Here is a 57,671-nt window from a genome sequence, read left to right on the forward strand (position 1 = left end):
ATCCCCCAATCAGTTCCCTCTCCCTCCGGGAGAGGGCTAGGGTGAGGGGCTTTTGATCTTCAGGCCTTACCGGGCCAGGCGCTGACGAACTCGGCCAGATCGACCTTCTCTGCCACGCGCGGCTCTTTCTGCGGCGTACCAAGGTAGAGAAACGCAATGACTTCCTCGCCTTCCACCAGCCCCAAACCTTCGGCGACATGCTTCGAATACGCCAGATCCCCGGTGCGCCACACTGCACCAATCCCCTGCGCATACGCCGCCAGCAGAATGCCGTGGGCGGCGCAGCCCGCCGTGAGCAATTGCTCAGCCTTCGGATATTTCACGTGTTCCTGCAGTTTCGCGATCACCACAACCACCAGCGGCGCGCGCAGTGGGCCGTTGCGCGCCTTGTCGATCATCGCGTCGGTGACTTCGCCGCCCTGCTGGCGGGCCGCCTCGGCCAGCAGCTCGCCCATTTGTTCACGTGCGGCGCCTTCGACGGTCAAAAAGCGGTACGGCTGCAGATGCCCGTGATCCGGGGCGCGCAACGCTGCGCCGAACAGGGCTTCGCGCTGCTCGGCAGTGGGGGCCGGTTCGACCAGTCGGGGTACGGAAACACGGTTGAGCAACGCGTCGAGAGCCTGCATCGGCCACCTCCTTTGAAAAATGTGCGGCTATTCTAGCTGCAACTGCACAACGCCTGCCGGTTTACATGCCTTGCCCCGCAGGTAGAATGGCGCCCTTCTTCCACCAGCCCGAGCGGATTTCATGGCGTTGCCGACCTTACGGACCATTGGTTTCATCATCGGCATTTTCCTGATCACCCTGGCTGTGGCGATGGTCGTGCCGATGGCCACGCTGGTGATTTTCGAGCGCACCAGCGACCTGCCGTCGTTCCTCTGGGCGAGCATGATCACCTTCGTCGCCGGCCTCGCGCTGGTGATTCCCGGTCGACCGGAACACGTGCATCTGCGCCCGCGGGACATGTATCTGCTGACGGTCAGCAGCTGGTTGGTGGTGTGCATTTTCGCTGCGCTGCCGTTTCTGCTGACCCAGCACATCAGCTACACCGACTCGTTTTTCGAAAGCATGTCCGGCATCACCGCCACCGGTTCCACCGTGCTCAATCATCTGGACAGCATGTCCCCGGGCATCCTGATGTGGCGTTCGATGCTGCACTGGATCGGCGGCATCGGCTTTATCGGTATGGCGGTGGCGATTCTGCCGCTGCTGCGCATCGGTGGCATGCGCCTGTTCCAGACCGAATCTTCCGACCGCTCGGAAAAGGTCATGCCGCGTTCGCACATGGTGGCGCGGCTGATCGTGGCGGCCTATGTCGGCATCACCATTCTCGGCAGCCTGGCGTTCTGGTGGGCCGGGATGAGTCCGTTCGATGCGATCAACCACGCAATGTCGGCGATTTCCACCGGTGGTTTTTCGACCTCCGACCAGTCGCTGGCGAAGTGGACGCAACCGGCGGTGCACTGGGTGGCGATCGTCATCATGATTCTCGGCAGCCTGCCGTTCACCCTGTACGTCGCCACGCTGCGCGGCAATCGCAAGGCGTTGATCCGTGATCAACAGGTGCAAGGTTTGCTGGCCATGTTGCTGGTGACCTGGCTGGTGCTCGGCACCTGGTACTGGTGGACCACCAAGCTGCATTGGCTGGAAGCACTGCGGCATGTGGCGCTGAACGTGACCTCGGTGGTCACCACCACCGGTTTTGCCCTGGGTGACTACAGCCTGTGGGGCAACTTCTCGCTGATGCTGTTTTTCTATCTGGGCTTTGTCGGCGGCTGTTCCGGCTCGACGGCAGGCGGAATCAAGATTTTCCGTTTCCAGGTCGCCTACATCCTGCTCAAGGCCAACCTTAATCAGCTGATCCACCCGCGCGCAGTGATCAAGCAGAAGTACAACGGTCACCGCCTCGACGAAGAAATCGTCCGCTCGATCCTGACCTTCTCGTTTTTCTTCGCTATCACCATCTGCGTGATCGCCCTGCTGCTGTCGCTCTTGGGTGTCGACTGGATGACCGCGCTGACCGGTGCCGCCAGCACCGTGTCCGGCGTAGGCCCGGGCTTGGGCGAAACCATCGGCCCGGCGGGCAACTTCGCCACCCTGCCGGATGCGGCCAAGTGGATTCTGTCGTTCGGCATGCTGCTCGGCCGACTGGAGATCATTACTGTGTTTGTGCTGTGTATTCCGGCGTTCTGGCGTCACTGACCGGGCTCGGTGCCTGAAGCAACCGCGCCCGGTAGTCGCCGGGCGTGGTGTCGAACCAGCGACGGAAAGCGCGGAAGAAATTGCTCGGATCGGCAAAGCCCAACAGGTAAGCAATCTCCAACAGGGTCATGCTCGGTTGCGCCAGATACTGCTCGGCGAGTTCGCGGCGAGTGTCATCGAGCAACTGCTGGAAACTGGTGCCCTCCTCCTGCAAACGACGCTGCAAAGTACGCTGCGACAGGTGCAAGGTCTGCGCCACGGTGTCGCGTTTGGGCTCGCCCTGAGGCAGCAAGCGGCACAGCACCTGCCGCGCCCGATGTGTCACGCGACTCTCGGAAAACCGCGCCAGATACTCCCCGGCAAACCGGTCATGCAACAGCGCCATGGCTTCGTTGGCGGTTGGCAGCGGCGCCTCCATATCGGCACGTTCGAAGATCAACGCATCGTAAGGCGCGTCGAACACCAATGGCGCGTGGAAGGCTTCTTTGTAAGGTTGCAGATTGGCAGGCTGATTGCCCTGGATCAGCACTTTGAGCGGATGCAGCGGGCGCCCGGTCAGCCAGCCGCACAGCGCCAGTGCGCAGGCCAGTGACGCTTCGGCACTCTGCCGGGTCGGCGGCAGATGATCGCCGTGCACGGTGAGGATCAGCGCGTACCCCTCATCGAGCAGGCGAAAACTCAGGTCGGCGCTTTCGGCAATGATGCGTTGATAGCGCACCAGGCGCTGGAAGCCTTCAACCAGCGTATTGCTCGACATCAGTGCGTAGCCGGCGACATGAAACGAGGCCGGGCGCACCACTTTGCCCATGTTCAGGCCGATCGCCGGGTTGCCGGAGACCTCCACCGCGCGCTGCCAGAGCCGGGTCATGGAGTCCTGCGGGAAACGCGCATCCGGATCGTCGAGGGCACTGAAATCCAGCCCCAGTTGCTTGAACAGAACCCGGCAATCCAGGCCGTCCATTTCCAGTGCTTTGACTATCCCCATCGCCCAGCTTGCAGAGGTCGTTCGTTCGCTCATGGTTGTTATTCTTTTACATGACGGGCTGCAGGTGACCGCCCTATTTGCGAAGGATACTAAAGTGGCGCCGATTGTCACTGGCCCACGCCAATGATCACTCTAGACTCAAATAAGCTCCCCGCCGAACAACTTGTCGCCAGAATAATCACCACAGAGATAGCGGTCGTGGAAAACATCAAGCGGTTCAACAGCTTCGCCGAGTTCTACCCGTATTACCTCGCCGAGCACAGCAACAGCACCTGCCGTCGCCTGCATTTCATCGGCACCTCTCTGGTCATCTTCATTCTCGCCCTGAGCATCGCCAAGGGCGCGTGGCTGCTGTTGCTGGCGTTGCCGCTGGCAGGTTACAGCTTTGCCTGGATCGGCCATTTCTTTTTCGAGAAGAACCGCCCGGCGACCTTTCAGCACCCGCTGTACAGCCTGCTCGGCGATTTCGTCATGTACCGCGACATGATTCTCGGTCGCGTGGCGTTTTGAATGAGGGTCTGCCAATGAATGCCCATGCTCGCTTCACCCATATGCAGGACGGCACCGAGGAAGACTGGGCGATCATCGCCGCCGATTTCAGTGCCTATGCCAAGGAGCTGCCGTCGCGGATCCTCGCACATTTGAAACTGCTTGAAGGCGACTTCGGCGGTTTCCCGGTGGATCGCCTGACCCACTCGCTGCAAACCGCGACCCGTGCCTTTCGCGACGGGCGTGATGAGGAATACGTGGTCTGTGCACTGTTGCATGACATTGGTGACACCCTCGGCTCGTACAACCATCCAGACATCGCCGCAGCGATTCTGAAGCCGTTCGTCAGTGCGGAAAACCTGTGGATGGTGGAGAAACACGGGATCTTTCAGGGCTATTACTTCTTTCATCACCTGGGCATGGATCGACACCTGCGCGAGCAGTTCAAGGACCATCCGCAGTTCCACGCCACCGCCGAATTCTGCGCCAAATATGATGCCGCGGCGTTTGATCCGGGGTACGACACGTTGCCGCTGAGTTTCTTCGAGCCGATGATGGAAAGGCTGTTTGCGCAGCCAAAGAACTCGATTTACAAAGCCGCGATGCAAGAACATAGCCCAGCCTGAAAACACATGTGGGAGCGAGCCTGCTCGCGAAAGCGCTGTATCAGGCACAGAAGTTTTGTCTGACACTACGCCTTCGCGAGCAGGCTCGCTCCCACAGGGTTTCTCTTTCGCTCAGGCGATCTCGGCAACTTTGGCAGCTTTCAATTCCGCCTCCCGCGCCTGGGCATCCGCCAGCCGATACAGCTCGATCGTGCCGTCCCAATGCTCGATCAACGCCGTGCACGATTCAACCCAATCGCCGCAATTGAGGTAATCCACCTCGCCGACCTTGCGAATCTCGGCATGATGGATATGTCCGCAGACCACGCCATGCAATTCGCGCTTCACACATTCGTGCGCAATGGCTTCTTCAAAGTCGCTGATGAAACTGACGGCGGTCTTCACCTTGTGCTTCAGATACGCCGACAACGACCAGTAACCGTAGCCGTAACGGGCGCGCCAGTGGTTGAGCCAGCGGTTGAGGGTCAGGGTGAATTCGTAGGCCGAGTCACCGAGAAAGGCCAGCCAGCGGTGATAGCGAGTGATCACATCGAACTGATCGCCGTGGATCACCAGCAAATGCCGGCCATCGGCCGTGACGTGCACTGCCTCGTCGACCAACTGGATATTGCCCAGAATCAACTTCGAATAGCGCCGCAGAAATTCGTCATGGTTGCCGGTGACATAAATCACCTCGGTGCCGCGCTTGCTCATGGTCAGCAGCCGGCGGATGACGTTGGTGTGCGCTTGCGGCCAGTACATGCCGCCGCGCAGTTTCCAGCCGTCGATAATGTCCCCGACCAGATAGATCTTGTCGGCGTGGTAGCCCTTGAGGAATTGCGACAAGTGCTCGGCCTGACAATCCCGCGTGCCCAGGTGCACATCGGAGATCCACAGGGTTCGCACCCGTTGTTTGCGACTGGGTCTGGCGAGCTCGGCGCTGGTCATGGGCAACCCTCTGCGATGTTTTCGCCAGCTTGCGCGCGCACCGTTAATCGACCGTGACAGATGCGCGTCAGTCGTGTGACAGCAGTTGTCTTCAACTAATTGACGAATCGGACGACAGACGCGACGGCGCCAGCCCTTTAGACTGGCGCTCTTTTGATGATCGTTCCCACGCTCCTGCGTGGGAACGATCGATTACAGAAAATTGTGTCTGGATTAAGGATTGCAATGACTCCGCGTACCGCCCTCGGCGCCCTGCATATCGGCGCTTTGATGTTCGGCCTGACCGGTGTGTTCGGCAAACTCGCTGCCGCGTCGCCGGCGGTCATCGTGTTCGGCCGCGCCGCTTTCGCCGTGCTTGCCCTGGCCTTTTTTGCTCGATTCGCCAGCCAGAGCGGCTGGCAAAAGCTGCAAGCGGTGGACTGGCGACGCCTGGCGCTGAGCGGCGTGTTGCTGGCCGGGCACTGGGTGAGCTTTTTCGTATCAGTGAAAGTCGCCGGGGTGGCCATCGCGACGTTGGGCTTTGCCAGTTTCCCGGCGTTCACGGTGATTCTCGAAGGGCTGATCTTCCGCGAACGCATCCGCGCCAATGAAATCGTGCTGGTGGTCTTGGTCAGCGTCGGTCTGGTACTGGTGACCCCGGCGTTCGATCTGGGCAGCGGCGCGACCATCGGCTTGCTCTGGGCCGTGCTGTCCGGCCTGCTGTTTTCCCTATTGTCGTTGACCAACCGCGCCAGCTCCGGGCGAATCCCGGCGGTGCAGGCAGCGTTGTGTCAGAACGTCGTCGTGGCCTTGTGTCTGTTGCCGGTCGCGGCGCCGCAGCTAAGTGCGGTGCGCGCGCTGGACTGGCTGTGGATCGCCCTGCTCGGGGTGTTCTGCACGGGCGTGGCGCACAGCCTGTTCGTCGCCAGCCTGGCAGTGATCAAGGCGCGCACGGCGGCGGTGGTGTTCGCCATGGAGCCGGTCTACGGCATCACCATTGCCTGGCTGCTGTTCAGTGAAACCCCGACCCTGCGCATGCTCATCGGTGGCGCGCTGATCATCGTGGCGATCATGGTGTCGGCGCGAATGTCAGGCGGCAGCGACAGGAAAACCGCCGCTGCCGAGGCAGCCTCTCACTGAATGCGATCGTTGTGGCCGAGGTCGCGGTCAGGATCGATCTGATCGCGCACCCGCTGCTTCAATACCTTGGCCTCCGGGAAGCCGCCGTCGGCCTTGCGCTCCCAGATCTGCACGTCCGCGCAGGTGATGTGAAACACCCCGCCGGTGCCCGGCACCAATGACACTTTGCCCAGGTCTTCAGCGAAAGTGCTGAGCAGTTCCTGGGCCAGCCACGCCGCGCGCAGCAGCCACTGGCATTGGGTGCAGTACGTGATGACAACTTCGGCTTTGGCAACGGTCATGATCGCTGAAACTCCTGAGACAGAGGGCGCCGCTATAATAGCCGGCTTTACCGCTTGCCCCGAGACTCACAATGCGCCGTTTGCTGTTCTGCCTGCTGCTTGGTTTCCTTCCCCTGCTGGTTCACGCCAGTGACGCGCCACGACCGAAAGTCGGCCTGGTGCTGTCCGGTGGCGCGGCGCGCGGGCTGGCGCACATCGGCGTGCTCAAGGCGCTGGAAGAACAAGGCATCAGGATCGATGCGATTGCCGGCACCAGCATGGGCGCGGTGGTCGGCGGCCTGTACGCCTCGGGTTACAAGATCGACGAGCTGGAAAAACTCGCCCTGGGCATCGACTGGCAGGCGGCACTGTCCGACGCGCCGCCGCGTGAGGACGTGCCATTTCGGCGCAAGCAGGATGACCGCGACTTTCTTGTGAAGCAGAAACTCAGCTTTCGCGACGACGGCAGCCTCGGCCTGCCGTTGGGCGTGATTCAGGGCCAGAACCTCGCGCTGTTGCTGGAAAGCCTGCTGGCCCACACCAGCGACACCCGCGACTTCGACAAGCTGCCGATCCCGTTTCGCGCCGTGACCACCGACATCGCCAATGGCGAAAAAGTGGTTTTTCGCAAAGGTCACCTGCCGCAGGTGATCCGCGCCAGCATGTCGATCCCGGCGGTGTTCGCCCCGGTCGAGCTCGACGGGCGCCTGCTGGTCGACGGCGGCATGACCGACAACATCCCGCTGGATGTCGCACGAGAAATGGGCGTCGACATCGCCATCGTTGTCGATATCGGCACGCCGCTGCGCAACCGCAAGCAGCTGACCACGGTGGTGGATGTGCTCAACCAGTCGATCACCCTGATGACCCGGCGCAATTCCGAAGAGCAACTGGCGACTCTGCATGCCGATGACGTATTGATTCAACCTGCGCTGGCAGCGTTTGGCGGGACCGATTTCGGCAAGGCTCAGGAGATGATCGATGCCGGCTACCGCGCCACGCGAATCCTCGACGCGCGGCTGGCGCAACTGAAGCCGGCGCAAACCCAGGACACCGAACTCAACGCCGCCCGCCAGCCTGGGCAGCGCACGCCAATCATTACCGCGATCCGCGTCGAGAACGATTCGAAAGTCGATGATGACGTGATTCGCTATTACATCCGCCAGCCGATCGGCGAACCGCTGGATCTGGGGCGCCTGCATTCGGACATGGGCACGTTGTACGGCCTGGATTACTTCGACCAAGTGCGTTATCGCGTGGTGCACAAAGGCCAGGATCACACCCTGGTCATCAGCGCCAGCGGCAAGCGCAGCGGTACCGATTACTTGCGGGTCGGCCTCAATCTGTCGGACGACATGCGCGGCGACAGTGCTTTCAACCTCGGCGCCAGTTACCGCGTCAACGGCATCAATCGCCTCGGCGCGGAATGGCTGACCCGCGCGCAGATCGGCGACAAACAGGAGCTGTACAGCGAGTTCTATCAGCCGCTGGACGTCGGCTCGCGCTACTTCGTCGCGCCCTACGCGTCGTTCGAGGCGCAGAACGTTGACTCGGTGCTGGATAACGATCCGATCGCGCAGTATCGCGTCGAGCGTTACGGTTTCGGTCTTAACCTCGGTCGGCAGATCGGCAACAACGGCGAAGTGCGCTTCGGTGTCGGCCAGGCCTGGGGCAAGGCTGACGTGCGCATCGGTGATCAGGATCTGCCGAGCGAGAGCTTCAACGAAGGTTTCTATACCGTGAAGTATTCCTACGACTCGCTGGACAACGTGTACTTTCCGCACGAGGGCAAGGACGTCAGCCTGACGTTCGCCCAGTTCGAGCCAGGTCTGGGTTCAGACAACCGCTATCGCCAATGGGAAGCGAAGTTCGACAAGGCCATGAGCCACGGTCCCGACACACTGATTCTGGGCGGGCGCTATGGCCGCACACTGGACGATGCCAACGTAGTCACTTCAAGCTTCCTGCTCGGCGGCGCGCGGCAGTTGTCGGGGTTTCGTGAGGACGCGCTGTCCGGGCAGAACGTCAGCCTGATGCGCGCTGTGTATTACCGGCGCCTGACACCACGCTCCTATCTGCCATTGGACTTCCCGCTGTACGCCGGCGCTTCACTGGAACGCGGTCGGGCGTGGAACAACGACAATGAGTTCGACAGCGGCTACATCAATGCCGCGAGTGTGTTCATCGGCTTCGATACGCCGCTGGGGCCGTTGAATTTCACTTATGGGTTGAATGATGCGGATGAGCAAGCGGTTTATCTGAATCTGGGGCAGACGTTCTGACCTGAAACCGGCGTTGGCCGATCTGACGCCTTAGAGAGCAGGCTCGCTCCCACAGGTACAGCGAATTTCATTGTGGGAGCGAGCCTGATCGCGAAAGCGCTCTTGGATGAACCGGTATTCGTCGACACTCAGCGAATCCCTGCCAACAACGTCCGCGCTGTCTGCTTCAACGGTTCATCCCCTTCCTTGAGCAATTCATTGAGCAGCGCGATCGCACTGTCGATGTCGCCGTCGTCGATGCAGGTTTGCGCCTGTTCGAGCTTGCCGGCGGCCTCGGTTTCGCTGGACTCGGGCAATTGCAGATCCAGAGGCTGCAACACCAGTGACGGCTCGGGATCGCCGAATTCGTTGAGGAAGTCATCGTCGAGCGGCTGAGCGTCGGGTTCGGGAATCCATTCAAGCTCGGCTTCTTCGGCAGACGCAGCCTGTGGCAGTTCGAAATCGACCGGCAGCACTGACAGGCTGGTGCCCAGCTGCGGATCATCGATCGGCGGTGCTGCGGAATCAGTGCGGCTGTCGTTGAGATCCCAGTTCGAATCCATCGACAGCTCGCCCAGATTCAATTCGAAATCATCCTCGGGAGCGCTGAGCGTCGACGCGAGCGGCGCGGCCAGAATCGCTGCCGGGGCCGCGGGCAGCTCGGGCGCGTTTACCGTTGCTGCAAACGCCGCCGGTGCAACGCCGGCCAGTTTTGGATGGCGAGCGCGGGCTTCAACCAGTGCGTGATCATCAACGCCGAGCGCGCGCAGATGGTTTTCCTGCTGCTCAAAAGCGGCGCTGTCACCCTGCCGCCCCAGTACTTCAAGGAGCTGCAAACCAAGATCGGTACGCTCGGGTTCCTTGTGCAACGCATCACGCAGCAACCCCGCAGCTTCGCTGAGTCGGCCGTAGGCCAGATAGATCCCCACGGCCTCCAGCACGTCGCCGGCAGCGGGTTCGTCGCGATGATCGGCGGCCGCGTGCGAACCAACGGCATGTTGCAGTTCGGGTTCATCGACGTCGTCGGCACTCACAGGCAACAGCGGCAGCGGCGTGCCATCGACGGTCGAACGCTGCTGACGGCGGCGTATGAACAAAGCGGCCAGCGCGCCCAGCAGCACTATCAGCCCGCCGAGCAGTGGCCAGTTCAGGCCGTCATCGGTTGACTCGACCGGGGCTGAAACAGGGGTCGGGGCCGGCGCGACCACCGGCGGCGGCGCTTTCTGCAATTCGGCCAGACGGGTTTGCAAATCTTCCACCTGCTTCCTGCCGTCGGCTATTTGCACTTGCTGTTCTTGCAGTCTGAGGTTCTGTTCGTCGAGGGTCTTTTGCAGTTGCTGGGTCAGCAGCACGCTGGCCGCCAATTGCTCGGCCTGCGCGTCATTCGCAGGCGCGGCCGGCGCTGACGGCAAGGACGCCTCAGCACGTTTGCCCTGAGGCGCCTGGGCCGGTGCGGTGACAGGTTCGACGGTCGGAAAAGCGGAGGATTGCGGGCGCGGATCCGGCTCGTCGGTGGCCGGCACGATGCCCGGCGAACCCGGCGGGTCGATCAGCACCGTGTATTCACGCAGCAGACGGCCGTTGGGCTGATCGAGCTGCACGAGGAAATTCAGGAAGGGTTCGTTGACCGGTTTGCCCGACGTCACCCGGATCATCTGGCGATTGCCACGCAGGATCGGGGTGAACTTGAGGTCGTTGAGAAAGAACACCCGCTCGACGCCGGCGCGGCCGAATTCATCCGCCGAGGCCAGGCTGGCCGAGAGATCGTTTGGCGTCAACGTGCCGACATCGACCAGTGCGATGTCGGCCTTGAACGGCTGATTGAGGGCTGAGTGAACAGTGATTTCGCCCAACCCCAATGCCATCGACCAGGTCGAATAGCTGAATACACCGGCAGCGAGCAGCCATTTGGCGCCCCCGCGCAGCATGTGCCGACTTGCGAGCATGAGCATCCCTTAAATAAGCAAAACCGGTTTCTATGCGTTCGCACATCCGGTACGAACACGATATTGCCCAGTAGTTCTTATAGTCGGCTCAGCGCGATCTCTCAAAAAATCGCCGTCGGGATGTGCCTCAAGATTTTTCCAGATTGGCCAGAATGTGCCCGTGAACGCGCATGCACACCTTCAAATCCGCCTCGTCGACGCCTTCGAACAATTCGTGGCGCAGTTGTGTGGCAATGGTTTCGATTTGTTCGATCAGCGGCAGCGCAGGTGCGCAGAGAACGATTTTTTTCGCTCGACGGTCTTCCATCACCGACTGGCGTTGCACCAGTCCCTGGTTTTCCAGACTATCGAGCAAGCGCGCCAGAGTCGGGCCTTCGACGCCGACACTCTGCGCCAGTTCGCGCTGGGTCGGCGCTTCTTCAAAGCGCGCCAGATGCAGCAGTACCAGCCAGCGTGCCTGCGACAGGCCCAGCCCGGCAAGGCGGCGATCCAGTTCGGCACGCCAGCCACGGGACATCTGGGCCAGTTGCATACCAAAGCGATGTTGATCGGTTAACGGCATAAAACACTCACGGTCAGACTGAAAATACGGAAAATCTAATTATTAGTCAGCTAAGCATGGGTGGCAGTTATAGGCAAGAGTCGCTCTGTATTGAATCGTTACAACTGCGCAAAGATCAAAAGCCCCTCACCCTAGCCCTCTCCCAGAGGGAGAGGGAACTGAGTGGGGGATGCTTTTGAAATTCGCCAACGTCAAAGCGCTGTGCTGAATCCATAATCGACTCGATTTTGCGGGTCGACATATGACACCAGACCCCTCACCCCAGCCCTCTCCTCGGGGAGAGGGCTGGGGTGAGGGGGCGGGCAAGATTACATCTCGAATTCAGACTGCAACGCCGCCCGCACACAATAAAGCACGCCTTCAGGAACTCGCCCGGCGAACAATTCGGCGACTTCGGCGACGGACGGCAACTCGCCCTCGCCATCGAGAAACGCGTCCTGCACTTCACCCATCAGCTCTTCTGGCAAGTCCAGCGCTTGCTCCAGCGACAATTGCTGCTTGCCGATGGCTTCGGCGAGCATCGCGTAGACGTTCTTCTCCGAGCACTGCAGCTGCCCGGCGATCTGCAGCGGCGTCATGCCGGCGCGGGCCAGGGTGATCAGCTCGTGACGGACATCGGCCACCACCTTCGGCGCCTCGGCCTCGCCGCCGAGCACTTCGAGGAAGGCCTCGCCGTAACGCTCCAGCTTGCGCGCGCCGACGCCGCTGACCCGGGCCATTTCCGCCAGCGAGGTCGGCTGGCTGCGGAGCATTTCCAAAAGCGTGGAGTCGGGAAAGATGACGTACGGCGGTACGCCGTGTTCTTCGGCGAGCTTGCGCCGTAGTGCGCGCAAGGCTTCCCACTGTTCGCGCTCCTCGCCGCGCACCAGTTGGCTGGCCTGGCTCTTGCTGCCGGTCTTGGCGGTGACTTGCGGTTTCAGGTCGCGGCGCAGCTCCAGTTTCACTTCGCCTTTGAGCAATGGTCGGCAACTGTCATTCAAGCGCAGACCGCCATACCCCTCGTGATCGACATCAGCCAGCCCGCGCGCCACCAACTGGCGGAACAGGGAACGCCATTCGCTCTCGCTCAACGCCTTGCCAACGCCAAACACCGACAAATGCTGATGGCCGAAGCTGCGCACCTTTTCGTTGTCCTTGCCCAGCAACACGTCGACCAGATGACCGACGCCATATCGCTGACCGGTGCGGAAAATCGCCGACAAGGCCTGGCGTGCTGGCTCTGTTGCATCCCACGTCTGTACGCCGTCGACACAGTTGTCGCAATGGCCGCACGGCTCGGGCATGTCCTCATCGAAATAGGCCAGCAACGCCTGACGCCGGCAGCGGGTCTCTTCACACAGCGAGAGCATGGCGTCGAGCTTGTGCTGCTCCAGACGTTTATGCCGTTCGTCGCCTTCGGAGTTCTGCAGCATTTGCTTGAGCATCACCACGTCTTGCAGACCGTAGGCCATCCACGCATCCGCAGGCAGACCATCACGGCCGCCACGCCCGGTTTCCTGGTAATACGCCTCAAGGGATTTCGGCAGATCGAGGTGAGCGACAAAGCGCACGTTGGGTTTGTCGATGCCCATGCCGAACGCCACTGTGGCGACCATGATCAGCCCTTCCTCATTGAGGAAGCGCTTCTGGTGATAGGCGCGCAGATCGTTGGGCAGACCGGCGTGGTACGGCAGCGCCGGGAAGCCCTGTTCGCTAAGGAACGCCGCGACCTCCTCGACCTTTTTGCGCGACAGGCAATACACGATGCCGGCGTCGCTGCGCCGTTCGGCGAGGAACGCCAGCAACTGTTTGCGCGGCTGCTCCTTCGGGACGATGCGGTAGAAAATATTCGGACGGTCGAAGCTCGACAGGAAGCGTTCGGCGTTCTGCAGATGCAGGCGATCGACGATCTCTTCACGGGTGCGCTTGTCGGCGGTCGCGGTGAGGGCAATGCGCGGAACGTGGGGGAACAGCTCTGCCAACTGGCCCAGTTGCAGGTATTCGCGGCGGAAATCGTGGCCCCATTGCGACACGCAATGCGCTTCGTCGATGGCGAACAGGGCAATTTCCAGGCTTTGCAGGAACGCCAGCATGCGCGGCTGCACCAGGCGTTCAGGGGCGAGATAGAGCATTTTCACTTCGCCGCGCTTGATCCGCAGGGCGAGATCACGCTGTTGCTCGGCGCTCAGCGTGGAGTTCAGAGCAGCAGCGGCGACGCCCAGCTCTTCAAGGGTTGCGACCTGATCGTCCATCAGTGCGATCAACGGCGATACCACTACGGCCAGGCCTTCGCGCAGCAGCGCCGGTACCTGAAAGCACAACGACTTGCCGCCACCGGTAGGCATCAGCACCAGCGCATCACCGCCGCTGGCCACGCGCTCAATGATCGCACCCTGACGGCCACGGAAACTGTCGTAGCCGAAGATGTCCTTGAGGACGCGTTGAGCCTGTTCGAGCATAAAAACTCCAAAAATCTACCGATACATCCCTGCTCAGGCTGGTTCAGAGCAGCCTCGGCTGCTTAAACAAAACGTAAGAACACATTGCATGACCAGCGCAGCGCCGGCAGGGATCGCAAAACGCGGCAGTATACCCGAGGCCTTCGCCGCAGAGGGTGCCGCTGAGAAGACATCGCCCGACTTGCAACATATGCCCCCTGTAGGAGTGAGCCTGCTCGCGATCGCGTCAGCACATCGGACATTGAAGTGACTGGTATACCGCATCGCGAGCAGGCTCACTCCTACAGGGTTTTGTGTTGCGACCGGCAAATCTGCCAAGCGGCTGGCTAGAGCGCGCAAGAAGGCCTAGAATTCCCGCATTGTTTATTCCCCAAGGTAGCCCCGTAATGTCCTTCGCTGAGCAACTGACCCGCCTGCAAGTCTTCCTCGACGCCGACGAGCTGCACGAAGAGGCGCTGGATTACGTCGCCGCCCACGGTTACCTGACCGCACTGTCGATCTGCTCCGAAGACGTCCCCGAGCGCGAGTGGATCGATGCGCTGTTCGCCGAAGAGCCGCATTACAGCGATGAAGCCCAGCGTGCCGAAATCGAAGCCACGCTGATCGGCCTCAAGGCCCACATCGCTCGTCAACTGGCCTCGGATGAAGAATTCGAATTGCCGTGCGAACTGGACCTGGGCGAAGAGCCGGACGATTCCGAACTGCGCGGCTGGTGCATTGGTTTCATGGAAGGCGTGTTCCTGCGCGAAGCGGCCTGGTTCGAAACCGCCGAAGAAGAAGTCAGCGAGATGCTCCTGCCGATCATGGTCGGTTCCGGCCTGTTCGACGAACAACCGGAGTTTGAAGACATCGCCAAGGACGCCAACCTGATGGACGACATGATCGTTCAGATTCCGGAAGCCCTGACCGCGCTGTACCTGCTGTGCCAGGCGCCCGACGAAAAACCGGCGATCCTCAAGCCACGCCACCACTAAGACCTGGCCTATGGACAACCCCATAGGCAACCGCCCCCTGATGTTGCGTTACGTCCTGCTGGCCATCGGCTGGCTCAGCGTGGCATTGGGGGTAATCGGCATTTTCCTGCCGGTCCTGCCCACCACCCCCTTCCTCCTGCTCGCCGCGGCCTGCTTCGCGCGCAGCTCTCCGCGCTTCTATCGCTGGCTGGTCGAACATCCACGGCTGGGTCCATGGATTCGCGACTACCTCGAAGGCAATGGCATTCCACTCAAAGGCAAGGTCTACGCGATCGGGCTGATGTGGGTGAGCATTCTGTTCTCGTGTTATCTGGTGCCCCTGGTTTGGGCTCGAGGGTTCATGTTGACCAGTGCGGTGCTGGTGACGGTTTATATCTTGCGGCAGAAGACGCTGCACAAGCCTTGAACCGTGTTTGAACGAGAGCGAAACAGGGCACCCCGTTAATACCACTCGTCGGATACCCCCACCCACCTGTCAGATCTGACAGGTGCGCTAACCCGTCAATGCAGGTTCAATCACTCCATCACCCGGCTGGAGTGCATTCCCGTGTCGTTAACCATCTCAAGCCTGAATCTCACCTGATTCTCACCGAGTCCGACTGCACCGGTCGTCACCAGAAAACGCCTGAATTCGCTTACAGAGGACTTGCCTGATGCCTTCTCACAAGAACTTCCGCTTCCCTCCCCTCACCGAAGGCACTAACACACTGGCGCTGCGCCCCCTGCTGATTCCGGGGATGGTCGAGCCGGTGCAGGACGGCGATGGCGGGATCAGTATCCAGGTAGCCACCGACGACCCCGATGGCGTGCTGTGCGTCATCAATCCTTATCTGGGCCTCATGAGCGAGAGGGACAGGCTGGATATCTGGTGGAACAACGAGAAAGTGCTCGAACGCTTCGTGAAGGCCGACGAGGTCAATCAGCGGGTGTTCTTCTACTTGCCGACGCCTGAAGAGTCCGGCTGGGTCGAAAACTGCCATTATGTGCTGACCCGAGTGGGTGAAACCGAACCAGACCCGCCGTCGGCATCCTTGCGGGTGCTGATCAAACTGTACAAGCCGGGGAACTTTGACAGGGAACCTCATAAGGAGGACGGCCACTCAGAGTTGAACATCGTGCAACTGCCGCCCGAGCTGGTCGAACAGGGCGTGATAGACGCCGAATGGGCCAAAAATGGCGTGTTGGCGACGGTCCCTCATTATGTGTGTTGCACGCGCAACGACAAGGTCCGTTTACAGCTGGGCGAATACCGGCTTCCGGCGCACCGCATCACGCCGGAGCAAGCCGAAGGTCTGCAGCCGATCGAGATCCTTATTGATCAGGACGCCATTCTCGGCGCCGGTGACGGGCTCAAACGGGAAATCAGATACGACATCAATGACGAAGTCTGGAACTGGGCCGACCGCCACTCCAAACGCACCTACATCGACGTGGACGCCGGGGGCTGGCGCCTGGATCCACCGATCATCAAGGAAGCCGTCAACGGCGTCATTACCATCAGGGATTTGAACAAGCAGCCGGTGACTATTCAGATCTTCGTCAGCAGCCAGTACTTCGGCTTGGGCGACAGCGTGAAAATGACCTTCATCGGCACACCGCCGAATAACGGTGAACCGATCATCTGCAGTGAAACCCGCGACATCGACAACATCCCTTCCGTGCTGGACATCAACGTGCCCTATGAGTTGATCAGGGCCATCGCCCAAGGGCGCGCCGATGCGTCTTACATTCTCTACAAAAAAAACGGGGACGACCCGCTGTCTTCAAAGCGTGCCTTTGCAAGGGTAGAGGGCGACGTCAACATGCTCCCCGAGCCGAACATTCGTGAGCTGATCGGCGATACCCTCGAACCGGACGAGCCTTACGCTACGGTCGACGTGCGCTACGCGATGAAAAATGGCGACCTGATCTGCCTGAGATGGTCTGGCATCAAGTCCGATGGCGACACCTATCTGCATGAGGTTTCCCATATCGTCAGCGAGAACGAAGCCAAGGACGGGCTGGTGACGTTCTACATCGACGCGGAGCACATCAACGTGCTTGAAAACGGCACGCTCGACCTGTTCTACGTGGTGGCAAACGATGCACCTGGCCTCCTCGACATAAGAGAGTCGGAGCGGCTGCTGGCCAGGATTGAAAAGGTCCGCGCGACGCTGCCGGCCCCCGAAGTGGAAGAGGCCGATCCGCCGGGGGATGTGCTGGACCCGTCCAAGGTGTTCGATAAGGTGCATGTGTATATCAGCGAGGCGAAGACCCTCAGGGGCGATATTCTTGCGTATTACTGGCGCAGTCCCAATCCCTTCGCCAGCACCAGCGACTGGTTGCCCATCACCACAGTGACTGAAGGCCAACCTGTACGTTTTCAGGTGGACGCTGAATTCGTGACGCCCAACATTGGCCAGCATGTGAAAGTGCGCTACTCGGTGTTGCGGGCGTCGAACAAACAATACGAGCACTCGGCCACGCTCAATTTGCTCATAGGCGAACTGGTCGGTGAGTTACCGCCGCCCGAGGTGGTGCAGGCACCCGACAAGACGCTCAACCCAATGGATGGGTTGAGCGGCGTAGACATCAACGCCAGTTACTCCAGCATGAACCCGGACCGGGACATGATCCGATTAAAGTGGTTGGGAACGCCCGGCGCGGGCACCTCTGATGATCTGGAGTTGCCGGGCAGCCCCGCAGGCACCGTGCAATTCCATTTACCACCTTCGGTGATTGGCGCCAATATTGCGAGAACGGTGTCGGTTGAATACGAAGTAACCCGCTATACCCTCACAACGCCCTCGCAAATGCTCGACCTGTATGTTTCAGACTTCCAGGACCCCGAAAACGAACTGCCCCACCCGCAAGTACCTCAAGCACAGAACAAAGTCCTGGATCTGATGACATTCAGCGGCGATGCAAAAGCTGTCCTCGCTATATGGCCCTACATTGCACTGAAACAGCGCCTCTGGTTCTACCTGACAGGACAAACAAGTTCAGGCGCGTCCCATACGATCCCGCTAATCACCGGCCAGGAAATAACCTCGACCCAAGTCAGCAGCGGACTCAACGAAACCTTGCCCAGAAGTGAACTGATGAAACTGGGCCACTCCACGCCCGCCACTGTGATTTGCAAAGTGGCATTCGATGGCAGTGAAAAAGAGGACACTGCCTGCATATTTCCACAGTTGCCCCTGACCATCAGAACCCGCTACGACTACGTGCAACCGGTCATCACCGGTGTGACAGACTCGCGGGGCGAGGTGGAAGAAGGCGGCAAAACCCGTGACGAAAAAGTCACCGTCACCGGCACGGCCACGCGTGGCGAAACGGTTGAGCTGTTCGATGGAACGACGACATCAATGGGTACGGCGCCAGTGGACGCCGACAGCACCTGGAGCCGCGAGATCGGCCCATTGACCGAGAAGTCTTACCGCATCAGCGCCAAGGCTCTTTATGACGCCGACCCGGTGTCCAGCGAGCCGCGAACATTCAACGTGAAATTCGCACAGACGCCGGAAATTCTTGTGGTCAGCGATTCACGGGGGGACGTTGCCCATGGGGCAACCACCTATGACAACAGCGTGCTGGTGGCCGGCAGCGCGACGCCAAACCTGCAGATCAAACTGCTGGAGAACAAACAGCCGCTCATTACCCTTGACGTCGACGATAAGGGTGACTGGAACCACCGCCTCAACGATCTGCAAGTTCGCAGCTACAGCCTCACTGCCGAGGCGTTGTACGAGATAGACCCTGCGACCAGTCCGCCGCGGGATTTCGTCGTGGCGCAAGCGGTCACACCGACGATCTCCCGTGTGAGTGACCTGCGCGGTGAAGTCGCCGCCAATGGTACGACCTACTACCGGACCGTCACCCTGACAGGCAAGGCCAGTCCAAACGAAAAGATCATTCTGCTCAATGCCGGTGCGGCCGTCGAAACGGTGAGTGTCAACACCAGCGGCGATTGGCAATATGTTTTCAGCAGCCTGAACCTGAGCACTTACCGCCTGACCGCGAGAGGCGATTACGGCAGCAATCCGGAGTCCAGTCCCCCTCGGGTCTTTACAGTTGCAGCCTTTATTTCACCGACGATTACCACGGTCACCGACTCGGTCGGCACGGTGGGACCGAACGAAACGACCTATGACACCGCAGTGACCGTCAAAGGCGAAGCCACCCCGCGCGAGCAGATCCAGATGTACGACAATGGCGCCCCCGTTGGTACTCCGGTCACCGTCAATGCTGATAAACAATGGACAACGTCTGTCACCGGTCTGGCCATCCGCTCGCACAGCCTGACTGCCTTGGCCATGTATGACGTGGTTCCGGTAGAGAGCCCGGCGAGAGCCTTTAACGTCGCCGCCCACATCGCGCCGACACTGACGTCCGTACATGATGGCGTCAGTGAAGTCGGTAACGGCGGAACAACCAAGAATACCTCGGTCACCTTGCGTGGCAAGGTTACGCCCAACCACGAGGTGCAGGTCTACGACAACAACAATCCTAAGCATACGGTGAGAGCGGTTGGTGACGCATGGAGCACAACGTTGGCAGTCGGTTTGGGGGCGCACTCCGTAAAAGTAAAAGCGGTCAGCACCGGGCAGGATTCAAATTCCCGCAGCTTCAATGTGATCTCTCCAATACCGCCACTGTACTTCAATACAAATCCCGTAACCTTGAGCGGCAGGATCTATCTCATTCCGGGGAGCTCAGTATTGCCAGCCTTCGGCCCAGGCACTTCGGTGCAGCACCAGGCGAGTGGAGGCCAACCTTCCTACGCTTATAGCACCAGTAATGGCAACGTTGCTGCCGTGGATTCGCAAAGTGGACTCGTCACTGCGCGAGGTAACGGCAATGCAACGATTTCGGTAAGGGATCAGGCGGGACAAGGAAAAAGCTATTCGGTGTCGGTAACAGGAGTGACGCAATGTTATGGATTAAGCGCAAACTGGTTGTCCAGGGTAGGTGATGAGGCAAGAAGTCGAGGGCTGAGGTTGCCTTCAATGGGCGAGTTACGAGCAATAAGCAGTGCTTTTGGAAATCGTTGGCCATTGGGTAATTCATTCTACTGGTCTAATGAGTCGATCCTTTATTGGCCCAACCCCAATCCGTACTATCACTGTAGAAATCTGGTTACAGGGGAAGAAAAAACGATTATGAACCTGAATGTAGTACCCGGAGTGGGCATCACACCTTGAGCATTTCAAATGTGGGACCGGGTTTGCACGCGAAGGGGCCATACCTGCCAACAAAAAATCCCCAGCCAAACCCGATGAAGGCGCGCCATTGCGCCAAGGAGGGAATCCTTCACCCTGCTGGCGGCTGCATTGGAGCAGCGGATGGCTACGGCACAGGTAAAACCAATTAACAGAAATACCAAGGCCGCTGCTCCTCGACAGAACTGCGGCCATAAAGGTGTCTCATTGATTACGAGACACCTTCCCTCTACCAAACAATCATTAAAAGCTGTACCGCCACCCCAGATTCACCCCGTAAGGCTGTTCAATATGCTTCCCCTTGGCATAATCCAGGTCGAAGTGCATCTGCCACCGCTCGGACATCGCCACAGCCACCCCCGCCCCAAACTCCGCCCGGGAGCCTGACAAATCGTTGTTGAACACGTTGTTGTTGACTTTCACTTCGTTGTTCGAAGCGAACTCGTGAGCAATCGCCGCACGTACATAAGGCTGGGCAACAGCACCGTCGGCGAAACCGAAGTTTCGCCCCACCGTGGCCCCGGCCTTGCCGAGCAGTGAGCGCATGCGATCGCCGTCGGCGTCCATGTCGTTGTCCAGCGTGTAGTGCTTGCCCTGGATCTGCACCGCCGACAGTTGCGCGAACGGTTCGACGAAGTAGTCGTTGGCCAGTTTGATATGCCGACCGAACTCGGCGGAACCGCCTACACCCCAGTTGTCGTAATCGCCTTTGGTGCGGCTGCCATCGCTCAGGTTGACTTTGGATTCGTTACGAAACCGGTTGAACTTGAGCACGCCGTCGAAGTAGTAACCGGTGTCACTGTCGAGCCACGTGACATAGGGACCGACGTAGTAACTTTTCACCGTACCCGAGGTTCCGCGATTCAGATCCAGATCGGATTCGCTCGTGCCGGCGAGCACCCCGACCAGCACCTGGCTTTCGCCCACCCGCGCATCGGCGCCGAGGGAGAATCCCTGTTGTGTTTGCTGATAACCGACACCTGACCCATCAGCGACGTCGTGTCTGTTGCTGTAAACACGACTCCACCCCCCGCCCTCGCCACCGTTCAAACGCAACTCACCCATACGGCTGCGCAACGACGACAGCTCGCCATACCAGACGGTTGGCGCTGTGTTGAACAAGGCCAGTACCGAGCGCGCGCCCGGGCTGATGACTTCGGTGGTCGGGTCGAGAAACCACTCCTTCGCTCCCCCGTCGATTTCCCGGCTGGCCAAACCGTACGACCAGGTGCCGACATCCACTCTCTGATCGCCGGCCAGCGCAAAGTTCGCTCCATCGCTTGTGCCGGTACGCACTAGCGTCAATTGCTGAGGCGACGCCGCATCCAGCCCCGAAGCCTGCACCGCGAGATCGAACTGCCCCTCTGACTGACCAAGAACATTGAGGAAATCACTCTGCCCGTTGGCAAAATCACCTTTCATCTCAAACGTGCCGTTACCGGCGAGTGTGCCGACCGTAAGTTGATAGTAGGTCGTGGGTGCCTGGGCTGCGCCGAAAGTAACCCGGCCGCCCTCCAGGCGCATTGCGCCAACAGAGTCATTGCCAGTGAGGGTCCAGTTTGAATTGTCATTGATGTTGACGCTGGCGACCTTGTCCAGACGACCGGTGAATTGCGACTGATCCTGCAGAGTGACGTTGGCCGTCGAGCCGTCCTCAACCAGCACGTCTCCGGTCATATCGCCTCGGTCGAAAATGAAATCAGCCGTGCTGGAACCCGTCACTGAAAAGTTACCAATCAACGTACTGTTGCCAACCGTTACAGCCGCGGTCGAAGCCTCTCGAACCGCCAGCAATTGATTATCGCTACCTCGCAAAGTGGAGTTGTTCAGCACCTCGATGCTGACGTTTGCACCACCGGCAACTTCTATCGCCGGCCCATTGCGCCCCTCTACACTGGCACCGTCCAGTACCAGCGCATTGCTGCCTGAAACGGACGAGTCATTGACCATCCGCACACCCGCCCGGTCGCCGCTGATACGAGTACCGTCTGTAGCGTGCACTTCACCGCCGATCATATTCAGGCCGACACTGCCCGCGGCCTGTCCCGTCACTTCACTGCCGATCAGTGTCAGGTTGCTTAACGCGGTTATCTGTATCCCGGCTTCGCCCCCCCTGAATTGACTGTCAGTCGCGGTGACAGTCGACCCTTGCGTCGAAGAGAAAAACCGATTGACCATCATTCCTATCGAGTCGCTGGTGACATCGGCCTGCACAAGATTGCCTTGACTGGCCGTGATGGAAATCCCCTCAATGCCACTTTCAGCATTCACCGTCGCGCCATTGATGTTCAGTGTCGATCCGGAAATCACATTCAGGGTATGAGTCATGGCCTGGGCAAGATTCAGTACTCCGCTATTGCGCACCAGGTAATCAGTGGGCGGCACTGTCGAGTCCACATCCAGCGTACGGTTATCGACGATGACCGCCAACGCGGGTGAACCCAACATAAAAAATGCCGGTATCGCTACCAGCATTCGAAAGCTTCCGGTGGAAGCGACTCTGCGGAATGAAAAGACTTCGAGTTTCATGATTGACTATCCTTCGATTAATTAACTCCGGCAAATTTGTTTGCCAGCCAGACAATTCAGCGTCGAACGATACCGATTGCCACAACCCAACCAACGTAGGATTTTTCTGAAATACGCAGGTGAAAACTCCTTAAATAATTCCTAACAATTTTCCACTGGCTACTCGTTACATATTTGAAAAGGAAGGTACATGCAGTACCTTCCCTGGCGACTTCAGCACTTTTTTAGGGCAGGGGGCATGAACCACCCGACGGATTAACCATATAAACCCTTACCGAATGTTCTGCAGAGGGTGTGTCGCGCCCATCGATAAGAGCCGAGTAGCGAATACCTCCCCACGCGTTTCCCGTGGTCAGGACAGCCGGATCATAGGGGATCCTTACAATGAACCCGTCGGCTGCCTCCTGATCGGAGGGGGTATAGGTAACTTTGGCTTCGGTATCGTCTTTAATTGTACCTGCGGCGTCACTGTAGCCTTGATAAGTGAACGTCAATTCCTGTTCTGCCAATTGAGGCTCGCCCCCCGCCACCAATACTTCGACTACTACGCCGGCAACGTCATGCCTTCGCAAAGACGAGCAATTGAGCAAGCCTAAGTCTTGGTCGAGGTGTTGGAACTTCACTTCCGGGACAACACCTGGACGAATAAGCACATCAACATCGGTCGGCATCGAAACATCGACGTTATCGTTTACAGGGTGGGCGATTACATAATGGGCCTTGATCGGATTACCGTTACCTGCGCCGTCGAAAACGCTCCATTCAACAGTAAATTCCAATTCGGTTGGAAGCGTAGTACCGATTGTTACAACCCCGCCGTCTGCGGCGTCTACCGGCTCACCCTTCCAGTAAAGTTGTACCTCATCATTCTCCTTGGCCCCGGTATAGAGCGGAGCCGTCACAACTACCGGACCAGTGTTATCCGCTTCCCTCAACTGATTTGGAGCCCCGCCAGAGTCGCCTTGTACTGTCACTCTTGGCAGATCGGGGTTAGGGTTGCCTGGCTTGTCTGGATCAATTGGCTCGCCTGGCTTGCGCAAATCCACGCTGATGTTGTTCAGCTCGATCGGAACAAGAGGATGAGGGACACCCTTGCGCTTTATCTGATAACTGGCTGTAACAGTCTTCGGGCCCGCATTGTCGTTGAAGACATTGCGGAAGGGCACATCGACATAAAAGGGAAACCCGGGAATCGTGAGAGCCGACTGTAACTGGCCATCCCAAGTGACTTCCAACTGATCGCCTTCAATAAAGTTGGTGTATTCATCTTTAATCCCGACACCAATCGGCTGCTGAGCATCCGCCAGATCAATCAGGTTATCGCTATACAGGGGAATATCCAGGGGCTGCAAATCTGCTGGTGGATCTGTCAGCGTGACGTTCAAGCGTTTATAAGGTGAATGAAGGCTTTTATTGCCCTTGCGATCCGTCACCTGCCAATAAATAGCCCTTAATCCCTCTTCATCGTCCAGCATTGCCGCGGTCAGTTGAAATTCCAGAGGCGTAGTCAGATCCTTACGAGTAATTGTTCCAATCAACGTCGGCAAAGGTACGGAAGTGCCAATAAAACACTCGACTACATCATCGAGCATGCTGCCGACATATTCCTCAACAGTTATCAGCACATAACCATTATCGTCGAGATATTTTTTAGTGATACCGTCACGCTCTACTTCGGCGGGAACAATGACCTCTGTTATCGGCAGCGGCGCACGTCTGTCAACATTAATCTCCACGGGTGTTACTTTACCGATGTTCCCACCTTGATTGAGGTAGTAGCTCAATTCATGTGGTCCCTCTTTGTCGGTCAGGTTGGCCGGCAGCGTCATAGGGATCAAGAGAATGGTTGAGTTAAGAGGCGTGGTGTAGTTAAATCGCGTTTCCGCCAAGCTCCTGCCATCCCACATCAGATCAATATACCCCGACACGGGGGGATCATCATCTGCTTGTGGAGGCCGAGGCACATTTACTTTTAATGGCAAGCCCTGTAATGAAAGCGGAAGCTGATTTTTATCATCACCTAGAGGAGGCAGCACGGGATTATCAGGGTGTATTTGAGGGGGCTCTGCATCCATCTTCGGGGCTGCAAGACGGATTCGCTTATAATCCAATCGACTTTGCTGTGCAGGGGTGAGTTTTTTATAAACGGTCATTTTATCGCTCCTAGAGAGAACGCCCACGCATACGCAACCACGCAGGCATACGTTTAACACTGGTTAAACTTCTTGCAATTGAAAGGCATTACTCAAGTCAGACACGAAAACGTGAAATTCAGGAACTGCTTATTTCAACAAGCCTGGCAACTTCGCAGACAAGTGTTCTGCAAACTTTTGACCCCATCCGGAATTCTCGCAGGGCGAACCGCAGTAATCCTCGCCCTCCTTCTCGGAACAGACAATACCGCTGGGCAGGGTTCTATTAATAATGACGAGCTCCTCTTTTGAACTGCCCACGCCGCCCTTGGCTTTCTTAAGTGTGTAATGACACAGTGCAGAGCCATCATTCACCATAGGGGCAATCAAACGTTCAAAGTCCGCGACATGCACTTCAAAACCGTCACGCGCTTGCGCCTCGCTCAATATCGTGAGGAACTTGTCTGTCACTCCGGGAATAGGGTCAGAGCCATTCAGTCCTTCAGATCCTTGCCAATGCACAGTCACTTCATCATCTTTGTCGAAGGCGGCATTCCCCTCGATTTTCACCCAGACCCCTTTCCAGAGTCGCGGACATGCACAACAGTCAAGAACACCATCCCTGGTTGCATGTGGAAAGGATGGCTCCTTCAGGTTTTCGATTACCACAATCGATACATTGACTGACGTTGTCAGAGCCCGTTGCAGATTGACGTTGTTGCTGGTCGTGTAATAGACCGGTAATGCAGGGTTATCCCGGTCCTGGTCAATGATCGTCCAGGGAATGGTGAACGGCACGCGCTTACCGGCTACATCACCGGGCTGGACGATATATTGTGCGGCAGGGGTGGTGATTGCTCCCCAGAACAGGCTGATTGTCTGCCCGGCAAGTGGCGCATCAAACAGCGCGAGAATTCCTCCGGCGGGCTCGCCAAAATCATCCGACGTCAGCGTGTTGAGGAGTTTCGAATTAACGCCGTAAATTTCCACTTTTGCCAGATCAGGGTTGAGTAATGCCGGGGCATTGGCATGGTCCTGTCCGGCGAGAGTCAAATCTACCGGGACCCGGGTTTCCAGAGAGGATGGCGTGGTGCCTGAAGGACGCCGCACTCTGTAAGTCACCGAAGCCGTCAAGGGCCCCAGCCCCTTGGCTGTCAGGGCTGACCAAGGCACCGGCACGACCACGGGAAAGCTGGAAGGATCAACCGGCGCCGGCGCTAGCAGTGTGCCATTCCAGTCGAGCAGAATTTCGTTGTCACTGCCTGGATTGTCATAACGATCGATTTCTACCGTCACGGCCCCCTGAGCCACCGCACCTTCACGGGCATGCTGACGGTCAATCAACCCTCGGTCCGACAACGGCACGCGAGGCGGTTTGAGATTTCCGGGCGCCGGGAGCAGATCGACAAACAATTCCAACAGTTCTGATCTGGGGCCTTTATTACCCGACCAGTCTCGTAGACGGTAATAGATATAACGGGTTCCCTGACCCCGATCACGAATGTCCTGTTCGCGCATGGTGATAAACAGTTCGTTACGGTCAATGTCTGTCTGACTGAATTCCTGTTCGTCAATCTCGGTTTCCGAATCGGAAGGTTTATCCGTATCGGTCCAGAAATAAATGGCTCTGTCCCGGGCTTTTATTCCCACATAACTGCGCACTTGAAAACGAACCTGTCCATGTTCCTTCAAGTAGTCGTCGGTAATATTGCCGACGACATCCAGCATTTCCAGCACGGCGGGTTCCTGACCATCATCCGGGGCCACCCGGTCCACAGTAATACGTTTTTTCTCGGACTCAGCAGGGTTGCCCCCCTGGATCAGGATGTAAGACAGGTCGTAGATGCCATTGTCCAAATAGTCTCTGGGCACTGATACGATCTTGTTCCCAGGGTCGATGGGAACTGGAAATTTAAATTCATTGACTTCGCGAAAGGCATCCCCAAAAGGGCGGAATCCCACTTTGATCACATCAGGTCCGAGAGTAGGATCGGTTGAGAAGTTCCACTCTGGAACAATCAACTGCAGATCACGGTTCAACTCCGTACGCGGCAACAGTCCGTCGGGACTCTCTGCACCGTGTTCGTCCTTGAGAATGACCGGCACTTGCGGAACCGGCAAAGCGGTGACCCCTGATGGTTGCGGATTTGCACTGTGCGGGCCTTGTGTGTGTTCCGGGGGCTGCATGTAGGACGCTCCGCGACAATTGATCAAACGCTGGTGTGCGGGTATCGACACGTTGATACCGCTGCTGCATGGGTTCGATTTAATGCGCAATGGCGGGTGCTGCCTACTGTCAGAAATTACAGGTTTCGCTACCGCTTGTCGGAATTAGCTCCCGGCTTAGTCCCATTAAACGGAATGTTTGTCAGTTGTCTCGCAGACGGGGATTTCGAGCTACACGACCTTGCTTCACTGCCTGCAGCTACGCCAGAATCCGCCGGCTGTGCGCTTGGGGGACGGATTATATTGAGGGTCGGTCGCTGACGAATCAGTGATCGGATTTGACCGTCCGCCCAACATCAGGGCGCATCAGCCTGCTCGCGAAGACTGACGGAATACAACGCCTTGCCTTCAGGCAGAAAAAACCCGCCGCCCCGGTTGAACGGGACGGCGGGTTTTGTCGTTTAAAACTGCGCTTACACCGTATCCACCTTCAACGAATGATCATTGAGCATCCCGCTGATGATCGTCGCCGTGTCATGCCCGCCAGCCACCATCCCACCCGCCCCCGGCGTCACGCCGTAGTGGCTGGCGAGGTTGACGCCAGCGAGGTCGATGGTCTGGTTCGGCGTGGCGCCGGCCATGGCGCTGATGTCGATGCTGGTCATCACCGAAGCACCACTGCCGCTGACGGTGAAGTGCAGGTAGTCGTCCAGCGACGCGGTGCTGGCGTTTTCGCCTTGCAGCAGTTGCGACAGGTCGAGCTTGTCGGTGCCGGGGGTGAAGTCGGTGATCAGGTCGTGGCCGCTGTTGCCCTTGAGCCACTGGAAGGTGTCGGCCCCTGCCCCGCCCGTCAGTGTATTGTTGCCCATGCCACCGATCAGCAAGTCATCGCCAGCGCCACCGTTGAGGAAGTCGTTGCCGAGGCCACCGTTGATCACGTTGTTGTTGCCGTCGCCGGTGAGGCTGTCGTTGAAGTTTGAGCCGAGCAGGTTTTCGATGCCGGTCAGCGTATCGGTACCAGCGCCGAGGGTGTTTTGCGCACCGAGCAGGCCGAGGTTGACGGTTACTGCGGCCGTGGCGTGGGCGTAGCTGGCGGTATCGCTGCCGGTGCCACCGTCGAGCAGGTCATTGCCGGCGCCGCTGTAGAGCAAATCGTTGCCTGCGCCGCCGTGCATTTCGTTGTTGCCGGATCCGCCGCTGAGCACGTCGTTGCCATCGCCGGCATTGATCACGTTGTTGCCGCTGCCCGCCACCAAGACATCGTCGCCAGCCGTGCCGGTCAGGGTGTGGCCGTCCTGATAGCTGATGCTGACGTTGGCCGTGTCGCTGCCGCCGTGGTTGTCGTTGGCGGTGTAAGTGCCGTGATAGTCCGGCGTAATGTCATGGGCCCCGGCGTAGTTGAGGGTCATGGTCAGTTGATAGTTTTCCCCCGCGTTCGGGTTGCCGGTGCCCGTAGGATTGGCAATGTTGGTGATGTGGATCTGATAGATACCATCGGCCGACGCGGTCAGGGTTTGCCCGTCCGCCAGTGCCATCCAGGCGCCGCCGTTGAGCGAGTACTCCATGCCGACATGACCGGCAGCGAGGTTGTGATCCAGATTGAGGGTTTCGCCCTGACGCAGGTGGACGGTGATGCGGTCTTCATCGTTGGCGTTGCTGTTGCTCACCATGCCGAGATAACCGCTGACTACCAGCACGGCGGTCATGGTCGCGGCATTGGCGCTGAAGGCGCTGCGCACATTGGCCAGGTTCTGGTTGGCCGAGTTATTGGTCTGCCCGGTGAAGCCGATCAGGCCACTGCCGGTGAAGTCCGCCGCTTTTGACACCCACCCGGTGTTGAAACTGGTTGGCGTGGCGCTGAGGGCGTCGCCGTTCGGATCGGTGTCGTTGGCCAGCAACAGCTCGCCCGGCACCACGATGTTGCCCGAGAGCACGTTGGTGATGACGTGATCGTCCATCGCCACCGGCGGCGCGTTGGGAATCACTTTCACCGTCAGCGTGGAGCTGGCGAGGTCGCCGTCGTTGTCGCTGACGCTGAAGCCGATGTTTTCGGTGATCACCACGGCGGTGGTTTTCTGCGAGGTGTAGCTGTATTCGCCGGTATCCAGGTTGATCACCAGCGTGCCACTGTTGTTGGTGGCGATGCTGACGGTGTTGTTCGCCGTGTTGAAGGTGCCGTGGTTGGCGCCGCCGCTCGCGGTCAACGACCCCTGGCCACCGAGGGCTTTTGGATCGTAGGTGTAGGTGGTGCCGTCGACCATGATGGATTTGATGAAACCGCCATCGGCGCCGAACGAACCGCCCTCGCCCAGCAGCGAACCGGTGACCGGCGCGCCCTGCACGGTGCCGGACAATACCGAGTTGAGCTGGTTGAGATCGGTGACCACCACCGCATTGGTGTTGGTGTGGCTGATACCGTCGTATGCCAGCGGATCGAGGTAGGCGTTGCTCACACCGTTGCCCAAGCCAATGGCGTAGTTCTTGATGTTGTTGGCATCGAGGAAGTTTTTCAGCGCGGCTTCGTCAGCGCTGCCGATGTCGCCCTCGTTGGGCTTGCCGTCGGAGAAGAAGTAGCCGACGTTTTGCGCCCCGGTAAGTTTGCCTGAGGTGTTGAACGCGTTCTGCATCACCGCCACGGCAGCGTCGTAGTTGGTGCCGCCGCCGGCATTCAGACCCGCAAGCAGCGTCTTGGCGGTGGCGACATCGACCCACACCGTGGTGCGGTCGGCGGCATTGCTGCTGAACGTCACCAACTGCACTTTCACATCGCCCAGATCATCGTACTTGTCGAGCAGGGCACCAATGGCCTGCTTGGCCAGCGCCAGCCGCGACAGACCAGATACACCGGAGGCATCGGCCATGCTGCCGGAGATGTCGAGGACGATGAGCACGTTGGAATCGATCTCCACCGCCGTCACCGAACGATCCGAGGCAACGGCTTTCGGCACATCGTCGACGATGTTCACCACGAGGGTGCTGGTGGTGGCGTTGCCCAGCGCATCGGTGGCTTTGTAGGTGAACGTTTCGCTCAGGGTGTTCGGCCCGTCGTTGGCGTTCGGCGCGGTTTTCGGCGCCGAGGTCAGCGTATAGGTGTAGGTACCGTCGGCGTTGAGCTGCAGTTGTCCGTAGCTGCCGGTGGCGTTGCCGACCAACGTGTACGTAATCGCGCCGCTGCCGCCGCTGACCGAACCGACCAGCGTGCCGGAGGCGGTTTCGCCGGTATTGCCCGGATCACTGCCGGTGACTGTGCCGGGGGCGAGATCCAGGCCATCCTTGCTCAGGTCGAGGGCTTTTTCGTAGACGGTGACGTCGGTGTCGCTGACGGCAGTCAGGCAACTGTTGTGCACGTCGATGGTGATCGTCGTGGTGCTTTCGTCGCCATCGGCATCGCGCACGGTGTAGGTGAACACATCCACCGCGCCCGGGCCGTTCACCACATTGGGATTGCTGTGATAGACCGCGTTGCCGTTGGCATCCAGGGTCAGATAGCCGTAGGTGCCGTTGATCTGCGAATTGAGTCCGCCGATGGCCGACGTCGAGGTGTCGGCACCGGCGCGCACGCCGACCACTGCGCCTGTGGCCGCCGGGCCGTCAGCACCGCCGATGTCGTTGTCCAGCACATTGCCGCTGACGGTGCCGCCCTCCGCCACCGAAGCGGCATCCGCGTGCGCGGTCGGTAGGTCATCGACGATATTGACGTTGATCTGACCGCTGGACGTGCTGCCATCGGTGTCCGTGCCGACCACGTCGAAGTTCTCGCTGAGGCTATTGGCACCGTTGGCGTTCGGATGGGCTTCGTTGTCGGCGAGGGTGTAGCTGTAACTGACCACACCGGTAGCCGGGTCGTAACCAGTGATGGTGAAGGTGCTGCCCAGCGGCGAGACCACGGACTGCGGCAAACCGGCGGCGACGCCGTTGCTGATCACGGCAATACCGCCGACCGTCAGGGTTTGCAGGCCATCGAGAGCGGTCACGGTGAAGCTGCCGCTCTGGGTCAGCGCCGAGGCATTGGGAGTGCTGCCGTCGCTGAGGTTTTTCTCGTAGACGCTGAGCTCGCCGCCCTTCACGTTTAGGCCATCGAGGCACACCGGATCGTCGTTGTTGTGGATGTTCAGCACCAGGTTGGCGGTGCTGGTGTCACCGTCGGAGTCGGTGATGGTGTAGGCGAAGGTTTCCGTGCCGTTGCCGCCGCCGTGGAGGTTTTTGAAGTCAGCGTCGTTGGCATCCAGCGTGTAGGTGTAAGTGCCGTTGGCGTTGAGTACCAGCGTGCCGTAGGTGCCGGTGAAGGTGCCGGCGGTCACCGGGCCACTGGCGACGCGGTCGGCGCCTTGCACGTCGTTGTCGAGGACGTTGCCGGTCAGGGTCAACTGGGCTTCGGTCGCGTTATTGGCGTTGCTGTCGTTCAGCGCTTTCGGCACGTCATCGACGATGCTCACAACGATGCTGCTGGTGACGACGTTACCCAGCGAATCGGTCGCCTGATAGGTGAAGGTTTCGCTCAGGCTATTGGCGCCGTCGTCGGCATGCGGCGTGGTCGTCGCGGGTGAAGTCAGGGTGTAGGTGTAAGTGCCATTGGCATTGAGAACGATCTGTCCGTAATTGCCGGTGGCGCTGCCGACCAGCGCATAGCTGATCGCGCCGACCGCGCCAGTGACCGAGCCGACCAGCGTGCCGGAGGCGGTTTCACCAGTACTGTTCGGATCGCTGCCGACCACACTGCCCGCCGCCAGATCCTGGCCGTCCCTGTTCAGGTCGAGGGCTTTTTCGTAGACGGTGACGTCGGTGTCGCTGACCGCTTTCAGGCAGCTGTTGTAGACATCGATGGTGATCGTCGTAGTGCTTTCATCACCATCGGCATCGCGCACGGTGTAGGTGAATATGTCCACCGCGCCTGGGCCGTTCACCGTGTTGGGATTGCTGTGATAAACCGCGTTGCCGTTGGCATCCAGGGTGAGGTAGCCGTAGGTGCCGTTGATCTGCGAATTGAGTCCACCGATGGCCGACGTCGAGGTGTCGGCACCGGCGCGCACGCCGACCACTGCACCGGTGACCGCCGGGCCATCCGCGCCGCCGATATCGTTGTTGAGCACATTGCCGCTGACGGTGCCGCCCTCCGTCACCGAAGCCGCGTCTGCATGGGCGGTCGGCAAATCGTCGACGATGTTGACGTTGATCTGGCCACTGGCGGTGCTGCCATCGGTGTCGGTCGCGACGACGTCGAAGTTTTCGGTGAGGCTGTTGGCGCCGTTGGCGGTTGGATGGGCTTCGTTGTCGGCCAGGCTGTAGCTGTAACTGACCACGCCGGTCACCGGATCATAACCGGTGATGGTCAAGGTGCTGCCCAGCGGCGTGATCACCGATTGCGGGAAACCTGCGGCCACGCCATTAGTGATCACCGCGATGCCGCCGACCGTGAGGGTCTGCAGACCATCGAGGGCGCTGACGGTGAAGGTGCCGTTCTGGGTCAGCGCGGGCGTGTCGGGGCTGGTGCCGTCGCCGAGGTTTTTCTCGTAGACGGTGAGCTCGCCACCGTTGACGTCGAGGCCATTGAGCAGCACCGGATCGTCGTTGTTATGAATTTGCAGAACAAGGTTGGCGCTGCTGGTATCGCCGTCGGCATCGGTGATGGTGTAGGCGAAGGTTTCGGTGCCGTTGCCACCGCCGTGCAGGTTTTTGAAATCGGCGTCGTTGGTGTTCAGGGTGTAGGTGTAGGTGCCGTCAGCGTTGAGAACCAAAGTGCCGTAAGTACCGGTGAAGGTGCCGGGCGTGACTGGGCCGGTGGGCACCCGGTCAGCGCCTTGTATGTCATTGGTCAGGACGTTGCCAGTCAAGGTCAATTGGCTTTCTGACGCGGTGCCGTTGCTGTCGTCGATGGCTTTCGGCAGGTCGTCGACGATGTTGACGTCGAGGGTGCCAGTGGCCGTCGTGCCGTTGTCATCGACTACCGTGACCGCGAATTGCTCGGGCAGATTATTCGCGCCGTTGGCATCCGGATGCGCCTCGTTGTCGGCCAGGGTGTAGCTGTAACTGACCACACCGGTTGCCGCGTTGAAACCGGTGATGGTCAGCGTGCTGCCCAGTGGCGTGGTGATCGATTGCGGAAAGCCTGCGGCCACGCCATTGGTGACCACGGCGATACCGCCGACGGTCAGCGTGGTGACGCCGTCGAGTGCGGTGATGGTGAACGTGCCGTTTTGCGTCAGCGCACCAGCATCCGGAGTGCTGCCATCGCCGAGGTTTTTCTCGTAAACCGTCAGCTCGCCACCAGCGACGTTCAGGCCATCGATGGTCACCGGGTCGTCGTTGTTATGAATCTGCAGAACCAGATTGGCGCTGCTGGTATCGCCATCGGCATCGGTGATGGTGTAGGCGAAAGTCTCGGTGCCGTTGCCGCCGCCGTGCAGGTTTTTGAAATCGGCGTCGTTGGTATTGAGGGTGTAGGTGTAGGTGCCGTCGGCGTTCAGAACCAAAGTGCCGAAAGTACCGGTAAATGTTCCGGGGGTGACCGGGCCGCTCGGTACGCGGTCGGCGCCTTGCACGTCGTTGGTCAGGACATTGCCGGTCAGGGTCAATTGGCTTTCTGACGCGGTGCCGTTGCTGTCGTCGATGGCTTTCGGCAGGTCGTCGACGATGTTGACGTCGAGGGTGCCGGTGGCCGTCGTGCCGTTGTCATCGACTACCGTGACCGCGAATTGCTCGGGCAGATTATTCGCGCCGTTGGCATTCGGATGGGCTTCGTTATCCGCCAGGGTGTAGCTGTAGCTGACCACGCCGGTTGCAGCGTTGAAACCGGTGATGGTGAGCGTGCTGCCCAGTGGCGTGGTGATCGATTGCGGAAAGCCTGCGGCCACGCCATTGGTGACCACGGCGATACCGCCGACGGTCAGCGTGGTGACGCCATCGAGCGCGGTGATGGTGAACGTGCCGTTTTGCGTCAGCGCACCGGCATCCGGAGCGCTGCCATCGCCGAGGTTTTTCTCGTAAACCGTCAGCTCGCCACCAGCGACGTTCAGGCCATCGATAGTCACCGGGTCGTCGTTGTTGTGAATCTGCAGAACCAGATTGGCGCTGCTGGTATCGCCGTCGGCATCGGTGATGGTGTAGGCGAAAGTCTCGGTGCCGTTGCCGCCGCCGTGCAGGTTTTTGAAATCGGCATCGCTGATATTGAGCGTATAGGTGTAGGTGCCGTCGGCGTTGAGAACCAAAGTGCCGTAAGTACCGGTGAAGGTGCCGGGCGTGACTGGGCCGGTGGGTACGCGATCAGCGCCTTGTATGTCGTTGATGAGGACATTGCCGGTCAGGGTCAGCAAGGTTTCCGAGGCAACGCCGTTGGCGTCGTCAAACGCTTTGGGCACGTCGTCGGTGATATTCACGTCCAGCGTGCCAGTGGCGCTGTCGCCATTGCTGTCGGTGGCGATCACGGTGAACTGTTCGCTGAGGTTGTTCACGCCATCGCCGGCCGCATGGGTCTCGTTGCCGGTGAGGGTGTAGCTGTAGCTGACCGTGCCGGTCGCCGGGTTGTAGCCGGTGATGGTCAGGGTGTTGCCGAGCTGCGTGGTGATCGACTGGGGAAAGCCGATCGGCACGCCGCCAACGATGACGTTGATGCCGCCGATGCTCAGGCTGTTCAAGCCATCCGGTGCCGAGACGGTGAAGCTGCCACTCTGGGTCAGAGCGCCCGGATTGGCCGCTGTACCGTCAGGCAGATTGGCTTCATTGAGGTTCAGCTCGCCGCCCGCTGCGTCAAGGCCATTGAGGATGACCGGGTTGTTCACCGGTGGTGGTGGCACCACGATCGGCGCTGGGGTGTCGTCGCCAGTGTCGTTGTCCGCGTCGCGGCGATAATCGGGAAATTCGGGAATGCCATTGAAACCGGCAGTTGGGAAACCGATCACCGGATCGACCCGGCCGCCGACTTCGGTCAGCAGAACGAAGCTGTGCCCACCGCCCAGTTCACCGGTATTGCCGGTGGGCGCATTGGGGCCGGCAGCGGTGGCTTCGGCGGTTTTACTCGGGTCTTCACCGGCGGCGATGGCTCTCTGGATCTGCTCGACATCGGTCAGTTGCGCCTGGCTCGGGGTCTGCGCTTCGTCGACGTTCACCGGCACAGCCTGATCGGCCAGCAGTTGCCCGGTCATGGTGATGCTGCTGCCACGGCCGAGGGTCAATTCCTCGCCATTTTGCAGCTTCACCGCCACCGCGCCTTCCGCGCCGGTGATCAGTTGATCGCCGGCGTACAAACGATCGCCTTCGAACAGCGGACGTTTGATGCCATCGCTCGCCTGAGCGAACACCTGACCAATGACTTTTGTGACCGTACCGATGAGCGTTGCCATGTGAAATCCTCCGCTGCCGACCACCGTCGGCACTCGTTCGCGAAGCAGCCCATGGCTCAATCGGGTTGCCGGGGGCGACGCTCGCACCCTCGACAGTTCGTTTCGCAGGCCCGTTTTGAAGAGAATTGTCAGCGCTATCAAGCACTTGCCAACCCTGTTCAATTCATCGACCCACTAGCGCTACGTAACGGCGGTGACTCACCCAAGTGACAAAAATCTGTCGCTCATTTGCCGCTACGCGTCCCTCCCCTTCAGCAGTACTTCGCAGTGTCTCGCAAAGTGAATGGAACTTTCCTCAAGCCTTATCGAGCTCCCTAAAGCGCATAAAACAAAGGCTTTCGAGCTGAACAATGTGCTGCTTTTGAAAAACCGCATAAGTTTTTTTTGGAATAAGCCTTATGAAAATTTTTTCTTAGCTACGCTCTAGGATGTTCTTAGCTCTGTTGTTACAAGAGTGAAACGCTTACACCCTAAATTTACGTCAAATATTTGGCGACGGTAACACAACATTGAGATCCAGGGAGATGCACCCATGCGCGTTTTAACCCCCCTCTGCAGCGCGGTTTTGCTGGCCATGGCTTGCACTTCCCAAGCCCAGGCGATGAACCTCACCGAGGCGATTCAAAGCACTATCGCCACCCACCCGGAACTGGCTTCGCGCGTGGACGCTCGCCTGTCGGCAGATGAACAGGTGAAAGTGGCCAAGGGCGGGTTCTATCCGTCGGTCGACTTGAACGCTGCCTACGGTCGCGGCTACAGCGACAACACCAACACCCGCGCCTTCGGTAATCACAACACCGAAATTCTCAATTACACCCAATCGGAGCTGCGCTTGCGGCAGATGATCTTCGACGGGTTCAACACCGCCAACGAGGTCGAGCGCACCAAGGGCGTGTCCAACTCCCGCGCCTATTACGCGCAAGGCACCGCACAGGATCTGGCCCTGCGCACCATTGAGGTCTACCTCGAAGTGCTCAAGCGTCGTGAGCTGGTGACGCTGGCCAAGAACAACCTGCAGGCGCACTTGCGGGTCAACGATCAGATCGGCCTGCGCACCGAGCGCGGCATTGGCAGCACCGCAGACTCCGATCAATCGGTCGCCCGTCGTGCGCTGGCGCAGAACAACCTCGACACCGCCGAGGTCGATCTGGCCGATGCCGAATCGAATTTCTACAGTGTGGTCGGACGCATGCCCGACGAGCTGGAAACCCCGGCCTCGACCCGTGGCGAACTGCCGCCGGACCTGCGTGAAGCGCAGCAGAGCATGGTCGACAACAACCCGTACCTGAAATCGGCCCAGGCTGACGTGCAGTCCGCCGAGAGCCAGTACGAAGTGGCCAAGTCGCCGTTCTATCCACGCTTTGACGCGGAAGCGGCAGTCGGCGCCAACAACAACGTGCAGGGCGATGAAGGCCACGACAACGAATGGCGGGTTGGCGTGGTGATGAACTACAACCTGTTCCGTGGCGGCAGCGACAAGGCACGTCTGGCCGCGAATGCCCACGACATCAACCAGGCGATGGACATCCGCAACAACGCCCTGCGTCAGCTCAACGAGAATATCCGTCTGGCCTGGAACGCCATGGAAAACGCCAAGAAGCAGACGCCGACCGCCCGCGAATACGCCGAGACCACCAAACGCGTACGCGCCGCTTATCAGGACCAGTTCGGCCTCGGCCAACGCACCCTGCTCGACCTGCTCGACAGCGAAAACGAGCTGTACAACGCCAACCGTCGCTACACCGAAATCCGCTACACCGAGGAATACTCGATGTACCGCGTCTTGGCGAACATGGGCCAACTGCTGAGTAAACAACGCGTAGTGCTGCCGGCTGATGCGATTGCCACCACCGAAGTGAAAAACCAGGCGCGCCTGCCCGAGTTGAAATAGACCCGCGCAGGAGCTGCCGAAGGCTGCGATCTCTGATCGTTCCCACGCAGAGCGTGGAAACGATCAATTGTGGCGAGGGAGCTTGCTCCCGCTTGAGTGCGCAGCGCTCATTCTTTGCGCATGACTGAAGTCTCGGGCTGCTGCGCAGCCCAGCGGGAGCAAGCTCCCTCGCCACAGAGCTATCGAGTCGTCTTCAGGAGAGGCAATCACTATGACCAGCATGGAACCCGGCGCCACCGGGGTCGATCCGCGCTTGAGCTTCGATGATCCGTTACTCGACGGTCTGCTGATCCTCTGCAAGCTGCACGGCGCCACGGTCAGTCGTGCCAGCCTGAGTGCCGGGCTGCCGTTGAACAAACAACGCCTGAGCCTGGATCTGCTACCCCGTGCGGCGGCGCGGGCCGGGTTGCAGGCGCGGTTATTACGGCGTGACTTGAAAGACATTTCGCCGCTGAACCTGCCGATCCTGTTGCTGCTCAACGATGGCCGCACCGCCGTGCTGCGCCGGTTTGGCGAGGACGGCAAAGCCCTGCTGCTGCCCAGTGAAGCCGATGGCGGCGAGCAATGGGTCAGCCGCGAAGAGCTCAACGAGCACTACAGCGGCCAGGCGTTGTTCGCCCGCCCGCGCCACGAACTCGAAGACCTGCGCGCGCCGCTGGTGCCACGGGTGCATGCGTGGTTTCGCGACACCCTGAAACTGTCGAAATGGCTGTACAGCGATGCGATCCTCGCCAGTTTCCTGATCAACCTGTTGGGCCTGATGGTGCCGTTGTTCGTCATGCAGACCTACGACCGCGTGGTACCGAATCAGGCGACCTCGACCTTGTGGGTGCTGTCGATCGGCTTGCTGATCGGCACCGGTTTCGAACTGGTGCTGCGCGTGGTGCGTGCACACCTGCTCGACACCGCCGGGAAAAAAACCGATGTGATCCTCTCGGCCACTTTGTTCGAGCGCATCACCGGCATGTCGATGAAAGCGCGGCCAGCGACCATCGGCGGATTCGCCCAAAGCATTCATGACTTTCAGGGCCTGCGTGAATTCCTCACCGCCGTGACTCTGACCAGCCTGATCGACTTGCCGTTCGTGGTGTTGATGCTGGTGGTGATCGGCCTGCTCGGCGGCTGGCTGGTGGTGATTCCGCTGCTGGCGTTTCCGATCACGATCATCTTCGCCATGGCGATTCAGGTGCGCCTGCGCGACACCGTGCAGAAAAGCCTGAGCCTCGGCGCCGAGCGTCAGGCGCTGCTGATCGAAACCCTCGGCGGCCTGGAAACCCTCAAGGCCTGCGGCGCCGAAAGCGAGCGCCAGCACAAATGGGAAAGCACCCACGGCGCCCTCACCCGCCTCGACAGCCACGCGCGCAACCTGTCGGCGCTGGCCACCAATGGCACCCTGTTCATTCAGCAGTTTTCCGGGATGGCGACGATTGTCGCCGGGGTCTACAGCATCATCGCCGGCAACCTCAGCGTCGGCGCACTGGTCGCCACCTACATGCTCGGCAGCCGTGTGCTCGCCCCGCTCGGCCAGATCGCCGGGCTGATCACCCGTTACCAGCAAGCGCAACTGACCATGAAAAGCACCGATGCGCTGATGGCCCTGCCGCAGGAACGCGACGGCAAACAACGGCCACTGGAGCGCACGCAGTTGCAGGGTGCGCTGGATGTCAGCGGCGTGACCTTTCATTACAACGGCCAGAATGCGCCAGCGCTGAGCGAGGTCAGCTTCAGCCTGAAACCCGGGGAGCGGGTCGGCATCATCGGCCGCAGCGGCTCGGGCAAAAGTACCCTGGCGCGGTTGGTCATGGGCTTCTACGAAGCGGAAGAAGGCCAGTTGCTGCTCGACGGCCTCGACCTGCGCCAACTGGACGTGGCTGACCTGCGCCAGCAGATCGGTTATGTCGCCCACGACCTGCCGCTGCTGGCCGGCAGCCTGCGCGACAACCTGACCCTGGGTGCGCGCTACATCAGCGATTCACGCATGCTCGAAGTCGCCGAACTGACCGGCGTCACCGAACTGGCCAGGCAACATCCGCAAGGCTTCGACCGGCCGGTGGGCGAACGCGGGCAACTGCTTTCCGGCGGCCAGCGCCAGGCAGTGTTGCTGGCCCGGGCATTACTGTTCGATCCGCCGATCATGCTGCTCGACGAACCCACCAGCGCCATGGACAACAGCAGCGAAGATGCGCTGCGGCAGAAACTGCATGGCTGGGTCCAAGGCAAAACCCTGCTGCTGGTCACTCATCGCACCTCGATGCTGAGCCTGGTGGACCGGTTGCTGGTGCTGGACAACGGCCGGGTCGTGGCTGACGGCCCGAAAGAAGCGGTCATCGATGCACTGCGCAAGGGCCGTGTCGGCTCGGCGGCGGTTTAGATACGTTTACTCGACTCATGATCTACACGCCCCCTGTGGCGAGCGAGCTTGCTCCCGCTGGGTTGCGCAGCAGCCCCAAGGATTTTGTGGGCGCTACGCACCCAAGCGGGAGCAAGCTCCCTCGCCACGGAGTACTCAGTTTGACGATCTTTTAAGAGGGGGACCGCCCCATGTCCGCAGCTTCAGAAAACCAGCCTCGCGGCTACTTCGACAGTTTCGGCAAAAGCGCCGAAGCCGAGTTCATGCCGGAAACCGCCGGCGCGGCGTTGCAGGATTCGCCGCGCAAATCGCGGATCACCGTGTGGCTGGCGGCGGCGCTGCTGATCGCCGCACTGGTCTGGGCCAAATTCGCCGTGCTCGAAGAAGTGACCATGGGCGAAGGCAAGGCGATTCCGTCGAGCAAGGTTCAGGTGATCCAGAACCTGGAAGGCGGCATCGTCACCGAGATTTTCGTCCGCGAAGGTCAGATGGTCGGCAAGGGTGACACCTTGCTGCGTCTGGATGACACGCGCTTTCGCTCGAACAAGGGTGAAAGCGAAGCCGACCGTTACGCGCTGACGGCGCAGGTCGAACGCTTGTCAGCAGAGGCCGAGGGACGCCCCTTCAAGCTTTCTGCCGAAGTAATCGCCAAGGCACCGCAAGTTGCCGAGGACGAGCGCTCGCTGCACGAACAGCGTCAGCGCCGCTTGGCCAGCGAACAGCGGACCCTCAGCGAACAGCTGCGCCAGAAAACCCAGGAGCTGGCCGAATTTCGCTCCAAGCAGGGCCAGTTCAGCTCGAGCCTGGCGCTGCTGCAACAAGAGATGAACATGTCCGAACCGCTGGTGAAAACCGGCGCCGTGTCACCGGTGGAAATCCTCCGGCTCAGACGCAGCGCGGTGGAGATCCGTGGTTCGCTGAACGCCACCACGCTGGCGATTCCCCGCGCCGAATCAGCCATCGCCGAGATCCGCAGCAAGATCGACGAATCCGAGCAAACCTTCCGTTCGGAAGCGGCAAAAGAGCTGAATGAGAAACGCACCGACCTGTCGAAAATCACCGCCTCGAGCATCGCCATCGACGACCGCGTCAGCCGTACTACGGTGACCTCGCCGGTACGCGGGGTGATCAAGCAGATGAAGGTCAACACCATTGGCGGCGTGGTTCAGCCGGGCAGCGACATGGTCGAAATCGTGCCGCTGGAAGACAACCTGCTGATCGAAGCCAAGGTCCGCCCGCAGGACGTCGCGTTCCTGCATCCGGGCCAGAAAGCCATGGTCAAGTTCAGTGCCTACGACTACACGATTTACGGCGGGCTGAGCGCCAAACTGGAGCTGATCGGCGCGGATACGATTACCGACGACAAGGGCAACAGCTTCTATCTGATTCAGGTGCGCACCGACAAGAATCACTTGGGCGGCGATGTGAAACCGCTGCTGATCATCCCGGGGATGGTGGCGACAGTGGACATTATTACCGGCGAGAAAAGCGTACTGGACTACCTGCTCAAACCGGTGTTGAAGGCGCGGACCGAGGCGATGCGGGAGCGCTGAGCCGGGCTCGACTCAACCCTGTGGCGAGGGCGCTTGCTCCCGCCCGACGGCGCAGCCGTCGTAAAACCTGTTGGCGGAGTCTGCCTGACCCAATCAGGTGAAGGGTCTTGGGTCTGCTGCGCAGCCCAGCGGGAGCAAGCTCCCTCGCCACAGCGCCCCCTACTGCGGCCCATGGTTCCTCTCATAAGTTTCCTCCCCCATCGCCGCAATCTGCCCTTCAATCAACGCCTCAAACGGCTTGAGTAACGGCGCAAACGTCGTTGGCGCTTCAAGTGTTTCCAACGCCTGCACAATCGCCTCGATAGTCGATAACGCCCCCGGCCCCGGTGCCTTGCGCAAGCGATAGCGCGACACGCCACCTTCGGCCAACGTCACCCGTGGCAACGCCGCCAGCAGCGGATTGAGGTGCAACATCTTGCGCGCCTTGCGCCATGTTCCATCCGGAACTACCAGCAACAGTGGTTCATCGGACTCGCCATAAGCCTGCATCGGTTGCGCATCATCAGCCGGAAACAACAATCGCGTTTGATAACCCGGCCGGTTCAGCAGCGTCGGCAAATCCTCGAACACTTCACCGACAATCAGCTCGGCATTGCTCAGGCCAAGCGCCGCTAACCGCGCGGTATTGAGCGCGTGACTGACCTCGCTCGGGTGCTGCAGCAGCAATACCCGGGTGCGGCTGTCGAGGTGCGGAATCAACGGGCACAGGCAATGGGTCTTTGGGCGCAGGCAGCGCGGGCATTGGGGTCGGGACATGATGGATTACGCCTGATTCAATTGCGCTTTGAGCAAATCACGGAAAGTCTGGATCAGCGGCTCGCGACTGCGACCGCGGCGCATGATCATCGAAAACGGCGCCTGATAACCGAAAGTTGCCGGCAGCAAGACACGCAGATCACCCTTGTCGGCCCAGGCCTGCGCGTAGTGTTCCGGCAGATATCCGATGTACGCGCCGGAGAGCACCAGAATCAGTTGCGCTTCCATGCTTTCCACGGTCGCGGCGCTGTGTTTGAAACCGTGCCGGGCCAGTTCCGCCTGACTCCAGTAACCGCGCCCGACCATCCGTTGCTGGGTGATGACCTGCTCGGGGATGCGGCGCTCGTTGAACAACGGGTGGCGACTGCTGCAATACAGCCAGTGCTGCTCGCGGTACAACGGCATGTAGACCAGACCGCTCATGCGCGTGGAAAACGCGCCGATGGCCAGATCGAGGCGATTGTCCTGCACGCCGAGTTGCAACTCATAGGGACTCATTACCGACAGGTGCAAATGCACCGCCGGGTGTTCCTGACTGTAGGCGCCGATAGCCTCGGCGAACGGCAAGGCCTTGTCGCTGACCGTCGAGTCGATCACCCCGAGGTTGAGCGTGCCGCGCAGTTCGCCCTTGAGCGCGGCGGCGTATTGCTCGAAGCCTTCAAGCTCGGCAAGCAGGCGCAGGGTTTCCTGATGGAACAATTCGCCCTTGCTGGTCAGGCTGAACCCGCCGCGCCCACGATGGCACAGCACCAGACCGAGCGCGGCCTCGAGTTGGCTCATGTAGGTGCTGATCGCCGAGGTCGAGAGATTGAGTTCCTGCTGCGCATTGGCGAAACCCTGATGGCGTACGACGCTGACGAAGATGCGCAAGAGTTTCAGGTCGGGTAAAGCGTTGGCCATTTCTGCTCCGGGTGTTGCAGCTGTGTCTCTGTGGGAAAAGCCCCTCACCCCAGCCCTCTCCCCGAGGGAGAGGGAGCTGATCTCCATGGCTTTCAAATCCTGAGTTCGACTCGATTTTTCAGGTCGATGCAGATTCCGCCAACTACTCGGTCGGCCCCCTCTCCCTCTGGGAGAGGGCTGGGGTGAGGGCAACAATCCCCAGCCGAACACACCATTCGAACCCGCCAAAGTCTAATCCCACCTCGCCCATTAGTTTAGAAAAATCTGAACTAAGTTTTTGCCCGTAGCGATTCTTCCCCGCCACTGCATTTCGCATCATCGGCCCCACAGCGGCGTGCGACCTGTGCTCAACGGCGCGCCGACATAAATAAAACAACGACGATGAGGCCCTACCCGTGGACAAGATTCTTCACCAACCACTGGGCGGCAACGAAATGCCGCGCTTCGGCGGCATCGCCACCATGCTCCGACTTCCCCATGTACCGACCGCTGCCGGCCTCGACGCTGCCTTCGTTGGCGTGCCGCTGGACATCGGCACTTCGCTGCGCCCCGGCACGCGTTTCGGGCCGCGCGACATCCGCACCGAATCGGTGATGATCCGCCCGTACAACATGGCCACCGGTGCCGCGCCATTCGACTCGCTGTCGGTTGCCGACATCGGAGACGTGGCGATCAACACCTTCAACCTGCTCGACGCCGTGCGCATCATCGAAGAAGCCTACGACAACATTCTCGAGCACAACGTTGTTCCGATGACACTGGGTGGCGACCACACCATCACCCTGCCGATCCTGCGCGCGATCCATAAAAAGCACGGCAAGGTTGGCCTGGTGCACATCGATGCCCACGCTGACGTCAACGATCACATGTTTGGCGAGAAGATCGCCCACGGCACCACGTTCCGTCGCGCCGTCGAAGAAGGTCTGCTCGATTGCGAGCGCGTGGTGCAGATCGGTTTGCGTGCACAGGGTTACACCGCCGACGACTTCAACTGGAGCCGCGATCAGGGCTTCCGCGTGGTCCAGGCCGAAGAGTGCTGGCACAAATCGCTGGCGCCACTGATGGCCGAAGTGCGCGAAAAAGTCGGCGGCGGTCCGGTCTATTTGAGTTTTGACATCGATGGCATCGACCCGGCCTGGGCGCCCGGCACCGGCACCCCGGAAATCGGCGGCCTGACCACCATTCAGGCGATTGAAATCATCCGTGGCTGTCAGGGCCTCGACCTGATCGGTTGCGATCTGGTAGAAGTCTCGCCCGCTTACGACACCACCGGCAACACCTCGCTGCTGGCCGCCAACCTGCTGTACGAAATGCTCTGCGTACTGCCTGGCGTGGTTCATCGCTGAGGGTCGGGTCATGCACGCACGTGATCAGGTTCTGCAAGCGGCCGCCGATCTGGTGTCCGCCTTCGCCCGTAACGATCGCGAAGCTTATTTCGGCGCGTTCAGCGCCGATGCAAGTTTCGTTTTCTACACCCTCGATCAGCCATTGCTATCGCGCGATGCCTATCAGGCCTTGTGGGATAGCTGGCGTGCCGAGGACGGTTTCGAGGTGCTGTCATGCACCTCGAGCAACGCCTTCGTCAGCCTGCAGGGTGACGTGGCGGTTTTCATCCATGACGTGGCCACCGAGCTGCGCATGCAAGGGGAGCAACACTTCAGCCAGGAGCGCGAGACGATTGTTTTCAGAAAACAAGCGTCGAGCCTAGAACAACAAGGCCTATGGCTAGCCTGTCACGAACATTTGTCCGCAATGCCGGAAGGGCTGCCACCCCCTTAGCCAATGGTGACGCTCACGCACGATGAGCGCGCCTGATGATCGGAGCAGATCATGAATAACAACAACAACGAAAAAAGCCTTAGCAGCATTGAAACAAACGGGGTCGAACAGATCCCGAATCATGAGCGCGACGCCGGACCCAGCGACTTGTTTCGCTTGATCTTCGGCGGCGCCAATACCTTCGCCACCGCTGTGCTCGGCAGTTTCCCGGTGCTGTTCGGCCTGTCGTTTCAGGCCGGCGTCTGGGCGATTGTCCTGGGTGTGCTGGTCGGTGCGCTGATCCTCGCGCCGATGGGCCTGTTCGGCCCGCTCAATGGCACCAACAATGCCGTGTCTTCCGGTGCACACTTCGGCGTGCACGGGCGGATTGTCGGTTCGTTCCTGTCGTTGCTGACGGCGATCGCGTTCTTCTCGCTGTCGGTGTGGAGCTCCGGCGATGCGCTGGTCGGCGGCGCCAAACGCCTCGTCGATTTGCCGGAAACCGACCTGTCCCTGGGCCTGGCTTACGGTCTGTTCGCGCTGCTGGTGCTGACCGTGTGCATCTACGGTTTCCGCATCATGCTGTGGGTCAACCGCATCGCGGTGTGGGCCGCGAGCCTGTTGTTCCTGCTCGGCATCTTCGCCTTCGCTCCTGCTTTCGACAGCCAGTACGCCGGCAGCGTGGCGCTCGGTCAGGCGGGGTTCTGGGCGGCATTCATCGGCGCGGCGCTGGTGGCGATGAGCAACCCGATTTCCTTCGGTGCGTTCCTCGGCGACTGGTCGCGCTACATCCCGCGTGAAACACCGAAAGGCCGGATCATGCTGGCGGTGATAGCTGCGCAACTGGCAACGTTGATCCCGTTCCTGTTCGGCCTCGCCACCGCCACTATCGTGGCGATCAAGGCACCGGACTACATCGCTGCGAACAACTACGTCGGCGGCTTGCTGGCGGTATCGCCGAGCTGGTTTTTTCTGCCGGTGTGCCTGATTGCGGTGATCGGCGGCATGTCCACCGGCACCACGTCGCTGTATGGCACCGGCCTGGACATGTCCAGCGTGTTCCCGCGCGTGCTCTCCCGGGTCAAGGCGACCTTGCTGATCGGCGTGCTGTCGATCGCCTTCATCTTCATCGGCCGGTTTGCGGCGAATCTGGTGCAGAGCGTGTCGACCTTCGCCGTGCTGATCATCACCTGCACCACGCCATGGATGGTGATCATGATCATCGGCCTGCTGGTGCGGCGCGGCTTCTACTGCCCGGATGACCTGCAAGTGTTCACCCGTGGCGAACAGGGCGGACGCTACTGGTTCAACCACGGCTGGAACTGGCGCGGTCTGGGCGCGTGGATTCCGAGCGCACTGGTTGGCCTGTGCTTCGTCAACCTGCCGGGTCAGTTCGTCGGCCCGCTCGGCGAAATGGCCGGCGGCATCGACATCAGCCTGCCGGTGACGTTGGGCCTGGCCTCGGTGGTTTATCTGACGCTGCTCAAGCTGTTCCCGGAACCGCGCGAAGTGTTCGGGCCGAGCGATGTGCGCAGCGAAGCCGCCATAAAACCCGAACTACGTCAGGCCGCCTGATTACACACAAAACCCTGTAGGAGTGAGCCTGCTCGCGATGACTGCAGCACATTCGCCATCGATGTGACTGAAAGACCGCTATCGCGAGCAGGCTCACTCCTACAAGGGAACTGATTTCAGCCTCGATATAAAAAAGACAATCGGAGACACGCCATCATGGCTTTGGATTTATTCGTCGTCCTCATCTACGCCGCCGGCATGCTCTTGCTCGGCTACTTCGGCATGCGCAAGGCCAAGACCAACGAGGACTTTCTCGTTGCCGGGCGCAACCTCGGCCCGAGTCTGTACATGGGCACCATGGCCGCCACCGTGCTGGGCGGTGCGTCGACCGTCGGCACCGTGCGTCTGGGCTACGTGCATGGGATTTCCGGTTTCTGGCTTTGTGCGGCACTGGGCTGCGGCATCGTTGCGCTGAATCTGTTCCTCGCCAAGCCGCTGCTGAAACTGAAGATCTACACCGTCACCCAGGTCCTGGAAAAGCGCTACAACCCGATGGCCCGCTCGGCTAGCGCGGCGATCATGCTGGCCTACGCGCTGATGATCGGCGTGACCTCGATCCTCGCCATCGGCACCGTGCTGCAAGTGTTGTTCGGCCTGCCGTTCTGGATTTCGGTATTGCTCGGCGGCGGCGTAGTGGTGATCTATTCGGCGATCGGCGGCATGTGGTCGCTGACCCTCACCGACATCGTCCAGTTCATCATCAAGACTGTCGGCCTGATGTTCATCCTGTTGCCGATCTGCCTGTACCGCGTCGGCGGCTGGGACGAACTGGTGCTGAAACTGCCGGCCACCGCGTTCAACTTCACCACGATCGGCTGGGACACGATCATCACCTACTTCATGATCTACTTCTTCGGCATCCTCATCGGTCAGGACATCTGGCAACGGGTGTTCACCGTCAAGACTGCAAAAGTCGCGCAATACGCCGGCAGCATCGCCGGCATCTATTGCATCGTTTACGGCCTGGCCTGCGCGTTGATCGGCATGGCCGCGCACGTGCTGATTCCGGATCTGGACAACGTCAACAATGCCTTTGCGGCCATCGTCAAACTGTCGCTACCCGATGGCATCCGTGGTCTGGTGATCGCTGCTGCACTGGCGGCGATGATGTCCACCGCCAGCGCCGGCCTGCTCGCCGCAGCCACGACCCTGACCGAAGACCTGCTGCCGAAACTGCGTGGCGGCAAACAGTCGAGCCTGGGCGTGAACCGCTTGTTCACTCTACTGACTGGCGTAATGGTTTTGGGAATCGCGCTGGTGGTGAATGACGTGATCAGCGCCCTCACCCTCGCCTACAACCTGTTGGTCGGTGGCATGCTGATTCCGCTGATCGGGGCGATTTTCTGGAAACGTGCAACCACCGCCGGCGCGATCGCCAGCATGGGCCTGGGCTTTGCCACGGCGCTGCTATTCATGTTCAAGGATGGTCTGGATGCCAACACGCCGATTTACTACAGCCTGGCTGTGGGTCTGGTGAGTTTTGTCGTGGTCAGCCTGATGTCCCGTCGCCCGGCAGTGGTAGCAACTGCGGTGTGAATCGGTGGTAACGCTTTGATGTTTTCTTCAGCGGGTATGGCGTCGGTGGCCATGGCCGTTTTTTTCGCCTGGCGAAAAGCAAAAGATCGCAGCCTTCGGCAGCTTCTACTTTTGTAGAAACCGCCGACGGCTGCGATCTTGAAATCTCTGATCGGAGGTATTAACGCCGACGTGGCTGGCGCCGACGCTGTTCGTCGTCCGTGCGAATCGGTACCGGTTGCAGAGGCGGTTCGATCAAACCGAGGGCAACTCCCAAATCGTGCAGCCAGTTCTGGATTTTCTCTTTCATCGTCATGCCCCCTTCAGGGTGGTGCTGAGCGGCCGGAATTCTGAGGCCGCTTCGCACTGATAATAGTCCGAAGTCCTACGCAATGCTCGGCCAAATCCGCAATGATCTGTTACTGAATTGAACAGGATCCGCGGCGATTGGTTCACGCTGTTTCACGCACTTCATTCAAAGCCACGGGATAGACCGCTTGCTGCACGTCGATCCAGGCGTTCAGGTTGGCCCCGGCCATGCCCTTGCGCCACATGAGCCACGTTGTCGCACCCGCGAACGGCTCGGCCAGCGGATGCACGGCGACGCTTTCGCGGCCCGGCAGGCTGGCGAGCATCGACTCGGCCATCAGTGCCACACCGCTGCCGGCGATCACACAGGCGAGCATGCCCTGATACGACTCGATTTCCATCGGCCGGCCCATCGCCGCATGGTAGTGAGAAAACCACGCCTCCAGGCGCATGCGGTAGGAGCAGCCCTGACGGAAGGTGAACACCGCACGCCCTTCTACGTCCCGCGCACTGCGCACCGGTGGATGGTCGATTTCGGTGATCAGCACCAAGCGTTCCTCGCACAGCGGCACGCCATCTAGCCCCGCCAATTCCAGCGGCCCGTCAACCAATGCCGCGTCGAGGCGGCCGGTGAGCAAGCCTTCGAGCAATTCGCCGGTCGGCGCCGATTGCACCTGCAAATTCACCATCGGGTACTGCTTGTGATAACGCGCCAGCAACGCCGGCAGGTGGATCGCCGCCGTGCTGTACATGGTGCCCAGCACGAAGTCACCGGCCGGTTGCCCGCCCATCACCGCCGCGCTGGCCTGATCGCGCAGGGCAAACAGTTTGCCGGTGTAGTCGAGCAAAACCTTGCCCGCCGGCGACAACTGCAGGCGCTGCCGCTCGCGGACGAACAATTCGACACCCAACTGCTCTTCGAGCTGTTTCAGCCGCGTCGACAGGTTCGATGGCACGCGATGCAGGCGCTCGGCAGCGCGGGTGATCGAGCCTTCTTCGGCGACTGCCTGAAAAATCCGCAACTGACTGAATTCCACCTGCTTTCTCCTGAACAGAACAAGTTACTCACTATTATTCAATTTTAAAGAAAGTCAATCAGTCCTAGCCTGACGGTCATTGTTCCTCAGACGGAAGCCCGACCATGTCGCCGTTGATACGTTTATCTGCCTGCTTGGTCGCCCTGATGCTGGCCATGGGCATCGGCCGTTTCGCCCTGACGCCCCAGATGCCGCACCTGCTCAGCGAAGGGCAGATCGACCTCACCGCCGCCGGCCTGATCGCAGCCGCCAACTATCTCGGCTATCTGCTCGGCGCACTTGATGCGATGTTCGCCCAGCGTCCTCGACAGGTGCAGCGACGGCTGCATGGCGGGCTGTGGCTGTGCGTGCTGCTGACACTGGCGTCTTTCTGGGCCAACGGTTTTTGGTCACACCTGCTGCTGCGCTTTGGTACCGGGGTGGCGAGTGCCTGGGTGGTGGTAATGATCACTTCGCTCAGCCAGCCGCTGGCGGCGGCAGCAGGTCGTCCGCGCTGGGGCGCTCTGGTTTTCGCAGGGCCGGGTCTGGGGATTTTTCTCACAGGATTGCTGGCACTGGTCTCACATCGGTTGCAGCAGACATCGGCGACGCTGTGGCTGATTTACGCAGCCGCCGCATTGCTGATGATGCTTGGCGTCTGGCGGTTGTTGCCGCAGCCCGCGGCGATAAAGGAGACGGCGATCGCCCCTGCGACATCAGCGAACCGAGGAATTGGCCGACTGGCACTGGTGTATGCGCTCTACGGCATCGGCTACATCATTCCGGCGACGTTTCTGGCGCAGATGGCCAACGCGCAGTTTCATGGCCAGTGGCAGGCGGATCTGTTCTGGCCGTGCTTCGGCCTCGGCGCGGCGCTCGGTGTGTGGCTGGTGAGCCTGCGTCGGCATGATCCCGAGACCACGCGGCACTGGCTGATGGCGACGTTGTGGCTGCAAGCGGCCGGCGTGTTCGCCTGTCTGCTCGGCAGCGGCCTCGGCCTGGCGTTGGGGGTGATCCTCTGCGGCACGCCGTTTCTGGCCTGCATGCAACTGGTGATGCAGCGCTCGCGGGAACTGGCACCCCACGCCACTCAACGCAATGCTGGAATGCTCACGGCGTGCTTCGCCGTCGGCCAGCTCAGCGGCCCGTTGCTGGCGGCGCTGAGCAGCCATTTCAGCGGCGGTTTGCAACCGGCGCTGCTGATCGCCGGCGCAGGCCTGTTGGTGGCAGGCGCGCTGGCGATGCAGGTAAAAGCTACTGGCCCAGCGCCTTGCGCAAACGCCGACGCAGCCACTGCTCGGCGCTGACAAAAGTGATGCCGAGCAGCACCAGCACGGCGCCGATGACGAAGTTCAGGCTCAACGCTTCACCGAGCAACAGCACGCCGAAGGTCACGCCGAACAACGGCGTCATGAACGAGAACACCGCCAGGTTGGCCGCCAGATAACGACGCAGCAGCCAGAACCACACCAGATAGCTGAAGAACGACACCACCAAGCCCTGGAACAGCACGCTGGCTACCGCCACGGTGGTCAGGCTGACGTGGGTGATCTGGCCGCTGAACAGCGCGATCAGCAGCAGGCCGATGAAACCGACCAGCAATTGATAAAACAGCGTCAACGTTACCGGCGCTTCCGACAATCGCGAGGCACGCACCACTACAGTGGTCGCGCCCCAACAGGCGCCCGCGAGCACGCCGAAGGCATCGCCCAGGAGCATGCGGCGGTCGAGGTTGTCCCACGACACACCGCCGGCGAAGGCAATCGCGATGCCGATGAAAGCCAGCAGAATCCCCAACCACTGCAATGGGCGCAGGCGCTCGCTGGCGAGGAGGAAATGCACGCCGAGTGCGGTGAAGATCGGCGCGGTATAGAGGAACACCGACATGTGCGCGGCAGTGGTCAGTTGCAGGCCCTCGGCGATGAACAGGAACTCCAGACCAAACAGGGCACCGGCCAGCAGCCCGCCGCGCCAAGTACTGGGGACCTGATCCCAACCGCCCTTCCAGCAGATCAGCAAGCCGACCAGCAACGCGGAAATTCCCGAGCGCCCCGCCGCTTGCATGACCGGCGCGATGTCCGTTGCCGCCCACTTGATCAGGACTTGCTGGACACCCCAGATCAGGCACAGGCCGATCATCACTTGCAGGGCAAAACCGTCGGCATTGCGCCGCTCGGCACTCACCGCAACACCTCGAACACACACAACATGGCAGGCCATCCATTGGTCAGAAAACAGTGTCGGGGATTATCAACCAGATGAGCAGAGAAAGGCGTCTGGAAAAGACATTCAGTTGGTCAGTGACGTCAGCGCTGAATGGTTGACGGCTGCGCCGTCATTCGCGAGCAGGCTCGCTCCCACAGAGGGTTCGGTGAACATGTGGGAGCGAGCCTGCTCGCGAAGAGGGTTCGGTGAACATGTAGGAGTGAGCCTGCTCGCGAAGAGGTCAGCACTGGCGATAAAGCTTTTGGATCAGTCAGGCGAATCGCTTCGCCACCAGATAACCCACCGTGCAGGCAACCGCCGTCGCCACTGTGCCCCACGCCCAATCCAGCAAACTCACCTGCGCCGACCAGCCGCGCAAGGTCGCCCAGTTGGTCAGGTCATAAGTGCCATAGGCCACTAGCCCCAGCAGCGCACCGAGCTTCGCCGCTCGCTGCCAGCGCAGCGCCGGCAACACCGCGAATACCACGCAGCCGATCACGTACAGGCCATAAAAAACCGCTGCGGGGAACAGCAGCGGTTTTTCCAGCATCAGCGAACCGAGCAGTTCGCGATAGGTCGGCGCCATCAACAGCCCGAGCCAGATACCGTCGAGCAGCAGAAACGTCAGTAGCGTCGAGACGTATGCGATCAGCGCCTTTTTCATTGGCTCACCCCTTTAGATGTGGGAGCCGCCGATTTTCAAGATCAAGATCAAAAGATCGTCCGAACGCGGCCCGAGCCTTCGGCAGCTCCTACCATGGGCCTGCGGTGAGTCAGGTTAGTTCAATGCGATCGGCGTGGATGACGATCTTGCCTTCCTTGTACAGCGAGCCGATGGCTTTCTTGAAGTTGCCTTTGCTGACGCCGAACAGGCTGCTGATCAACGCCGGATCACTCTTGTCGCTGACCGCCAGGGTGCCGTCGTTTTCGCGCAACTTGCCGAGGATCTTCGAGCTCAGGCTGCTGGCGGCTTCCTGGCCAACCGGTTGCAGGCTCAGGCTGATCTTGCCGTCGGCGCGCACTTCCTTGATGAAGCCTTTCTCGCGCATGCCTGAACGCATGAACTTGAAGATCTCGTTCTTGTGGATCAAGCCCCAGTGCTTGTTGTTGATGATCGCCTTGAAGCCCATGTCGGTGGCCTCGGCAACCAGCAGATCCACTTCCTGGCCCGGGCTGTAGGTGGCCGGGGTCTTGTCCAGATAACGATCGAGACGCGCGGTGGCGGTAATGCGGCGCGTGTGTTTGTCGAGGTAGACATGCACCACGCAATATTCGCCAGCGGTCATCTGGCGCTTTTCTTCCGAATACGGCAGCAACAGATCCTTCGGCAGGCCCCAGTCGAGAAACACGCCGATGCTGTTGACTTCAACCACTTTCAGGCTGGCAAATTCGCCGACCTGGACTTTGGGTTTTTCCGTGGTGGCGAGAAGTTTGTCTTCGCTGTCCAGATAGATGAATACGTTGAGCCAGTCTTCATCTTCGCTGGGAATATCTTTGGGGATATAACGGTTGGGCAAAAGAATTTCGCCATCGGCACCGCCGTCCAGATATAAACCGAAGTTAGTGTGTTTAACCACTTGCAAACTGTTGTAACGCCCGACTAAAGCCATTTCCGAAACCCTCAATACGTGGGCGGCATTCTACCCGTTTTTGCCGCGAACGTCGGGCGGCAGATCCTCGCAGCGGGAAATCTGCTTCAACGTGTTGATTTTGCTTGATCACCGCCCCGTGAGGTGCCGCTCGTCAGTCCGGCGAGGCGGCTCACTGCTGTGCGCATTTGCCTCGGTCTGAGCAGATGTTCTTATTTAAAACAGCGGGTTAGCGACATATTAATAGTATCGACCCGGTATTAATGCGGCGCTGAGCCTGGTTATTCCCGGGGATATTTACCAAGCTATTGTCAAGTTATTCCTGTACGATGCCTGGCCGAGTTACTTTTCTACAGGTTAATGGCCGCCATGCGTGTAAAAGCATCCACCAGCAAAGCAAAGCCAGCTCCAGCCGTTGAAACCAGCGAATCGATCAACGATCAGATCGCAGCGTTCCTCAAGTCCGGCGGCGAGATCCAGCAAATTGCCAAAGGCGTCAGTGGCCAGACGTTCGGCCCGTCCAAGCAGATCAGCCTGGGCAAGAAGTAATACCGGTTTTACCCCGTCCAGAGGCGCTTTGAGCTTCGAAGCGCCTGGACTGGCACCGCACCACCCCCCTTCGCTTTAAACAAATATCCCCGAAAATCGACGAACGGCCATCATTGCCGAGCATTCGCCGGTATCCTTGCACGCGTCTAGATCAAGCGTTTCAGCAGGCATTCGCCCTGCGCTCGCGGTTCATGGAGTGACGCATGCGCCCATTTCCCTGTTTATTGTTCGTCAGCCTGCTCTCAGGCGCGACCGCGCACGCGCAGGTTTTTCAGGGTCAACTGGGCGACTTCGATCTCAAGCTCGGCACCACGCCCAGCCGCAGCATGGCCCAGGGACTGGTCAAACCGGCGGCGGTCGGCTCGTTCCATGGCGGCCTCGATCTGAGCCACGACAGCGGCGTGTATTTCGGCCAGTACGCGCCGAGCATGGGCATCACGCCGGGCAAAAACCTCGAGATCGATTCCTACGTCGGCTTCAAGCAACCTTTCGATCAGGTGCTCGGCTATGAAGTCGGGATGATTCACTACAGCTATCCCCGCGTCGACACGCTCGACAGCCAAGAGCTGTTTGGTGGCCTGACCCTGCTCGGCAGTCGCTTCGGCATCGCTCTAAGCAACGACCCGGATAAACAGAACAACACCTTGTTTGCCGATCTCAGTGGCAACCAGCCGTTCGGCATTGGCGTGAGCATGAAATACACCACTCACCAATTGAACAGCCCGGTGGCCGTGGACGGAGGCTACATCAGCAGTTTCACCGATTGGTCGGTCAAACTGTCGCGGCCGTTCATGGGCGTCGATCTCGATCTGATCTACAGCAATTCCAGCCTTAGTGGCAGCGATTGCTCGGCCTATTCCGGGCACAACAGCGAGTGCGACGGCCTGGTCACGCTCAAGGCCGTACGCACGTTCTATTGATCGGCTGAACTGCTGCGCGCATCCCGCATCACATAAGAATCAGATTTCCGACGCCAGGCTCTCGCAAGGATTTGCCCATGTCTCGCTGGTTCAAACAGATTGCCGCCCTGCTGATCTTCACCCTCGCCCTCGGCGCCTGCAGCCGCGTGGGCCTGGCCTACCGCAACCTCGACGTAATCATTCCGTGGTCGCTCGGCGACTACGTGGACATGAACGGCGAGCAGAAAGACTGGTTCAACGAACGACTGAAGGAACACCTGAGCTGGCACTGCACCACGCAGTTACCCGGTTACCTGGACTGGCTGGACCGTTTGCAGGCCATGGTCGAAAGCAACCAGGTCACCGATGCCGCTTTGCAGGAGCGCACCGCCGAAGCCAAACAGGCGATCGCCGAAACCGCCCGGGAGATCACCCCGTCGGCGATCGAACTGCTGCAGGGTCTGGACGATAAACAGGTGGCGGAAATGAATGACGCGTTTGCCAAGGATTTGCGCAAACGCCAGCAGGAATACGTGAAACCACCCTTGGCCCAGCAGATCAAGGAACGCGGCGAACGCATGGAAAAGCGCTTGAACGATTGGCTGGGTCCGTTGAGCGACACGCAAAAACAACGCGTGGTGGCCTGGACCAACGCTTTGGGCGATCAGAACACCCAATGGATCGCCAACCGTGCGCATTGGCAGCAACAGTTCAGCGCCGCCGTTGCGCAACGCAAAAGTCCGGAATTCCCACAACGCATCGAGACGCTTCTGGTCAATCGCGAGCGGTTGTGGACAGCGGATTACCGCAAGGCCTACGCCAACACAGAAGCCCAGGCGCGCTCGTTGTTTGTGGACTTGATGGCCGAGAGCACGCCGCAACAACGTGAGCGCTTGCTGAAAAAGATCGAAGGCGTGCGCAAGGATTTCAATGACCTGAAGTGCCTGAAGGCCGCGAAGAAACCGTAAGACATTACACATCCCCCTGTAGGAGTGAGCCTGCTCGCGATAGCGGTTATCCATTCAGCACATATTCAACTGACAGACCGCTATCGCGAGCAGGCTCACTCCTACAGGAGGGCGGTGGTCAGTCAGGCAATTTGGGCTTTTGAGGCGACTTCATCAAACGTCGCTTCATCCAGCGCATCTTCCTGCTCATCCAGCACCTGGCGCGGGTGGTCATTGCCGGGAATGCTGCTGTCGATCAGGCTCAGCAGGCTGGAGCCACGCGGTGTCAGACTGAAGTTATTGCCGGTACTGCCTTCATGCTCCGCACGCGGCTCGATGAATCCACGTTCCAGCAGGAGCTTCTCGTAATCGCAGGCCACGGTTTTAAGGTGATCGAGATTCTCGATCGGCTCGCCGGCGCTGGCTTTCTCGGCCGCATGGTCCTCGGCATAAGCGCGGGGAGCGAAGCTGTGGCCCGCGCTGTTCTGCACTTCGTGCAGCAAACGTTCAATCAAATCCCAGTTATAAGTCGTCATCCTGATTCAACCTCCGGTGCGGGTGATTTGTGCCGCGTTCAAGGTTGTGACCCAAGCGCCGCGCAGCCGTTCAGCCGCATATTTTCACGCCGACCGACCGGCGGTGTGTCGATTCCCCTGCCCGTTGAACGACTAGTCTCAAAACAGCCGGCTCATCCCGCAGGAGACATCGTCATGAACGTTGCAAATCACCCGGTGGTATCACGCGAAGAATGGCTCGCCGCCCGTCAACAGCATCTGGCTCACGAAAAAGCCTTTACCCGCGAACGCGACCGCCTCAGCGCCGAGCGCCGTGCCCTGCCCTGGGTAAAAATCGACAAGGACTATCATTTCCAGGGACCGACCGGCGAGCTCAAGCTCAACGACCTGTTTGGCAACCACAGTCAGTTGATCATCTACCACTTCATGTTTGCCAAAGGCTGGAAGGAAGGCTGCCAGGGCTGCTCGTTCCTCAGCGATCACATCGACGGCGCCAATCAGCATCTGGCCCACCACGATGTCGCGGTAGTCGCCGTTTCCCACGCGCCTTTCGACGAGTTTCAGGCATTCAAACAGCGCATGGGCTGGACATTCGACTGGGTCTCGTCAGAAGGTTGCGATTTCAATTACGACTTCGGCGTCTGCGCCCGGGCTGAAGATGTCGCTGAGGGCAAGGCTACCTACAATTACGAAAAAACCGACAGCGCCGAGGAAGAAATGCCGGGGCTGAGCGTGTTCTATCGCAATGAACAAGGCGAGATCTTCCACACCTATTCCACATACGCACGCGGTCTGGACATGCTGGTTGGCGCTTACCACTATCTTGATCTGACGCCCAAAGGCCGGAACGAGGACGAGATCATGGAATGGGTGCGGCATCATGATCGGTATGACGGTGCGACAAAGGCGAGTTGCTGTCATGCCGATTGAGCGCAACGCTGACCCCACAGTTTCTGAACTTTTGCCAGGCTTCAGCCCTCAACCGGTTAACCCGCCTTAACCGGAACTGAGGCCTGCCCATGAAGACCCTGATCAAGCTCTCCCTCGCCGCCACTCTCGCCTGCGCCCTGCCCGTCTGGGCCTGTACGCCAGAAGAGGCGACGATCAAACGCGAACAACTGGCCAAGGAAGTCTCGAAGCTCACCGAGCAGAATCCGGAAAAAGCCAAGGAGATCAACGCCGAGTTGCAGAAAATGGATCTGGAGACGGCCAGCGCTGATGTGCCCGACAAGTGCCAGTTGATCGACCAGCGTTTGAAGGAACTGGGTTCGGCAGAGAAAAAGGCCGAGAGTTGAGGACGAAAAAAAACCGGACAATGTCCGGTTTTTTTATGCGCGTTCTAAAGCTTACTCAGCCGCAGGTTCAGCCGGCTTGCGACGCTTGAGCGGGGCCATGCCGTCGCTGCTCACCAGAGAATCCGGCTTCGGACGGTTGACGCTCTTGCGCTTGGTTGGTGTCTTGGCGGCGGTCTTTTTCTTGTCGCCCTTGGCGTCGGTCTTTTTCTTCTTCACGCCGACGGCTTTACCCGAGGCCTTGACCTTTTTAGGGCCGCCGTAGGTGCCTTTGACTTCCTTGATCGTGCGGCGCTCGAAGCTCTGCTTGAGGTAGCGCTCGATACTCGACATCAGGTTCCAGTCGCCGTGGCAGATCAGCGAGATCGCCAGACCATCGTTGCCGGCACGGCCGGTACGACCGATGCGGTGTACGTACTCGTCACCGCTGCGTGGCATGTCGAAGTTGATCACCAGATCCAGACCGTCGACGTCCAGACCACGGGCGGCAACGTCAGTGGCAACGAGGATCTTCACACCGCCCTGCTTCAGACGATCGATCGCCAGTTTGCGATCCTTCTGGTCTTTCTCGCCGTGCAGCACGAACGCCTTGTATTCCTGGGCCACCAGGCGGCCGTAGATGCGATCGGCCATGGCGCGGGTATTGGTGAAGACGATGGCCTTCTGGTAGGTCTCGTTGGCCAGCAACCAGTTCACAATCTGCTCTTTGTGCTGATTGTGGTCGGCGGTGATGATTTGCTGACGAGTCGTCGAGTTCAGTTGACTGACCGCATTGAGCTGCAAGTGCTCCGGGTTGTTCAGGACCTTGGCGATCATCTCGCGCAGGCCGGAACCGCCGGTGGTGGCGGAGAACAGCATGGTCTGCTGACGGTTCGGGCATTCATCGACCAGACGCTGCA

General features: G+C 59.8%; 41 protein-coding genes (1 of these 41 running past the window's edge). 21 read left to right on the forward strand and 20 right to left on the reverse strand.

Annotated features, from left to right (window positions below; all coding sequences use genetic code 11):
- Positions 1 to 59 precede the first annotated feature (59 nt).
- On the reverse strand, positions 60 to 626 hold the full coding sequence (locus QRN33_RS21635; RefSeq protein WP_217850576.1) for a nitroreductase family protein: 567 nt from the start codon (positions 624 to 626) through the stop codon (positions 60 to 62).
- A gap of 121 nt (positions 627 to 747) precedes the next feature.
- On the opposite strand from QRN33_RS21635, the gene QRN33_RS21640 reads away from it, so the two are divergent.
- On the forward strand, positions 748 to 2,202 hold the full coding sequence (locus tag QRN33_RS21640; RefSeq protein ID WP_042607491.1) for a TrkH family potassium uptake protein: 1,455 nt from the start codon (positions 748 to 750) through the stop codon (positions 2,200 to 2,202).
- On the opposite strand, the gene QRN33_RS21645 is transcribed toward QRN33_RS21640, so the two are convergent.
- Positions 2,159 to 3,220 carry an AraC family transcriptional regulator gene (locus QRN33_RS21645; protein ID WP_285410021.1) on the reverse strand — a complete coding sequence of 354 codons (1,062 nt, stop codon included), beginning with the start codon at positions 3,218 to 3,220 and terminating at the stop codon, positions 2,159 to 2,161. The two genes, QRN33_RS21640 and QRN33_RS21645, sit on opposite strands and share 44 nt — an antisense overlap.
- A 165-nt stretch (positions 3,221 to 3,385) precedes the next feature.
- Here QRN33_RS21645 and QRN33_RS21650 point away from each other — a divergent pair, with 165 nt between their 5' ends.
- Positions 3,386 to 3,697 (forward strand): Mpo1-like protein, encoded by a 312-nt coding sequence (locus QRN33_RS21650; RefSeq protein WP_042607489.1) that lies wholly within the window; start codon positions 3,386 to 3,388, stop codon positions 3,695 to 3,697.
- Between the two features lie 14 nt (positions 3,698 to 3,711).
- Complete coding sequence (locus tag QRN33_RS21655) at positions 3,712 to 4,302, forward strand: HD domain-containing protein (RefSeq protein ID WP_065617427.1); 591 nt, start codon at positions 3,712 to 3,714, stop codon at positions 4,300 to 4,302.
- Positions 4,303 to 4,413: 111 nt separating this feature from the next.
- On the opposite strand, the gene QRN33_RS21660 is transcribed toward QRN33_RS21655, so the two are convergent.
- Complete coding sequence (locus QRN33_RS21660; protein WP_025110572.1) at positions 4,414 to 5,229, reverse strand: UDP-2,3-diacylglucosamine diphosphatase; 816 nt, start codon at positions 5,227 to 5,229, stop codon at positions 4,414 to 4,416.
- 225 nt (positions 5,230 to 5,454) lie between these two features.
- Between QRN33_RS21660 and QRN33_RS21665 the strand changes: the two genes are divergently transcribed.
- Entirely contained in the window at positions 5,455 to 6,348 is an 894-nt protein-coding gene (locus QRN33_RS21665) for a DMT family transporter (protein ID WP_285410025.1), read from the forward strand.
- Here the strand turns inward: QRN33_RS21665 and QRN33_RS21670 are convergent.
- Positions 6,342 to 6,629 carry an Rdx family protein gene (locus tag QRN33_RS21670; protein WP_285410026.1) on the reverse strand — a complete coding sequence of 96 codons (288 nt, stop codon included), beginning with the start codon at positions 6,627 to 6,629 and terminating at the stop codon, positions 6,342 to 6,344. The two genes, QRN33_RS21665 and QRN33_RS21670, sit on opposite strands and share 7 nt — an antisense overlap.
- A 71-nt stretch (positions 6,630 to 6,700) precedes the next feature.
- Between QRN33_RS21670 and QRN33_RS21675 the strand changes: the two genes are divergently transcribed.
- The gene (locus tag QRN33_RS21675) at positions 6,701 to 8,890 is read left to right on the forward strand and encodes a patatin-like phospholipase family protein (RefSeq protein ID WP_285410027.1); all 2,190 of its coding nucleotides are present in this window, start codon (positions 6,701 to 6,703) and stop codon (positions 8,888 to 8,890) included.
- Positions 8,891 to 9,018: 128 nt separating this feature from the next.
- Here QRN33_RS21675 and QRN33_RS21680 read toward each other — a convergent pair whose 3' ends face one another.
- The 3 genes from QRN33_RS21680 to recQ all read right to left on the reverse strand — a co-directional run bounded on the left by QRN33_RS21680 (position 9,019) and on the right by recQ (position 13,815).
- Entirely contained in the window at positions 9,019 to 10,815 is a 1,797-nt protein-coding gene (locus QRN33_RS21680; protein ID WP_285410029.1) for a motility hub landmark protein FimV, read from the reverse strand.
- A gap of 127 nt (positions 10,816 to 10,942) precedes the next feature.
- A complete protein-coding gene (locus tag QRN33_RS21685) occupies positions 10,943 to 11,377 on the reverse strand; it encodes a MarR family transcriptional regulator (protein ID WP_016771142.1) in 435 nt (144 codons plus the stop codon).
- A 308-nt stretch (positions 11,378 to 11,685) separates the two neighbouring features.
- Positions 11,686 to 13,815, reverse strand: a complete 2,130-nt coding sequence (recQ, locus tag QRN33_RS21690; protein WP_064362088.1) for a DNA helicase RecQ — start codon at positions 13,813 to 13,815, stop codon at positions 11,686 to 11,688.
- Positions 13,816 to 14,201: 386 nt separating this feature from the next.
- Here recQ and QRN33_RS21695 point away from each other — a divergent pair, with 386 nt between their 5' ends.
- The 3 genes from QRN33_RS21695 to QRN33_RS21705 all read left to right on the forward strand — a co-directional run bounded on the left by QRN33_RS21695 (position 14,202) and on the right by QRN33_RS21705 (position 19,972).
- The gene (locus QRN33_RS21695) at positions 14,202 to 14,789 is read left to right on the forward strand and encodes a UPF0149 family protein (protein WP_042607482.1); all 588 of its coding nucleotides are present in this window, start codon (positions 14,202 to 14,204) and stop codon (positions 14,787 to 14,789) included.
- Positions 14,790 to 14,799: 10 nt separating this feature from the next.
- Positions 14,800 to 15,195, forward strand: coding sequence for a YbaN family protein (locus tag QRN33_RS21700; protein WP_042607481.1), 396 nt, complete (start codon positions 14,800 to 14,802; stop codon positions 15,193 to 15,195).
- Between the two features lie 247 nt (positions 15,196 to 15,442).
- Positions 15,443 to 19,972, forward strand: coding sequence for an immunoglobulin-like domain-containing protein (locus QRN33_RS21705; protein ID WP_285410034.1), 4,530 nt, complete (start codon positions 15,443 to 15,445; stop codon positions 19,970 to 19,972).
- A gap of 261 nt (positions 19,973 to 20,233) precedes the next feature.
- Here QRN33_RS21705 and QRN33_RS21710 read toward each other — a convergent pair whose 3' ends face one another.
- The 4 genes from QRN33_RS21710 to QRN33_RS21725 form a co-directional block, all read right to left on the reverse strand.
- A complete protein-coding gene (locus QRN33_RS21710) occupies positions 20,234 to 22,519 on the reverse strand; it encodes an autotransporter outer membrane beta-barrel domain-containing protein (protein ID WP_285410036.1) in 2,286 nt (761 codons plus the stop codon).
- 224 nt (positions 22,520 to 22,743) lie between these two features.
- The gene (locus tag QRN33_RS21715; protein ID WP_285410037.1) at positions 22,744 to 24,672 is read right to left on the reverse strand and encodes a hypothetical protein; all 1,929 of its coding nucleotides are present in this window, start codon (positions 24,670 to 24,672) and stop codon (positions 22,744 to 22,746) included.
- A 129-nt stretch (positions 24,673 to 24,801) separates the two neighbouring features.
- The gene (locus tag QRN33_RS21720; RefSeq protein ID WP_285410038.1) at positions 24,802 to 26,838 is read right to left on the reverse strand and encodes a hypothetical protein; all 2,037 of its coding nucleotides are present in this window, start codon (positions 26,836 to 26,838) and stop codon (positions 24,802 to 24,804) included.
- Between the two features lie 452 nt (positions 26,839 to 27,290).
- Positions 27,291 to 35,153, reverse strand: coding sequence for a retention module-containing protein (locus tag QRN33_RS21725; RefSeq protein WP_285410040.1), 7,863 nt, complete (start codon positions 35,151 to 35,153; stop codon positions 27,291 to 27,293).
- A gap of 532 nt (positions 35,154 to 35,685) precedes the next feature.
- Here QRN33_RS21725 and QRN33_RS21730 point away from each other — a divergent pair.
- The 3 genes from QRN33_RS21730 (at position 35,686) to QRN33_RS21740 (ending at position 40,947) form a co-directional block, all read left to right on the forward strand.
- Complete coding sequence (locus tag QRN33_RS21730) at positions 35,686 to 37,044, forward strand: TolC family outer membrane protein (protein ID WP_039761048.1); 1,359 nt, start codon at positions 35,686 to 35,688, stop codon at positions 37,042 to 37,044.
- A 211-nt stretch (positions 37,045 to 37,255) separates the two neighbouring features.
- Positions 37,256 to 39,415, forward strand: coding sequence for a type I secretion system permease/ATPase (locus QRN33_RS21735; protein ID WP_285410042.1), 2,160 nt, complete (start codon positions 37,256 to 37,258; stop codon positions 39,413 to 39,415).
- Between the two features lie 170 nt (positions 39,416 to 39,585).
- Positions 39,586 to 40,947, forward strand: coding sequence for an HlyD family type I secretion periplasmic adaptor subunit (locus QRN33_RS21740; RefSeq protein ID WP_064362482.1), 1,362 nt, complete (start codon positions 39,586 to 39,588; stop codon positions 40,945 to 40,947).
- Positions 40,948 to 41,106: 159 nt separating this feature from the next.
- On the opposite strand, the gene QRN33_RS21745 is transcribed toward QRN33_RS21740, so the two are convergent.
- Both QRN33_RS21745 and QRN33_RS21750 read right to left on the reverse strand, forming a co-directional pair.
- Entirely contained in the window at positions 41,107 to 41,703 is a 597-nt protein-coding gene (locus QRN33_RS21745) for a tRNA-uridine aminocarboxypropyltransferase (RefSeq protein ID WP_285410045.1), read from the reverse strand.
- Positions 41,704 to 41,709: 6 nt separating this feature from the next.
- Positions 41,710 to 42,603 (reverse strand): LysR family transcriptional regulator, encoded by an 894-nt coding sequence (locus tag QRN33_RS21750; protein WP_007956593.1) that lies wholly within the window; start codon positions 42,601 to 42,603, stop codon positions 41,710 to 41,712.
- A gap of 395 nt (positions 42,604 to 42,998) precedes the next feature.
- Between QRN33_RS21750 and speB the strand changes: the two genes are divergently transcribed.
- The 4 genes from speB (at position 42,999) to QRN33_RS21770 (ending at position 47,472) form a co-directional block, all read left to right on the forward strand.
- A complete protein-coding gene (speB, locus tag QRN33_RS21755) occupies positions 42,999 to 43,949 on the forward strand; it encodes an agmatinase (protein ID WP_042607473.1) in 951 nt (316 codons plus the stop codon).
- Positions 43,950 to 43,959: 10 nt separating this feature from the next.
- Positions 43,960 to 44,382, forward strand: coding sequence for a YybH family protein (locus tag QRN33_RS21760; RefSeq protein WP_064362486.1), 423 nt, complete (start codon positions 43,960 to 43,962; stop codon positions 44,380 to 44,382).
- A 51-nt stretch (positions 44,383 to 44,433) separates the two neighbouring features.
- The gene (locus QRN33_RS21765) at positions 44,434 to 45,936 is read left to right on the forward strand and encodes a purine-cytosine permease family protein (RefSeq protein WP_285410048.1); all 1,503 of its coding nucleotides are present in this window, start codon (positions 44,434 to 44,436) and stop codon (positions 45,934 to 45,936) included.
- 156 nt (positions 45,937 to 46,092) lie between these two features.
- A complete protein-coding gene (locus QRN33_RS21770) occupies positions 46,093 to 47,472 on the forward strand; it encodes a sodium:solute symporter family protein (protein WP_285410050.1) in 1,380 nt (459 codons plus the stop codon).
- Positions 47,473 to 47,632: 160 nt separating this feature from the next.
- Here the strand turns inward: QRN33_RS21770 and QRN33_RS21775 are convergent, their stop codons facing one another.
- Positions 47,633 to 47,761, reverse strand: a complete 129-nt coding sequence (locus QRN33_RS21775) for a PA1414 family protein (RefSeq protein WP_003184145.1) — start codon at positions 47,759 to 47,761, stop codon at positions 47,633 to 47,635.
- A 142-nt stretch (positions 47,762 to 47,903) separates the two neighbouring features.
- Positions 47,904 to 48,797 (reverse strand): putrescine utilization regulator PtrR, encoded by an 894-nt coding sequence (ptrR, locus tag QRN33_RS21780; protein WP_116658756.1) that lies wholly within the window; start codon positions 48,795 to 48,797, stop codon positions 47,904 to 47,906.
- 104 nt (positions 48,798 to 48,901) lie between these two features.
- On the opposite strand from ptrR, the gene QRN33_RS21785 reads away from it, so the two are divergent.
- Positions 48,902 to 50,083, forward strand: coding sequence for an MFS transporter (locus tag QRN33_RS21785; protein WP_285410052.1), 1,182 nt, complete (start codon positions 48,902 to 48,904; stop codon positions 50,081 to 50,083).
- On the opposite strand, the gene QRN33_RS21790 is transcribed toward QRN33_RS21785, so the two are convergent.
- From QRN33_RS21790 to QRN33_RS21800, 3 genes are all read right to left on the reverse strand, one after another.
- Positions 50,031 to 50,960 (reverse strand): DMT family transporter, encoded by a 930-nt coding sequence (locus QRN33_RS21790; protein ID WP_123417969.1) that lies wholly within the window; start codon positions 50,958 to 50,960, stop codon positions 50,031 to 50,033. The genes QRN33_RS21785 and QRN33_RS21790 overlap by 53 nt on opposite strands.
- 292 nt (positions 50,961 to 51,252) lie before the next feature.
- The gene (locus QRN33_RS21795) at positions 51,253 to 51,645 is read right to left on the reverse strand and encodes a DUF2177 family protein (RefSeq protein WP_285410055.1); all 393 of its coding nucleotides are present in this window, start codon (positions 51,643 to 51,645) and stop codon (positions 51,253 to 51,255) included.
- 109 nt (positions 51,646 to 51,754) lie between these two features.
- Positions 51,755 to 52,591 (reverse strand): CvfB family protein, encoded by an 837-nt coding sequence (locus tag QRN33_RS21800; RefSeq protein WP_016771157.1) that lies wholly within the window; start codon positions 52,589 to 52,591, stop codon positions 51,755 to 51,757.
- Positions 52,592 to 52,930: 339 nt separating this feature from the next.
- On the opposite strand from QRN33_RS21800, the gene QRN33_RS21805 reads away from it, so the two are divergent.
- The 3 genes from QRN33_RS21805 to QRN33_RS21815 all read left to right on the forward strand — a co-directional run bounded on the left by QRN33_RS21805 (position 52,931) and on the right by QRN33_RS21815 (position 54,986).
- Complete coding sequence (locus QRN33_RS21805) at positions 52,931 to 53,119, forward strand: PFL_1563 family small protein (protein WP_016985943.1); 189 nt, start codon at positions 52,931 to 52,933, stop codon at positions 53,117 to 53,119.
- A gap of 203 nt (positions 53,120 to 53,322) precedes the next feature.
- Positions 53,323 to 54,039 carry a TorF family putative porin gene (locus QRN33_RS21810; RefSeq protein ID WP_064362498.1) on the forward strand — a complete coding sequence of 239 codons (717 nt, stop codon included), beginning with the start codon at positions 53,323 to 53,325 and terminating at the stop codon, positions 54,037 to 54,039.
- A gap of 77 nt (positions 54,040 to 54,116) precedes the next feature.
- Positions 54,117 to 54,986 carry a DUF6279 family lipoprotein gene (locus QRN33_RS21815; protein ID WP_042607464.1) on the forward strand — a complete coding sequence of 290 codons (870 nt, stop codon included), beginning with the start codon at positions 54,117 to 54,119 and terminating at the stop codon, positions 54,984 to 54,986.
- Between the two features lie 122 nt (positions 54,987 to 55,108).
- On the opposite strand, the gene QRN33_RS21820 is transcribed toward QRN33_RS21815, so the two are convergent.
- Entirely contained in the window at positions 55,109 to 55,501 is a 393-nt protein-coding gene (locus tag QRN33_RS21820) for a transcriptional regulator (protein ID WP_065617438.1), read from the reverse strand.
- A 174-nt stretch (positions 55,502 to 55,675) separates the two neighbouring features.
- Here QRN33_RS21820 and QRN33_RS21825 point away from each other — a divergent pair, with 174 nt between their 5' ends.
- Together QRN33_RS21825 and QRN33_RS21830 are read left to right on the forward strand one after the other, a co-directional pair.
- On the forward strand, positions 55,676 to 56,410 hold the full coding sequence (locus QRN33_RS21825) for a DUF899 domain-containing protein (protein ID WP_285410059.1): 735 nt from the start codon (positions 55,676 to 55,678) through the stop codon (positions 56,408 to 56,410).
- An 89-nt stretch (positions 56,411 to 56,499) separates the two neighbouring features.
- On the forward strand, positions 56,500 to 56,775 hold the full coding sequence (locus QRN33_RS21830; protein ID WP_042607461.1) for a hypothetical protein: 276 nt from the start codon (positions 56,500 to 56,502) through the stop codon (positions 56,773 to 56,775).
- A gap of 51 nt (positions 56,776 to 56,826) precedes the next feature.
- Here the strand turns inward: QRN33_RS21830 and QRN33_RS21835 are convergent, their stop codons facing one another.
- A protein-coding gene (locus QRN33_RS21835) for a DEAD/DEAH box helicase (RefSeq protein ID WP_039761006.1) crosses the window boundary here: on the reverse strand, positions 56,827 to 57,671 show its 3' portion. 496 nt of this gene lie beyond the right edge of the window; 845 of the gene's 1,341 nt are visible here — the last part of the coding sequence; the start codon falls outside the window, past its right edge; its stop codon occupies positions 56,827 to 56,829.

This window comes from Pseudomonas sp. FR229a (assembly GCF_030209115.1).
Lineage (GTDB): Bacteria > Pseudomonadota > Gammaproteobacteria > Pseudomonadales > Pseudomonadaceae > Aquipseudomonas > Aquipseudomonas moraviensis_A.

What these genes read in the sequence shown, in the direction of transcription:
- QRN33_RS21710 (WP_285410036.1), bottom strand. Translation starts at nt 22,519, where the DNA reads ATGAAACTCGAAGTCTTTTCATTCCGCAGAGTCGCTTCCACCGGAAGC.
- QRN33_RS21715 (WP_285410037.1), bottom strand. Translation starts at nt 24,672, where the DNA reads ATGACCGTTTATAAAAAACTCACCCCTGCACAGCAAAGTCGATTGGAT.
- QRN33_RS21640 (WP_042607491.1), top strand. Translation starts at nt 748, where the DNA reads ATGGCGTTGCCGACCTTACGGACCATTGGTTTCATCATCGGCATTTTC.
- QRN33_RS21700 (WP_042607481.1), top strand. Translation starts at nt 14,800, where the DNA reads ATGGACAACCCCATAGGCAACCGCCCCCTGATGTTGCGTTACGTCCTG.
- QRN33_RS21645 (WP_285410021.1), bottom strand. Translation starts at nt 3,220, where the DNA reads ATGAGCGAACGAACGACCTCTGCAAGCTGGGCGATGGGGATAGTCAAA.
- QRN33_RS21680 (WP_285410029.1), bottom strand. Translation starts at nt 10,815, where the DNA reads ATGCTCGCAAGTCGGCACATGCTGCGCGGGGGCGCCAAATGGCTGCTC.
- QRN33_RS21665 (WP_285410025.1), top strand. Translation starts at nt 5,455, where the DNA reads ATGACTCCGCGTACCGCCCTCGGCGCCCTGCATATCGGCGCTTTGATG.
- QRN33_RS21730 (WP_039761048.1), top strand. Translation starts at nt 35,686, where the DNA reads ATGCGCGTTTTAACCCCCCTCTGCAGCGCGGTTTTGCTGGCCATGGCT.
- QRN33_RS21725 (WP_285410040.1), bottom strand. Translation starts at nt 35,153, where the DNA reads ATGGCAACGCTCATCGGTACGGTCACAAAAGTCATTGGTCAGGTGTTC.
- QRN33_RS21720 (WP_285410038.1), bottom strand. Translation starts at nt 26,838, where the DNA reads ATGCAGCCCCCGGAACACACACAAGGCCCGCACAGTGCAAATCCGCAA.
- QRN33_RS21765 (WP_285410048.1), top strand. Translation starts at nt 44,434, where the DNA reads ATGAATAACAACAACAACGAAAAAAGCCTTAGCAGCATTGAAACAAAC.
- QRN33_RS21810 (WP_064362498.1), top strand. Translation starts at nt 53,323, where the DNA reads ATGCGCCCATTTCCCTGTTTATTGTTCGTCAGCCTGCTCTCAGGCGCG.
- QRN33_RS21695 (WP_042607482.1), top strand. Translation starts at nt 14,202, where the DNA reads ATGTCCTTCGCTGAGCAACTGACCCGCCTGCAAGTCTTCCTCGACGCC.
- QRN33_RS21795 (WP_285410055.1), bottom strand. Translation starts at nt 51,645, where the DNA reads ATGAAAAAGGCGCTGATCGCATACGTCTCGACGCTACTGACGTTTCTG.
- QRN33_RS21750 (WP_007956593.1), bottom strand. Translation starts at nt 42,603, where the DNA reads ATGGCCAACGCTTTACCCGACCTGAAACTCTTGCGCATCTTCGTCAGC.
- QRN33_RS21820 (WP_065617438.1), bottom strand. Translation starts at nt 55,501, where the DNA reads ATGACGACTTATAACTGGGATTTGATTGAACGTTTGCTGCACGAAGTG.
- QRN33_RS21675 (WP_285410027.1), top strand. Translation starts at nt 6,701, where the DNA reads ATGCGCCGTTTGCTGTTCTGCCTGCTGCTTGGTTTCCTTCCCCTGCTG.
- QRN33_RS21775 (WP_003184145.1), bottom strand. Translation starts at nt 47,761, where the DNA reads ATGAAAGAGAAAATCCAGAACTGGCTGCACGATTTGGGAGTTGCCCTC.
- QRN33_RS21805 (WP_016985943.1), top strand. Translation starts at nt 52,931, where the DNA reads ATGGCCGCCATGCGTGTAAAAGCATCCACCAGCAAAGCAAAGCCAGCT.
- QRN33_RS21830 (WP_042607461.1), top strand. Translation starts at nt 56,500, where the DNA reads ATGAAGACCCTGATCAAGCTCTCCCTCGCCGCCACTCTCGCCTGCGCC.
- QRN33_RS21670 (WP_285410026.1), bottom strand. Translation starts at nt 6,629, where the DNA reads ATGACCGTTGCCAAAGCCGAAGTTGTCATCACGTACTGCACCCAATGC.
- QRN33_RS21760 (WP_064362486.1), top strand. Translation starts at nt 43,960, where the DNA reads ATGCACGCACGTGATCAGGTTCTGCAAGCGGCCGCCGATCTGGTGTCC.
- QRN33_RS21660 (WP_025110572.1), bottom strand. Translation starts at nt 5,229, where the DNA reads ATGACCAGCGCCGAGCTCGCCAGACCCAGTCGCAAACAACGGGTGCGA.
- QRN33_RS21815 (WP_042607464.1), top strand. Translation starts at nt 54,117, where the DNA reads ATGTCTCGCTGGTTCAAACAGATTGCCGCCCTGCTGATCTTCACCCTC.
- QRN33_RS21770 (WP_285410050.1), top strand. Translation starts at nt 46,093, where the DNA reads ATGGCTTTGGATTTATTCGTCGTCCTCATCTACGCCGCCGGCATGCTC.
- QRN33_RS21800 (WP_016771157.1), bottom strand. Translation starts at nt 52,591, where the DNA reads ATGGCTTTAGTCGGGCGTTACAACAGTTTGCAAGTGGTTAAACACACT.
- QRN33_RS21740 (WP_064362482.1), top strand. Translation starts at nt 39,586, where the DNA reads ATGTCCGCAGCTTCAGAAAACCAGCCTCGCGGCTACTTCGACAGTTTC.
- QRN33_RS21735 (WP_285410042.1), top strand. Translation starts at nt 37,256, where the DNA reads ATGACCAGCATGGAACCCGGCGCCACCGGGGTCGATCCGCGCTTGAGC.
- QRN33_RS21635 (WP_217850576.1), bottom strand. Translation starts at nt 626, where the DNA reads ATGCAGGCTCTCGACGCGTTGCTCAACCGTGTTTCCGTACCCCGACTG.
- QRN33_RS21825 (WP_285410059.1), top strand. Translation starts at nt 55,676, where the DNA reads ATGAACGTTGCAAATCACCCGGTGGTATCACGCGAAGAATGGCTCGCC.
- QRN33_RS21745 (WP_285410045.1), bottom strand. Translation starts at nt 41,703, where the DNA reads ATGTCCCGACCCCAATGCCCGCGCTGCCTGCGCCCAAAGACCCATTGC.
- QRN33_RS21655 (WP_065617427.1), top strand. Translation starts at nt 3,712, where the DNA reads ATGAATGCCCATGCTCGCTTCACCCATATGCAGGACGGCACCGAGGAA.
- QRN33_RS21685 (WP_016771142.1), bottom strand. Translation starts at nt 11,377, where the DNA reads ATGCCGTTAACCGATCAACATCGCTTTGGTATGCAACTGGCCCAGATG.
- QRN33_RS21705 (WP_285410034.1), top strand. Translation starts at nt 15,443, where the DNA reads ATGCCTTCTCACAAGAACTTCCGCTTCCCTCCCCTCACCGAAGGCACT.
- recQ (WP_064362088.1), bottom strand. Translation starts at nt 13,815, where the DNA reads ATGCTCGAACAGGCTCAACGCGTCCTCAAGGACATCTTCGGCTACGAC.
- QRN33_RS21785 (WP_285410052.1), top strand. Translation starts at nt 48,902, where the DNA reads ATGTCGCCGTTGATACGTTTATCTGCCTGCTTGGTCGCCCTGATGCTG.